The organism is Nocardia wallacei, from assembly GCF_014466955.1.
Taxonomy (GTDB): domain Bacteria; phylum Actinomycetota; class Actinomycetes; order Mycobacteriales; family Mycobacteriaceae; genus Nocardia; species Nocardia wallacei.
Window position 1 is genome coordinate 2,718,403 of record NZ_AP023396.1, and the last position, 55,812, is coordinate 2,774,214.

54 protein-coding genes and 1 pseudogene (1 of these 55 only partly in view) are annotated in these 55,812 nt (G+C 70.0%); 27 read left to right on the forward strand and 28 right to left on the reverse strand.

All coding sequences use genetic code 11. The annotated features are described in order from the left end of the window. Positions 1-361, reverse strand: the 5' portion of a protein-coding gene (locus NWFMUON74_RS12345) for a YihY/virulence factor BrkB family protein (protein ID WP_187687943.1). Its footprint begins 725 nt before the window's first position; 361 of the gene's 1,086 nt are visible here — the first part of the coding sequence; its start codon is at positions 359-361; its stop codon lies off the left edge, out of view. Between the two features lie 372 nt (positions 362-733). Here NWFMUON74_RS12345 and NWFMUON74_RS12350 point away from each other — a divergent pair, with 372 nt between their 5' ends. Continuing rightward, the gene (locus tag NWFMUON74_RS12350) at positions 734-2,446 is read left to right on the forward strand and encodes a DEAD/DEAH box helicase (protein ID WP_280329246.1); all 1,713 of its coding nucleotides are present in this window, start codon (positions 734-736) and stop codon (positions 2,444-2,446) included. A gap of 74 nt (positions 2,447-2,520) precedes the next feature. Here the strand turns inward: NWFMUON74_RS12350 and NWFMUON74_RS12355 are convergent, their stop codons facing one another. Further along, on the reverse strand, positions 2,521-3,114 hold the full coding sequence (locus NWFMUON74_RS12355; RefSeq protein ID WP_187687945.1) for a TetR/AcrR family transcriptional regulator: 594 nt from the start codon (positions 3,112-3,114) through the stop codon (positions 2,521-2,523). A gap of 102 nt (positions 3,115-3,216) precedes the next feature. Between NWFMUON74_RS12355 and NWFMUON74_RS12360 the strand changes: the two genes are divergently transcribed. Then, a complete protein-coding gene (locus NWFMUON74_RS12360) occupies positions 3,217-3,957 on the forward strand; it encodes an SDR family NAD(P)-dependent oxidoreductase (RefSeq protein ID WP_187687946.1) in 741 nt (246 codons plus the stop codon). On the opposite strand, the gene NWFMUON74_RS12365 is transcribed toward NWFMUON74_RS12360, so the two are convergent. Next, a complete protein-coding gene (locus NWFMUON74_RS12365; RefSeq protein ID WP_232110987.1) occupies positions 3,958-4,773 on the reverse strand; it encodes an AraC family transcriptional regulator in 816 nt (271 codons plus the stop codon). It abuts the gene before it with no gap. Between the two features lie 55 nt (positions 4,774-4,828). Here NWFMUON74_RS12365 and NWFMUON74_RS12370 point away from each other — a divergent pair, with 55 nt between their 5' ends. Further along, on the forward strand, positions 4,829-5,398 hold the full coding sequence (locus tag NWFMUON74_RS12370; RefSeq protein ID WP_187687947.1) for a class I SAM-dependent methyltransferase: 570 nt from the start codon (positions 4,829-4,831) through the stop codon (positions 5,396-5,398). Positions 5,399-5,411: 13 nt separating this feature from the next. Here NWFMUON74_RS12370 and NWFMUON74_RS12375 read toward each other — a convergent pair whose 3' ends face one another. Beyond that, on the reverse strand, positions 5,412-5,990 hold the full coding sequence (locus NWFMUON74_RS12375) for an SWIM zinc finger family protein (protein ID WP_187687948.1): 579 nt from the start codon (positions 5,988-5,990) through the stop codon (positions 5,412-5,414). A 1-nt stretch (position 5,991) separates the two neighbouring features. Next, positions 5,992-7,737, reverse strand: a complete 1,746-nt coding sequence (locus NWFMUON74_RS12380) for a DEAD/DEAH box helicase (RefSeq protein WP_187687949.1) — start codon at positions 7,735-7,737, stop codon at positions 5,992-5,994. A gap of 132 nt (positions 7,738-7,869) precedes the next feature. Between NWFMUON74_RS12380 and NWFMUON74_RS12385 the strand changes: the two genes are divergently transcribed. Further along, entirely contained in the window at positions 7,870-8,622 is a 753-nt protein-coding gene (locus NWFMUON74_RS12385) for a TetR/AcrR family transcriptional regulator (protein ID WP_187687950.1), read from the forward strand. 90 nt (positions 8,623-8,712) lie between these two features. On the opposite strand, the gene NWFMUON74_RS12390 is transcribed toward NWFMUON74_RS12385, so the two are convergent. Further along, complete coding sequence (locus NWFMUON74_RS12390) at positions 8,713-8,907, reverse strand: DUF7455 domain-containing protein (RefSeq protein ID WP_024805954.1); 195 nt, start codon at positions 8,905-8,907, stop codon at positions 8,713-8,715. 375 nt (positions 8,908-9,282) lie between these two features. Between NWFMUON74_RS12390 and NWFMUON74_RS12395 the strand changes: the two genes are divergently transcribed. From NWFMUON74_RS12395 to NWFMUON74_RS12405, 3 genes are all read left to right on the forward strand, one after another. Beyond that, positions 9,283-9,669: a DUF952 domain-containing protein gene (locus tag NWFMUON74_RS12395; protein ID WP_187689110.1), complete on the forward strand. Its 387-nt coding sequence runs from the start codon at positions 9,283-9,285 to the stop codon at positions 9,667-9,669. Between the two features lie 138 nt (positions 9,670-9,807). Further along, positions 9,808-10,290 (forward strand): cation:proton antiporter regulatory subunit, encoded by a 483-nt coding sequence (locus NWFMUON74_RS12400; protein WP_187687951.1) that lies wholly within the window; start codon positions 9,808-9,810, stop codon positions 10,288-10,290. Positions 10,291-10,294: 4 nt separating this feature from the next. Next, positions 10,295-11,479: a cation:proton antiporter gene (locus NWFMUON74_RS12405; RefSeq protein ID WP_187687952.1), complete on the forward strand. Its 1,185-nt coding sequence runs from the start codon at positions 10,295-10,297 to the stop codon at positions 11,477-11,479. Between the two features lie 99 nt (positions 11,480-11,578). Here the strand turns inward: NWFMUON74_RS12405 and NWFMUON74_RS12410 are convergent, their stop codons facing one another. Next, positions 11,579-12,364, reverse strand: coding sequence for a rhomboid-like protein (locus NWFMUON74_RS12410; RefSeq protein ID WP_187687953.1), 786 nt, complete (start codon positions 12,362-12,364; stop codon positions 11,579-11,581). Between the two features lie 415 nt (positions 12,365-12,779). On the opposite strand from NWFMUON74_RS12410, the gene NWFMUON74_RS12415 reads away from it, so the two are divergent. Further along, positions 12,780-14,186, forward strand: coding sequence for an ethanolamine ammonia-lyase subunit EutB (locus NWFMUON74_RS12415; RefSeq protein ID WP_232110988.1), 1,407 nt, complete (start codon positions 12,780-12,782; stop codon positions 14,184-14,186). 260 nt (positions 14,187-14,446) lie between these two features. After that, on the forward strand, positions 14,447-15,223 hold the full coding sequence (gene eutC / locus NWFMUON74_RS12420) for an ethanolamine ammonia-lyase subunit EutC (protein ID WP_232110989.1): 777 nt from the start codon (positions 14,447-14,449) through the stop codon (positions 15,221-15,223). Positions 15,224-15,236: 13 nt separating this feature from the next. Here the strand turns inward: eutC and NWFMUON74_RS12425 are convergent, their stop codons facing one another. From NWFMUON74_RS12425 to ppgK, 4 genes are all read right to left on the reverse strand, one after another. After that, complete coding sequence (locus NWFMUON74_RS12425; RefSeq protein WP_187687956.1) at positions 15,237-16,064, reverse strand: MHYT domain-containing protein; 828 nt, start codon at positions 16,062-16,064, stop codon at positions 15,237-15,239. A gap of 296 nt (positions 16,065-16,360) precedes the next feature. Further along, complete coding sequence (locus NWFMUON74_RS12430) at positions 16,361-17,950, reverse strand: Na+/H+ antiporter (RefSeq protein WP_187687957.1); 1,590 nt, start codon at positions 17,948-17,950, stop codon at positions 16,361-16,363. Between the two features lie 216 nt (positions 17,951-18,166). Next, positions 18,167-19,549 carry an RNA polymerase sigma factor gene (locus NWFMUON74_RS12435; protein WP_187687958.1) on the reverse strand — a complete coding sequence of 461 codons (1,383 nt, stop codon included), beginning with the start codon at positions 19,547-19,549 and terminating at the stop codon, positions 18,167-18,169. Between the two features lie 184 nt (positions 19,550-19,733). Continuing rightward, complete coding sequence (gene ppgK / locus NWFMUON74_RS12440; RefSeq protein ID WP_187687959.1) at positions 19,734-20,492, reverse strand: polyphosphate--glucose phosphotransferase; 759 nt, start codon at positions 20,490-20,492, stop codon at positions 19,734-19,736. A 238-nt stretch (positions 20,493-20,730) separates the two neighbouring features. Between ppgK and NWFMUON74_RS12445 the strand changes: the two genes are divergently transcribed. Beyond that, positions 20,731-21,573, forward strand: a complete 843-nt coding sequence (locus NWFMUON74_RS12445; RefSeq protein ID WP_425301344.1) for an inositol monophosphatase family protein — start codon at positions 20,731-20,733, stop codon at positions 21,571-21,573. A gap of 3 nt (positions 21,574-21,576) precedes the next feature. On the opposite strand, the gene cei is transcribed toward NWFMUON74_RS12445, so the two are convergent. After that, entirely contained in the window at positions 21,577-22,254 is a 678-nt protein-coding gene (gene cei / locus NWFMUON74_RS12450; protein WP_187687961.1) for an envelope integrity protein Cei, read from the reverse strand. Positions 22,255-22,709: 455 nt separating this feature from the next. Between cei and NWFMUON74_RS12455 the strand changes: the two genes are divergently transcribed. Continuing rightward, the gene (locus NWFMUON74_RS12455) at positions 22,710-23,012 is read left to right on the forward strand and encodes a DUF4193 domain-containing protein (RefSeq protein WP_187687962.1); all 303 of its coding nucleotides are present in this window, start codon (positions 22,710-22,712) and stop codon (positions 23,010-23,012) included. 111 nt (positions 23,013-23,123) lie between these two features. On the opposite strand, the gene NWFMUON74_RS12460 is transcribed toward NWFMUON74_RS12455, so the two are convergent. Further along, positions 23,124-23,609: a DUF3093 domain-containing protein gene (locus NWFMUON74_RS12460; protein ID WP_187687963.1), complete on the reverse strand. Its 486-nt coding sequence runs from the start codon at positions 23,607-23,609 to the stop codon at positions 23,124-23,126. Positions 23,610-23,742: 133 nt separating this feature from the next. Between NWFMUON74_RS12460 and dut the strand changes: the two genes are divergently transcribed. Together dut and NWFMUON74_RS12470 are read left to right on the forward strand one after the other, a co-directional pair. After that, positions 23,743-24,282, forward strand: coding sequence for a dUTP diphosphatase (dut, locus tag NWFMUON74_RS12465; protein ID WP_187687964.1), 540 nt, complete (start codon positions 23,743-23,745; stop codon positions 24,280-24,282). Between the two features lie 1,091 nt (positions 24,283-25,373). After that, positions 25,374-26,153 (forward strand): annotated as a pseudogene (locus NWFMUON74_RS12470) (DUF3710 domain-containing protein); the annotation flags it as partial. Between the two features lie 184 nt (positions 26,154-26,337). Here NWFMUON74_RS12470 and NWFMUON74_RS12475 read toward each other — a convergent pair. Continuing rightward, positions 26,338-26,775 (reverse strand): nuclear transport factor 2 family protein, encoded by a 438-nt coding sequence (locus NWFMUON74_RS12475; protein WP_187687965.1) that lies wholly within the window; start codon positions 26,773-26,775, stop codon positions 26,338-26,340. Between the two features lie 77 nt (positions 26,776-26,852). Then, the gene (locus NWFMUON74_RS12480) at positions 26,853-27,569 is read right to left on the reverse strand and encodes an alpha/beta fold hydrolase (protein WP_187687966.1); all 717 of its coding nucleotides are present in this window, start codon (positions 27,567-27,569) and stop codon (positions 26,853-26,855) included. 303 nt (positions 27,570-27,872) lie between these two features. On the opposite strand from NWFMUON74_RS12480, the gene NWFMUON74_RS12485 reads away from it, so the two are divergent. The 3 genes from NWFMUON74_RS12485 to NWFMUON74_RS12495 all read left to right on the forward strand — a co-directional run bounded on the left by NWFMUON74_RS12485 (position 27,873) and on the right by NWFMUON74_RS12495 (position 29,925). Further along, a complete protein-coding gene (locus tag NWFMUON74_RS12485) occupies positions 27,873-28,298 on the forward strand; it encodes an OB-fold nucleic acid binding domain-containing protein (protein WP_232110990.1) in 426 nt (141 codons plus the stop codon). A gap of 93 nt (positions 28,299-28,391) precedes the next feature. Beyond that, positions 28,392-29,072: a DUF3159 domain-containing protein gene (locus NWFMUON74_RS12490; protein WP_232111161.1), complete on the forward strand. Its 681-nt coding sequence runs from the start codon at positions 28,392-28,394 to the stop codon at positions 29,070-29,072. A gap of 193 nt (positions 29,073-29,265) precedes the next feature. After that, positions 29,266-29,925 (forward strand): sigma-70 family RNA polymerase sigma factor, encoded by a 660-nt coding sequence (locus NWFMUON74_RS12495; RefSeq protein WP_269475333.1) that lies wholly within the window; start codon positions 29,266-29,268, stop codon positions 29,923-29,925. On the opposite strand, the gene NWFMUON74_RS12500 is transcribed toward NWFMUON74_RS12495, so the two are convergent. After that, the gene (locus NWFMUON74_RS12500) at positions 29,922-30,602 is read right to left on the reverse strand and encodes a potassium channel family protein (RefSeq protein ID WP_187687968.1); all 681 of its coding nucleotides are present in this window, start codon (positions 30,600-30,602) and stop codon (positions 29,922-29,924) included. The two genes, NWFMUON74_RS12495 and NWFMUON74_RS12500, sit on opposite strands and share 4 nt — an antisense overlap. Next, entirely contained in the window at positions 30,599-31,270 is a 672-nt protein-coding gene (locus NWFMUON74_RS12505; RefSeq protein ID WP_187687969.1) for a potassium channel family protein, read from the reverse strand. Before NWFMUON74_RS12505 ends, NWFMUON74_RS12500 begins: the two co-directional genes overlap by 4 nt. 232 nt (positions 31,271-31,502) lie before the next feature. Here NWFMUON74_RS12505 and NWFMUON74_RS12510 point away from each other — a divergent pair, with 232 nt between their 5' ends. Together NWFMUON74_RS12510 and NWFMUON74_RS12520 are read left to right on the forward strand one after the other, a co-directional pair. Then, complete coding sequence (locus tag NWFMUON74_RS12510; RefSeq protein WP_187687970.1) at positions 31,503-33,494, forward strand: APC family permease; 1,992 nt, start codon at positions 31,503-31,505, stop codon at positions 33,492-33,494. Between the two features lie 163 nt (positions 33,495-33,657). Beyond that, the gene (locus tag NWFMUON74_RS12520) at positions 33,658-35,202 is read left to right on the forward strand and encodes a class I SAM-dependent RNA methyltransferase (protein WP_232110991.1); all 1,545 of its coding nucleotides are present in this window, start codon (positions 33,658-33,660) and stop codon (positions 35,200-35,202) included. A gap of 157 nt (positions 35,203-35,359) precedes the next feature. Here the strand turns inward: NWFMUON74_RS12520 and NWFMUON74_RS12525 are convergent, their stop codons facing one another. Next, positions 35,360-36,034, reverse strand: a complete 675-nt coding sequence (locus NWFMUON74_RS12525; RefSeq protein WP_187687971.1) for an SIMPL domain-containing protein — start codon at positions 36,032-36,034, stop codon at positions 35,360-35,362. A gap of 240 nt (positions 36,035-36,274) precedes the next feature. On the opposite strand from NWFMUON74_RS12525, the gene dxs reads away from it, so the two are divergent. Together dxs and NWFMUON74_RS12535 are read left to right on the forward strand one after the other, a co-directional pair. Next, on the forward strand, positions 36,275-38,164 hold the full coding sequence (gene dxs, locus NWFMUON74_RS12530) for a 1-deoxy-D-xylulose-5-phosphate synthase (RefSeq protein WP_187687972.1): 1,890 nt from the start codon (positions 36,275-36,277) through the stop codon (positions 38,162-38,164). 95 nt (positions 38,165-38,259) lie between these two features. Continuing rightward, the gene (locus NWFMUON74_RS12535) at positions 38,260-39,063 is read left to right on the forward strand and encodes an enoyl-CoA hydratase (protein ID WP_187687973.1); all 804 of its coding nucleotides are present in this window, start codon (positions 38,260-38,262) and stop codon (positions 39,061-39,063) included. Positions 39,064-39,383: 320 nt separating this feature from the next. On the opposite strand, the gene NWFMUON74_RS12540 is transcribed toward NWFMUON74_RS12535, so the two are convergent. Next, the gene (locus NWFMUON74_RS12540; protein WP_187687974.1) at positions 39,384-40,655 is read right to left on the reverse strand and encodes an HRDC domain-containing protein; all 1,272 of its coding nucleotides are present in this window, start codon (positions 40,653-40,655) and stop codon (positions 39,384-39,386) included. Between the two features lie 22 nt (positions 40,656-40,677). After that, positions 40,678-41,229, reverse strand: a complete 552-nt coding sequence (locus NWFMUON74_RS12545; RefSeq protein ID WP_232111163.1) for a DUF3000 domain-containing protein — start codon at positions 41,227-41,229, stop codon at positions 40,678-40,680. A gap of 229 nt (positions 41,230-41,458) precedes the next feature. Between NWFMUON74_RS12545 and hemE the strand changes: the two genes are divergently transcribed. Further along, positions 41,459-42,526, forward strand: coding sequence for a uroporphyrinogen decarboxylase (gene hemE / locus NWFMUON74_RS12550; RefSeq protein ID WP_187687976.1), 1,068 nt, complete (start codon positions 41,459-41,461; stop codon positions 42,524-42,526). A gap of 5 nt (positions 42,527-42,531) precedes the next feature. On the opposite strand, the gene NWFMUON74_RS12555 is transcribed toward hemE, so the two are convergent. Then, positions 42,532-42,891, reverse strand: coding sequence for a hypothetical protein (locus tag NWFMUON74_RS12555; RefSeq protein ID WP_187687977.1), 360 nt, complete (start codon positions 42,889-42,891; stop codon positions 42,532-42,534). A 146-nt stretch (positions 42,892-43,037) separates the two neighbouring features. On the opposite strand from NWFMUON74_RS12555, the gene NWFMUON74_RS12560 reads away from it, so the two are divergent. The 3 genes from NWFMUON74_RS12560 (at position 43,038) to hemQ (ending at position 46,403) form a co-directional block, all read left to right on the forward strand. Next, positions 43,038-44,588 (forward strand): FAD-dependent oxidoreductase, encoded by a 1,551-nt coding sequence (locus NWFMUON74_RS12560; protein WP_187687978.1) that lies wholly within the window; start codon positions 43,038-43,040, stop codon positions 44,586-44,588. A 122-nt stretch (positions 44,589-44,710) separates the two neighbouring features. Beyond that, the gene (locus NWFMUON74_RS12565) at positions 44,711-45,334 is read left to right on the forward strand and encodes a hypothetical protein (RefSeq protein WP_187687979.1); all 624 of its coding nucleotides are present in this window, start codon (positions 44,711-44,713) and stop codon (positions 45,332-45,334) included. A 373-nt stretch (positions 45,335-45,707) separates the two neighbouring features. Continuing rightward, on the forward strand, positions 45,708-46,403 hold the full coding sequence (gene hemQ / locus NWFMUON74_RS12570) for a hydrogen peroxide-dependent heme synthase (RefSeq protein ID WP_187687980.1): 696 nt from the start codon (positions 45,708-45,710) through the stop codon (positions 46,401-46,403). 59 nt (positions 46,404-46,462) lie between these two features. On the opposite strand, the gene msrB is transcribed toward hemQ, so the two are convergent. The 4 genes from msrB to NWFMUON74_RS12590 form a co-directional block, all read right to left on the reverse strand. Beyond that, positions 46,463-46,918 carry a peptide-methionine (R)-S-oxide reductase MsrB gene (gene msrB / locus NWFMUON74_RS12575; RefSeq protein ID WP_187687981.1) on the reverse strand — a complete coding sequence of 152 codons (456 nt, stop codon included), beginning with the start codon at positions 46,916-46,918 and terminating at the stop codon, positions 46,463-46,465. 129 nt (positions 46,919-47,047) lie between these two features. Beyond that, positions 47,048-47,254, reverse strand: a complete 207-nt coding sequence (locus tag NWFMUON74_RS12580) for a DUF397 domain-containing protein (protein WP_187687982.1) — start codon at positions 47,252-47,254, stop codon at positions 47,048-47,050. A 30-nt stretch (positions 47,255-47,284) separates the two neighbouring features. After that, positions 47,285-47,491, reverse strand: coding sequence for a DUF397 domain-containing protein (locus NWFMUON74_RS12585; RefSeq protein WP_187687983.1), 207 nt, complete (start codon positions 47,489-47,491; stop codon positions 47,285-47,287). Then, the gene (locus NWFMUON74_RS12590; RefSeq protein WP_187687984.1) at positions 47,488-48,387 is read right to left on the reverse strand and encodes a helix-turn-helix domain-containing protein; all 900 of its coding nucleotides are present in this window, start codon (positions 48,385-48,387) and stop codon (positions 47,488-47,490) included. The genes NWFMUON74_RS12585 and NWFMUON74_RS12590 overlap by 4 nt, the downstream gene beginning before the upstream one ends. A 373-nt stretch (positions 48,388-48,760) precedes the next feature. On the opposite strand from NWFMUON74_RS12590, the gene NWFMUON74_RS12595 reads away from it, so the two are divergent. After that, complete coding sequence (locus tag NWFMUON74_RS12595; protein ID WP_232110992.1) at positions 48,761-49,309, forward strand: hypothetical protein; 549 nt, start codon at positions 48,761-48,763, stop codon at positions 49,307-49,309. A 431-nt stretch (positions 49,310-49,740) separates the two neighbouring features. Here the strand turns inward: NWFMUON74_RS12595 and NWFMUON74_RS12600 are convergent, their stop codons facing one another. From NWFMUON74_RS12600 to NWFMUON74_RS12610, 3 genes are all read right to left on the reverse strand, one after another. Further along, entirely contained in the window at positions 49,741-51,090 is a 1,350-nt protein-coding gene (locus NWFMUON74_RS12600; RefSeq protein WP_232110993.1) for a glycosyltransferase family 87 protein, read from the reverse strand. Between the two features lie 89 nt (positions 51,091-51,179). Then, complete coding sequence (locus NWFMUON74_RS12605) at positions 51,180-52,748, reverse strand: alpha/beta fold hydrolase (RefSeq protein WP_187687987.1); 1,569 nt, start codon at positions 52,746-52,748, stop codon at positions 51,180-51,182. Positions 52,749-52,780: 32 nt separating this feature from the next. Beyond that, positions 52,781-53,554: a pyrimidine reductase family protein gene (locus NWFMUON74_RS12610; RefSeq protein WP_187687988.1), complete on the reverse strand. Its 774-nt coding sequence runs from the start codon at positions 53,552-53,554 to the stop codon at positions 52,781-52,783. Between the two features lie 35 nt (positions 53,555-53,589). Between NWFMUON74_RS12610 and zapE the strand changes: the two genes are divergently transcribed. Both zapE and NWFMUON74_RS12620 read left to right on the forward strand, forming a co-directional pair. Further along, positions 53,590-54,606 (forward strand): cell division protein ZapE, encoded by a 1,017-nt coding sequence (gene zapE / locus NWFMUON74_RS12615; RefSeq protein WP_187687989.1) that lies wholly within the window; start codon positions 53,590-53,592, stop codon positions 54,604-54,606. Between the two features lie 360 nt (positions 54,607-54,966). Beyond that, positions 54,967-55,776, forward strand: a complete 810-nt coding sequence (locus NWFMUON74_RS12620; protein ID WP_187687990.1) for a tyrosine-protein phosphatase — start codon at positions 54,967-54,969, stop codon at positions 55,774-55,776. Positions 55,777-55,812 lie beyond the last annotated feature (36 nt).

Below are 55,812 nucleotides of genomic sequence, written 5' to 3' on the forward strand. Positions count from 1 at the left end.
GCCCGCGCCCCAGCACATCGCCGACGGTGGGGGCGATGAGATCGTCGACCACGGTGGGGCTGAACAGGTTTCGGCTGAAACTGATGATCTTTCCCTCGACGATCTGTACGGTGTCGGGCCCGAACCAGCCGCCCACGTAACCGAGACTGCCGAGCAGTCCCAGCAGCAGCGGCGCCAGCGACAGCGTCTGCCAGAACGCGGCGGCCGCCGACTTGGCGAAGATCGAATCGTCCCACGCCTTCACCGCCACCCGGGCGATCAGCTGCCAGGTCCGGTGCAGGATCCGCCGGGCACGCCGACCCGCGGCCGCGCCCGGACTCGGTGCGGCGCTGTCGTCCGGAGGTGGTTCGTGCGCGTCCATCGTGCCTACAGCATCACCTACGGCCGCGCCGAATAGGCGAACGGATGGAAAACGTGTCGCGCGGCGGTGGTCGTGGTGGGCGAGATCGAAGGCTCTTCGCGCGGCGGCTGCCGGTGGGCAAGCTCACAGGCGCGTCGCGAGGCGGCGCGGCAGCCGCCCCGGGGCTCCGGACCGCGGGCGCGGGGCAGCCCCGCGCGACACGCCCGGCCCACGGCCCGCGCTCGGTTTCCGGAGCCGCCGCGGGCAGCGTCGCGGAGCCAGCGGTGGTCACCGAAATCCGGGCCCGCGGGGCCGCGCGAACCCGCGATCCGGGGGGCGGTCCGGCGGCAGGCGATTGGCTTGGTGTCGGTGCGGGTCGCTAATCTCTGTGGAGTGACTTCGGGTGGTGCTGGTTCGTTACGTGCATGGCAGCGCAGGGCTCTCACCAAATATCTGACGACGAAGCCACGCGACTTCCTCGCGGTCGCGACGCCGGGTGCTGGTAAAACCACGTTCGCGCTGCGACTGGCTTCCGAGTTGCTGGCCGACCGCACCGTCGACCAGGTGACGGTGGTCGCGCCCACCGAACATCTCAAGCATCAGTGGTCGGCGGCGGCGGCGCGCGCGGGTATCGCGCTGGACTCCAACTTCTCCAACTCCACCGGCGGCACCTCCGGCGACTATCACGGTGTGGTGGTCACCTACGCGCAGGTGGCGTCGCATCCGTTCAAGCATCGCGTGCGCACCGAGAACCGCCGCACCCTGGTGATTCTCGACGAGATCCACCACGCCGGCGACGCGAAGAGCTGGGGCGACGCGGCCGCCGAGGCATTCGGCGACGCGACGCGGCGGCTGGCGCTCACCGGCACCCCGTTCCGCAGCGACGATTCCCAGATCCCGTTCGTCAACTACGAGTCCGACGAGGCCGGATTTCCGCGCTCGCGCGCCGACTACGCCTACGGTTACTCCGAGGCCCTCGCCGACGGCGTCGTGCGCCCGGTGGTCTTCCTCGCCTACTCCGGCGACGCGCACTGGCGCGACAGCGCGGGCGAGGAGTACTCCGCACGCCTGGGCGAACCGCTGAGCGCCGAGCAGACCGCCCGCGCCTGGCGCACCGCGCTGGACCCGGCCGGAGACTGGATGTCGAAGGTGCTCGGGGCCGCCGACACCCGGCTGCGCCAGCTGCGCGCCACCGGCATGCCCGACGCGGGCGGGCTGGTGATCGCCACGGATCAGGAGCGGGCGCGCGACTACGCCGAACTGCTGGAACACATCTCGGGCGCGCGCCCGGCGCTGGTGCTGTCCGACGATCCCACCTCCTCCCAGCGGATCGGCGAGTTCGCGGCGAGCACCGACCCGTGGATGGTCGCGGTGCGCATGGTGTCCGAGGGCGTGGACGTGCCGCGCCTGGCCGTCGGCGTCTACGCCACCAGCGCCTCCACACCGCTGTATTTCGCCCAGGCGATCGGCCGGTTCGTGCGCGCCCGCCGGCCCGGCGAGACCGCGAGCGTCTTCCTGCCGTCGGTGCCGGTGCTGCTGGACCTGGCCGCGCAGCTGGAGATTCAGCGCGATCACGTCATCGGCAAGCCGCACCGGGAGAAGAACGGCCTCGAGGACGAGCTGCTGATCGAGGCCAACAAACAGCAGGACGAGCCGGGCGAGGAGGAGCGGAAGTTCGTCGCGCTCGCCGCCGACGCCGAACTGGATCAGGTGATCTACGACGGCGATTCGTTCGGCACCGCGACCTTCGCGGGCAGCGACGAGGAGGCCGACTATCTCGGTATCCCGGGCCTGCTCGACGCCGAGCAGATGCGCGCGCTGCTGCGCGACCGCCAGACCCGCCAGGTCGAGGAGCGCAGCGCGGCCGCCGCGGGCGCCGAATCCGGCCCCAGCATCGCGGCCGCCGCCGAGCGGGTCGCCACCGCCGACCGCCTCAGCGAGCTGCGCCGCGAACTCAACAGCCTGGTCGCCATGCATCACCACCGCACCGGCAAGCCCCACGGTGTCATCCACGGCGAGCTGCGTCGCGAATGTGGCGGTCCCCCAACGGCATTGGCGACGGCCGAGCAACTCTCCCAGCGCATCGCCGCCCTGCGCCGCATGTAGTCGCGCCCGACCCGCCGATACCTGCGCGACACACGGCCGTTCGGCGGCGATCCACCAACCTGCCCCGCACGGGTTCAGGTGGGCCAGGCGGCCAGGGCGCGGTCGATCGTGCGGCTCAGCTGCGGTAGGTCGGCGCCGTCGCGAGCCTGGACCGACAGTCCGAACAGGACGGTGGCGTAGAAGTCGGCCAGTTCGGCGGTGTCGGTAGCGGCGGGGAGGTCGCCTTCGGCTACGCCACGCTCGAGGCGGTGGCGGATGTCTTCCACTGTCGCCCTGCGCTTTTCGACGAGGAAGTCGCGGATCGTCGTGTTGCGGGTGGTGTAGGTGGACCCGGCCAGCACGACCATGCAGCCGCGCGGTGTGGTGCCGTCGACGTAGGCGCGGGCATTGTCGCGCAGCATGGCCTCGATGGCGGTGCGCGCGGTGGGTTCCTCGCGCAGCGCACGTGCGGTGTACCCGCCCTCGGTGCACCCGTAGAGTCCCACGGACTCCCGGAACAACTGCTCCTTGCTGCCGAACGCCGCGTAGAGGCTGGGGGAGTTGATGCCCATGGCGGAGGTGAGGTCGCTCATCGACGCGCCCTCGTAGCCGTGCTCCCAGAACACCTCCATGGCGCATCGCAATGCCCGCGCCCGATCGAAGGCGCGGGGACGACCCCGTTCGGCCACGACCGCTCCTTTCTGTGTCGATCGTTAAATATACCCTTGACGCCGCCTTCCCGGTCTGCTTGAGTCATTTATGTACTGATCGACACAGAATTAGGAGCGGAGATGAACGACCTGACCGGGACCGCGGCACTCGTGACCGGAGGCAGCCGGGGCATCGGCGCCGCGATCGCGCGGCGGCTGGCCGAGGCGGGCGCCGACGTGGCGCTGACCTACCGCACCGGCGTGGAGAACGCGGAAAAGGTGGCGGCCGAGATCGAGGCGCTGGGTCGTCGCGCACTCGTCGTGCGGGCCGACAGCGCCGACGCGGGCGAGATCGTCGCGGCCGTCCACCACACCGCCGCGACGCTGGGGCGGCTCGACATCCTGGTCAACAACGCCGGCATCTTCCCGGCCAAGCCGTTCGAGGATTTCACCCTCGACGAGATCGATCAGGCGCTGCACATCCACGCCCGGGCGGCCTTCGTCGCCGCCCAGGCCGCGGTGGGGCACATGACCGAGGGCGGCCGGATCATCAGCATCGGCTCGAACCTGTCCGAGCGGGCGCTGTTCGGCGGCCTGGCGCTGTACAACCTGAGCAAGTCCGCGCTCAACGGTTTCACCAAAGCCCTTGCGCGGGAACTGGGTTCGCGCGGCATCACGGTGAACCTGGTGCAGCCCGGCGCCACCGACACCGATATGAATCCGGCGGGCGGCGACCACGCCGGTCAGCAGTTGCAGTTCAATCCATTGGGCCGGTTCGCCGGTCCCGACGACGTCGCCGCCATGGTGGCCTTCCTCGCGAGCCCGGCGGGACGCGCGGTCAACGGCGCCGTCGTGACCGTCGACAGCGGAACCAACGCCTGATCAGCGGGCGAAGTACCGGCCCGGCGACACCCCTATCGCGCGGCGGAAGGCGGCGACGTAGGCGCTGGCCGAGCCGTAGCCGACCCGCTCGGCGATGCGCGCCAGCGGCAGCCCGCCAGCCAGCAGCGGCAGCGAGGCGGCCAGCCGGACCTGAGTTCGCCACTGCCCGAAGCTGATTCCGGTCTCGGCGCGAAACAGCCGGGCCAGCGTCCGCGCGCTGGCGGTGGCGTCCGGGGCGAACTCGGCGAGTGTGCGATCGTCGGCCGGGTCGCGCAGCAGGGCCTCGGCGACGGCCCGGGCGCGGGGATCCGCGGGCATCGGCGCGCCGACCGGGGTCACCTCGACCGGTTCGAGCAGATCGAACACCACCGCCTCGGCGCGCTGCCGTCGATCCGCCGCGAGCGCATCGGCGCCCCGCAGGAATACGCCTGGGGCGCGGGGCTTGTCGAGTCCGCCACCGGTGAGGTAGTCGAACAGTTCGTGCAGCAGGCGGTCGACGCGCAGCAGGGTGGGAGCGGCGAAGCGCACCGGGCAGCGGTCCGGTTCGACGAAGATGCCGCGCATGGCGGCGCCGTCGGGGGTTCCGGTGCGGTGCGGCAGCCCGCCGGGTATCCACAGCGCCCGGGTCGGCGGGAGCACCCACTGGCCGCCACCGGCCGCCACTGCCAATACTCCCTGTGAGGCCCAGACGATCTGGTGCTGTGGATGCCGATGCGGTTCGAACCACAGGCCCGCGGGGAGTATGCCCACGCCGAAGACCATCGCGGTGGGTCCGGCGGGCGCCGCGACCTCGAGCGGGTGTCCGTTCTGCGACACAATCTGGCAGCGTAGCGTCTTCCGGCCGCCGACGGGGACTCCTACCGTCACGGTCATGGGTATGAATCTGCCGCACCGCCTGCTCTGCCGCTCCGCTCTCTGGGAGCGCGCCAGCGCCACCCGCATCGTGCCGTGGGCACTGTCGGGCGTGGACCTGGGGGACGCCGCGCTCGAGGTCGGGCCCGGGTACGGCGCGAACGTCGAGGCCCTGCGGGAACGGGTGCCCGCGCTCACCGGCCTCGAGATCGATCCGGTGCTCGCCGCCCGCCTGCGCGACCGCAAGGCCGGACGTCTGAGGGTGCTCGACGGTGACGGCGCGGCGATGCCGCTGCCGGACAACGAGTTCAGCTCGGTCGTGTGCTTCACCATGTTGCATCACGTCCCGTCGCCGCCGCGCCAGGACGACCTGTTCGCCGAGGCCTTCCGTGTGCTGCGGCCGGGCGGCGTCTTCGCGGGCAGCGACGGATTGGACAGCTTCGCCTTCCGCCTGATCCATCTGGGCGACACCTGCGTGCCCGTACCCCCGGAAACCCTCCCGGAGCGCCTCGCTCGCATCGGCTTCGCGGACATCGAAATCGACAAGGACACGAAGAGTTTCCGCTTCCGCGCCCGTCGGCCCGAGTGAGCAGGTCCCGGTGTCAGCCGGTGGGCACTGCGGTGCCCGGATTCGATATGGTCCCGAAATAGGTTGCGGGGTCGATGGTTTCGAGAGGCGTCCACCGAGGTGGCGGTGCGTCGGAATCGCCGGGGGCGACGGTGTCCCGGTAGCCCTGCAGCTCCAGTGCCAGCCAAGGGTTTTCGTCCACGCGCCGGGCGAGGGCGTAGCAGGCGGCGAGCAGATGCAGGCAGCGGGGCTTGCGGGCGGAGCAGGAGCAGTCGGAGTTGAGCAGGCGCGGGGCAACGGAGACGCCCGCGGTGCGCAGGGTTTCGCGGACGGTGTCGGCCAGCTCGGCCGCATCCGGCGGGAGTTGCGCGGCGATGGCGGCGATCCGGGCGGCGGGCAGCGGCGCCAGCTCCAGGTAGGTCACCGAGGCCTGGCTGCCGCGATGGATGGACGCGCGCACCGTACGTCCCTCGATCGCCAGTTCGACGCCGTCGTTGCGTGCGATGCGGCGGGCGCGGGGGAGCAGCGGTTCGGGCCGCGTCTGCGACAGGGGCTCGGCCAGGCGCACCCAGTCCATGCCCCAGGCGGTATAGCCGAATTCGTTGTCGGCCAAATCAATTCCCTCGCTTCCGGCGCAGGATCTCCAGCAGGTGCTCGTCGTCGAGCCGGGCCAGCGCCGCCACCCCGGACGCGGCGCCGGTGCCGCCGGTGTCGGTGAGGTCGGCCAGCGCCGACTTGCGGCCGTGCATACCGGCGATGTGTTCCTCGACGGTGGTCCCCGTGGTGAGCGTGGTGACAGTGACGGGCCGGGTCTGGCCGATCCGGTGTACGCGGTCGGAGGCCTGCGCCTCCACCGCCGGATTCCACCAGCGGTCGTAGTGCACGACGTCGGCCGCGCGGGTCAGGGTCAGGCCGGTCCCGGCCGCGCGCAGGCTCAGCACCAGCACCGGCGGTCCGTCCGGTGTCTGGAATCGCCGCACGATATCGGCGCGCTGCGCGGCGTCGAGTCCGCCGTGGAAGAACGGCACAGTGATCCCGAACCGCTCGGCGCAGTGGCGCACCAGCAGTTCGCCGGTGCGCCGGTACTGGGTGAAAACCAGAGTGGGAGCGCCGTTGTCGAGGTTGTTGGCGAGCAGATCGGCGCACACGTCGAACTTGCCGGAGCGCCCGGCCAATTCGTCCAGCTCGCCGGTCACCAGGCCCGGATGGTTGCACACCTGTTTCAGGGCGGTCAGCGCCGCCAGCACCCGGGTCTGCCGCTGCGTGCCGCTGCCGAAACCCTCGGCCGCCGCCTGGTCGAGCAGCCCGTCGTACAGCCGCTGCTGCTCCTCGGTGAGATCGCACACCACATCGCAGTGGAGCTTCGACGGCAGCGCGGCCGCCACCTGTATCTTCTTGCGCGCCAAGACGAACGGCTCCAGGACGTCACGCAGCCGGATCGCGGCCCGCTCCGAGCCCTCGTGGATGGGCCGCACGAACCGGCGCCGGAACTGCGCCTTGTGCGTGAACGCCCGCGGTGCCACCAGATTCAGCAGCGCCCACAATTCGTCGAGATGGTTCTCCACCGGCGTGCCGGTCAGTGCGATCCGGGCGTCGGCCCGCAGTGCCCGCGCCGCCCGTGCCACCTGGGTGCGAGGATTCTTCAGCACCTGCGCCTCGTCGAAAACCACTGTCGCCCAGTGCTGCTCGGCCAGTGCCCGGCCGTGTCCGCGCAGCGTGGGATAGCCGGTCACGACGATGGACCCGCCGGGTACGGCGCCGAGGTCCCCGCCGCGCCACACGACCGGCGTCAGCCCCGGCGCGAACCGCTCGAGCTCCAGTGCCCAGTTGCCCACCAGCGAGGTCGGGCAGACCACCAGCTGCGGTCCGTCGTCGGCCCGGCCGAGCAGATAACCGATCGCCTGCACGGTCTTGCCCAGTCCCATCTCGTCCGCGAGCACCGCGCCGCCGTGTGTCGCGGTGGTCTCCCGCAGCCACGCGATGCCACCGGCCTGGTAGGAACGCAGGTCGGCCCGCAGTGTGGTGCGCAGCTCGGCGAGCACGGCCTGGCTGCCGGCGCACGCTCGGGCGGCCCGGTCCGCGGATACGACGGCGGTCCGTGCCGCATTGGGAACGGCGTGCGCGACCGGCGGCAGTTCGGCGGTCGCGCCGCCCAGTACGGCGCGCCAAGCGATGACCGAGGCGCCGGGTGCCGCGACCGGCATGGTCGCGAACCGGCCGGGCTCGGCGAGTGCGCAGTCCACCGCGGTGACGGTCATGCCGGAGCCGTCGGGTGCGGGAACGGCGAGGGAGACGGGTTCCGTGTCCGCGCCGGACGCGGGAATCGGCGCGGAACCGTTCCAGGTCCACAGCGCGAACATGTGCCGGTCGGGCAGATAGGTGGCATGGGTGTAGGTGGCATGGGTGGTGGGCAGGACGACCCTCCTGATCTACGTACTCTGTACGGGGTATTCTAACTTCGTACAGGGTACCGATATTCCGCGAGGAGCGCCGTGACCGACGATTCGGCCGTCGAGCAGGCAAGACAGCTGCTGCAGCTGCTGTGGCGGGAGTCGCTGCCGCGCCGCCCCGGCGCACGCGGCCCCAAGCCGGGCGTCAGCGTCGACGAGGTGGTGCGCGCCGGGGTGGCGATCGCCGACCGCGAGGGCTACGACAAGGTGTCCATCCGCGCGGTCGCCGCCGAACTGGGGCTCGGGCCGATGAGCCTGTACACCTACGTGCCCAGCAAGGAAGCGTTGGTCATCCTGATGGTCGACGCGGTCGCCGCCGAGGATCCGCCGATCGATCCGGCCCTGCCCGTGCGAGACCGCATGGCAGCGATCGCGCGCGTCGTCCGCGCCGAGCTGATCGCCCACCCGTGGCTGCTCGAGGTACCGCCGTGGCGACTGGTCCTGGGCCCGGGCCGGCTGCGTCGCTATGAACGTCAGCTGGCCGCGCTGGACGGCACCGGTCTGCCGGATGTGGAACTGGATCGCGTGATCGCGGTGCTGTCGGAATTCGCCACCGGCAATGCCCGCATGGCGGTCGCGGCCCGGCGCAGCGCCCGCGAGATGAGCGACGCGCAGTGGTGGGAAGTGCACGGCCCCTTGCTGACCCAGGTGATGCCCGCCACCGAATTCCCGCTGTCGGCGCGCGTCGGGGCGACGGTCGGCGAGCAGTACCAGGCACCGGGCGACCCGGACGGAGCGTTCGAGTACGGGCTGGACCGGCTGCTCACCGGTATCGAGTCCACCTTGCCGCGCTGAGGTCCGCGCACGCGAAACGGGCGGCCAGATGGCCGCCCGTTATGGGTTTCTGTTGACGGATTCAGTTGTCGATCGGACTGAAGGAGCTGATTACAGCGCCGGTGCCGACTCTGTGTCGATCACGGCTTCGAGCTCACGGAGACGGTCCATGTGCTCATTGGCGTGATGCTGGCAGAAGAGCAACTCGCCACCACCGGGAAGGATCGCGCGCACGCGCGCGGCCGCCCCGCAGCGGTCGCAACGATCGACCGCGGTCAGTGGGGTGCTAGTCAGTGTTCCTGGCATGACTCCTCCGTCCTGGATCCCGGCGCAGAAGACCGTTCACCTGGTGTGGGGCCCGCGGTCCCTTCCGCGGGCTCGCTACCGCTACTTCCCAGCAGGGGCTATGACTACTCTGTCAGACGTTCGGGACGGGGGCTTTGTTCCCGGAGATGTTCCTTTGTGTTTTCCCTAACACGACCAGGCATTTCGCGGAAAGCGAACAGCCGGGCAGCACCGGGCGAAGTGTAGGTACCCACTTCCGTGAACAGGCCGATCCAGTTGTCTATCGGGAGACTACCCCGGCATACCGACAATCACACTCCACTGATGGCAAACTTCGAGGCCACCGCGGGTTTTCGACGGCGTGCCGGGCCGGTGATCACCGGCTATGGTCGAGCGATGGACGCCGACGACCCTCGAAATGCCAAGGCGGGCACCCTCGTTCACCTGTGCACCCGCGCCGAATGGGATGCCGACCGGGCGGCGGGGGAGCGCCGCCCGGCCTCGCTGGAGGATGCGGGTTTCGTGCATCTGTCCACGCCGGAACAGGTGCACCTGCCCGCCGACCGGTTGTTCGCCGGTCGGCGGGATGTGGTGTTGCTGTGGCTGGATCCGGGCCGCCTCGACGCGCCCGTGCGATGGGAGCCCGGCGTGCCCTCCGATCCGGCCTCGATGCGCTTTCCGCATCTGTACGGACCGCTGCCCGCGGCGGCGGTGACGGCCGTGACCGAGTACCTGCCGGGACCGGACGGCCGCTTCGGCGCGCCGCCGCGGCCACCCGCCTGACCTTCAGGTGGGCGCTGACGCCTTCGGCGCGCCGCCCCGGGCACCCGCCTGACCTTCAGGTGGGCGCTGCCGCTTCGGCGCACCGCCGCAGGCACCCGCCTGACCCTCGGGTGGGCGCTGCCCATTTAGGCTGGGAACGTGAACGTCGACGTGACAGCCCTGCCCGGCATCGGGGTACGCAAGGACTTCGAGGTGCGATCGGGCCGCCGGGTCGGCGTCGTCGCGCACCGGGACGGTGGCCTGGACCTGATCATCTCCAAGCAGGACGATCCGGACGCCTGCGCCGCCCAGGTGCCCCTCACCACCGACGAAGCCGCCGCCCTGGCGAACCTGCTCGGCGCGCCGCAACTCGTGGAGAAGCTCAACGCCGATCACCGCGACATGCCGGGCATCATCACCCGGCAGTTGCCGATCGGGGAGCGGTCGCCGTACCAGGGCCGGATGCTGGGTGAGACGCGGATGCGCACCCGCACCAAGGCCTCGATCGTCGCGGCGATGCGAGCCGGGCAGGTGCATCCGTCACCGGGGCCGGACTTCGTACTCTCCGCCGGTGACCTGCTGGTCGTCGTCGGCACCCCCGACGGTCTGGACGCGGCCCTGGCGATCTTGACCGACGGGTGACCCGGTGGGCTCCACCGCGCTCGCGCTGATCCAGCTCGGTTCGATCCTGTTCGTTCTCGGAGTGCTCGGGCGGGTGGCCGGACGGTTCGGAATGTCCCCGATCCCGCTGTATCTGCTGGGCGGTCTGGCCTTCGGCGACGGTGGGGTCATCCGACTGGAGTCGGCGGCCGAATTCGGCCATGTCGCCGGCGAGATCGGTGTGGTGCTGCTGCTGTTGCTGCTCGGCCTGGAGTACACCGCCCCGGAGCTGGTGACCGGGTTGCGCCGCTCCTGGGCGGCGGGCCTGTTCGACATCGTCGCCAACGCGACCCCCGGCGTGGTGGTGGCGCTGTTGCTGGGCTGGGGTGTGGTCGGCGCGGTGACCATGGGCGGTGTCACCTACATCTCCTCCTCCGGGATCGCGGCCAAGGTGCTCAACGACCTGGGGCGGCTGGGCAACCGGGAGACGCCGGTGGTGCTGTCGATCCTGGTGTTCGAGGATCTGACGATGGCGGTGTATCTGCCGCTGCTCACCACGCTGCTGGCCGGGGTGGGCTACCTGGCGGGGCTGCGGTCGCTGGCGATCGCGCTGCTGGCCATCGCCTGCGTGCTGGTGGTGGCGCTGCGCTACGGCCGGTTCGTGTCGGCGATCGTGGATTCCGCCGACAAAGAGGTCTTCCTGCTCAAGCTGTTCGGTGCCGCGCTGCTGGTGGCGGGGCTGGCGTCGGCGCTGAACGTGTCGGCGGCGGTCGGCGCGTTCCTGCTCGGCATCGCCATCTCCGGGTCGACCGCGCAGAATGCGGCCAAGCTGCTGGAGCCGCTGCGCGATCTGTTCGCGGCGATCTTCTTCGTGGCGTTCGGGCTCAACACCGATCCGCGGGCCATCCCGCCGGTGCTGGGCTGGGCGGTGCTGCTGGCCGTGGTGTCCGTATTGACCAAGGTGGCGACCGGCTGGCTGGCGTCGGCGCGGCTGGGGATCCGGCGGATGGGCCGGGCGCGCGCCGGGGCCGCGCTGGTGGCGCGGGGCGAGTTCTCCATCGTCATCGCGGGCCTGGCGGTGACGGTGGGCGCGGTGGACGGTGAGCTGGCGGCGCTGGCCTCGGCCTACGTCTTTCTGATGGCCGTGCTGGGGCCGATCGCCGCGCGGGTCGTCGAGCCCGCGGTGGGGCTGCTGCAACGGTCGTTTCGCCGCGCGCCCGCGGGCGGTTGAGCCGGGCCGTCCGTGCGCAGCTCCCCGGCGACGTGCGTTCGCGCGGTGAGCCGGGCCACCGTGTCGCCCGCCGCGACACCGGCGTGCCCGGCAGGCCGATCAGGCCGAATTCGCCTGACCCGCCGCGGTTTCGGATGTGGTGTCGCGCTGTCTCCCGGCCCGCCGTTCCAGTCGGCGCGCGACCGTGAGCGCCATCGCCCCGGCGAGCAGCCCGATCAGCACGGCGGTCAGATGCCCGTAGTCGGTGAAAGTCCGCCCGCGCCATGCCAGCAGCCCGAACCAGGCCACCAGCCCGCCCGCCCACACCAGCCGCGCCGTGCCGGACAAATGGTACGCGAGCGCCGCCAAGACGGCCGAGAAGCCATAGGACGCACCGACATCAGAGACCACCGCCACCTTCAGCGGGAGCAGCCGGTGATCGACGGCGTAGGCGGTGCCCGTGACGGTGATCAGCGTCGCGCCGACGTGTCCCAGGGCGAAGATCAGCACCCAGCGCACGGTGCCCAGCCAGCGTTCGGCCCAGGCCATCACGGTGAGGAAACCGAGCACGATCGTCCACGGGAAGCCGCCCTCGGTCCAGAACGCCGAGGCGACCAGCACCTGCACGGGGTCGTGGCGCATGTTGTGCAGATTGGTCGACGCCGACAGGATCAGGCGGTGCCCGGCGATATCGCTGATACCCCGCAGCGTCCACCAGGTCACGAACAGCGTGAACGCGTACGCGCAGGCGGCCGGAGCGCCACCGAGATGATCGTGCGCCGCCCGCGCCGCCCGGAACACCCGGAGATTGCCGTGCCACCACACCCGCACCGCCCGCACCCCGTGCTCGAGGTCGACGGTCCGGGTCCACGGCGAGCGATAGTGGCGCAGGACGGAAGCAGGCACGCCAGCAAGTGTGGCCCGTCCCGGTCTGCCTCGCGCGGTGGCGCGCGCGCCACCGGATACCGCGCCGCCCACAATCCGAACCGCCGCTCCCGTCGCCGCGTGGCGCGCTCCAGCGGCGTCACGCTCGTCCGCATTCCGATCCCGCCATCGCCTCGGCGGTCGGTGGTGCGTCCCGGTGGCGTCGTGTGTCGTCCGCCGTCCGTGCCTGCCGCTGTCTCGGCGGTCGGTGGTGTGGACAGCGGCGTCACGCATGGTCTGTGCCCCGAGCCCGGCGGCAGCGCCGGAACCTGTGTGGCACGGGCCGACATCGGGCTGGGTCGGGGCGGGTCATGCTGTGGCAACAATCGCCAACCGGATGGCAATATCGCCGGACCAGAATCGGTGCGGGGAGGACCTAGCGGCGCAGGAGGATCGCGTGACGATATACCGCCAGAGTCTGGGTGGCACCGGCTATGCGTTCGATGGACTGGTGGAGCTGCTGGCCAAGGCCACCCCGCGGCGCAGTGGCGATGAACTGGCCGGATGCGCGGCGCGGTCGGACGCCGAGCGGGCCGCCGCGCAGTGGGCGCTGGCCGAGGTGCCGCTGCGCGAGTTCCTGACCGAGCCGGTGGTGCCCTACGAGACCGACGAGGTCACCCGATTGATCATCGACACCCACGACCGGGCCGCGTTCGCGCCGATCGCGCAGCTGAGCGTGGGCGGGCTGCGGGACTGGTTGCTGTCGGCGGCGGCGCGGGCCGACACGGCCGCACTGACCGCGGTGTCGCCGGGCCTGACTCCCGAAATGGTCGCCGCGGTCAGCAAACTCATGCGCAACCAGGACCTGATCGCGGTGGCGCGGGCAATGCGGGTGCGCTCCGGATTCCGCACCACCATCGGACTCCCCGGCACCCTCGCCACCCGATTGCAGCCCAACCATCCCACCGACGACCCACGCGGGATCGCCGCGGCCGTATTGGACGGACTACTACTGGGCTGCGGCGATGCGGTCATCGGAGTGAACCCGGCCACCGATTCGCCCAGCGCCACAGCGGATCTGCTGCGCCTGCTGGACGAGGTGCGCCTGCGCTACGACATTCCCACCCAGTCCTGCGTGCTCGCCCATGTCACGACCACGCTCGACCTGATCGCCTCCGGCGCGCCGGTGGATCTGGTGTTCCAATCGATCGCGGGCACCGAGGGCGCCAATTCGGGCTTCGGCGTGAACATCTCGCTGCTGCGCGAGGCCGCCGAGGCGGGCCGGTCGCTGCGGCGCGGCACCGTCGGCGACAACGTGATGTACTTCGAGACCGGGCAGGGTTCGGCGCTGAGCGCGGGTGCGCACCTGGGCACCGGCGGCAAGCCGGTCGACCAGCAGACCTTGGAGGTCAGAGCGTACGGCGTCGCGCGCGCGTTGGATCCGCTGCTGGTGAACACGGTGGTGGGTTTCATCGGTCCCGAATACCTCTACGACGGCAAGCAGATCATCCGCGCGGGTCTCGAGGACCACTGCTGCGGCAAGCTGCTCGGCCTGCCGATGGGTGTCGACGTCTGCTACACCAACCACGCCGAGGCCGACTCCGACGACATGGATACGCTGCTGACCCTGCTGGGCGCCGCGGGCGCCGCCTTCGTCATCGCCGTGCCCGGCGCCGACGACGTTATGCTCGGCTACCAGAGCCTGAGCTTCCACGACGCGCTGTACGCCCGCGCGGTCCTCGGTCTCGACCCCGCACCGGAATTCGCGGCCTGGCTCGACCGGCTCGGCCTGCGCGACGCCGACGGCCGCATCCGCGAGGTACCACCACTGTCCTCGCCCCTGCACGCGCTCGCGGAGTCGTGATGAGTGCGAAACCAGACGACCCGCGACCCGGGCGTCCCGTGGCCATATCCCCGTCGGGCGGTCCGGTCGGTTCGGCGGAAGTCCAGGCCATGTCCCGGTCGGGCGGTTCGGTTGGTTCGGCGGAAGTCCGGGCCATGTCCCGGTCGGGTGGCCCGGTTGGTTCGGCGGAAGTCCGGGCCATGTCCCGGTCGGGCGGCCCGGTCGGTTCGGCGGAAGCCCCGGCGGTGTCGCCGTCGGGCGACCCCGCTGGCTCAGGAGGAGTGGAAGGGGATGGGGTGCAGGGGTTCTGGGATGAGCTTCGGGGACTGACGCAGGCTCGGATCGGGTTGGGGCGGGCGGGGGATGCGTTGCCTACGCGGCGGGTGCTGGAGTTCGCGGCCGCGCATGCCGCGGCGCGCGACGCGGTGCACGCCCCGCTCGACGTGGCCTCCCTGACAACTGCCGTGGCCGAACTCGGACTCGGCCGTCCGGCCCACGTGCGCAGTCGCGCCACCGACCGTTCGGAGTACCTGCGGCGGCCGGATCTGGGCAGACTGCCGGAAACCGATCTCGCGCAGGCGCTTTCGCCGGACGGAGCCGATATCGCCGTAGTCCTGGCGGACGGCCTGTCGGCCCGCGCTGTCCACGAGCACGGACCGGCGGTCCTCGCCGCGCTGAAAGACGAACTGGCGCAGCGGTATCGGCTGTCGCCACCGGTCATCGCCACCCAGGCCCGGGTCGCGCTCGGCGATCACATCGGGCAGGCCCTGCGGGCGGACACCGTCCTGGTGCTCATCGGCGAGCGGCCCGGACTGTCGGTGGCAGACAGCCTCGGCGTCTACCTCACCCACCGGCCGCGGCCCGGACGCGCGGACTCCCAACGCAATTGCGTCTCCAACATTCATCCACCGGAGGGGCTGGGCTACGCGGCGGCCGCGCAGGTAGTCGCCGGACTGGTGGCGGGTGCGCGGCGGCTGGGCGGGTCCGGAGTGCGACTCAAGGACACCTCCGCCCGCGCCGAGGTGGACGGCACGGCGGGGCGGATCATCGATTCTTGAGCCACAAGGCTTTTCACCATCGATGCCGCGGCCCCCGGTATTCGTCCGGCGGCGCGTCGAGGGTCTGCGCGCGGCTCGGCCAATAGCGGCTGGCGTGCTGTCCGCGGATGCGGGTGAGGTCGGGTTCGTCGACATCGGTGATGCCCACCTGCAGCAACAGCAGCAGCGTGACCATGCTGACGCCGACGATCAGCGGGGTCAGCAGCTGATGCGCCTGCGCGCCGCCCGGTGCGTGCAAGTGCCCGGCCATCTGCGCCTGCATGGCGAACATGCCGGTGTAGTGCATGCCGCACACCGCCAGTCCCATGATCAGCGCCGCGCCGACGGTGGCGGCGAGACCGCGCACATGCAACGCGAACCACAGTGCCGCCGTCGCCGCGACCACGGCGATGAGCAGCGACAGCAGCACGATCCACGGGTCGTAGTGCACCGCGACGTCGGTCTTCATGGCGTACATCCCGGCGTAGTGCATGGCGCCGACGCCGAGTCCGGTGACGGTGCCGCCGGTCAGCAGCGCGTAGCCGCCGCCCTGCCGCCGCAGCACGAGGGACAGGCCCACCCACACCACGCCCATCGCGATCGCCGCGCTCACCAAGGTGATCGGGATGTTGTACCGGATCGTCGCGTTGCGCACCGAAAAGCCCAGCATCGCAATGAAATGCATGACCCAGATGCCGGTCCCGCCGAGCGCGATGGCCGCCGTGACGATCCAGCCGTCGGGCCGGCTGCTGGAGCGGGCGCGGACCATGCAGCGCAGTGCCAGCAACGAGCCGGTGACGGACATCAGATAGGCCAGTGCGGGCGTCAGCCACCCGTACGTGAAGTGATTGACTTCCAGCATGCGAACTCCTTGCCAGAACGCTTCCCGCCGACTGCTTTACGGCGACACGCCGGAACATTAGCGACGTACTCACTGGTAGTAAATTTACAGCAGAACAATTCGGGAAATTGGCGAAGTTTGCCGGACCGGATGCGCGCAGGTAGCGGGCGTGCCGAAACCCGGGACCTGCGGTGCCATCCGATGTCTACCCCTCTTGACATGCGCGTGTAGTCCGGCAAACCGACCGCACGCTATGCCGAGGTGGGATACGCGCAGCGGCGGCGGCAGCCGCATCCGCACCGCGGCCCCGTTTTCGGCTACATCGGCGACATCGGCCGCAGATCGAGCCGGTGCATCATCCGGTCGACCAGGTCGGGCGGAATACCGGGCTCGCGACGGGCGGCCAGCGCCTCGGTGCGGCCCGCCTCGAGCACCTCGTTGCTGATGGCCCGCATCTTGCCGGTGAAGCGCAGGCTCCGGTCGATCGACTTGCTGTCGTCGGCGGCCTCGGCGGCCTCCGGATCCGCCCGCACCAGGCGTCGCTCGAAACCCTCGCGCATGCGCTGGTAGACCTCGTCGGGCAGATCCTCGCTGTCAGCGATCTCCTCGAGCCGGGCCAGCTCGGCGCGCAGAATGCGAGTCCACAAGCGGCGCTCCAGCATTCGCTCCTGCTCGGTGTCGGCCTGCACGTGGGTCGCGCGCACCACTGCGGGCAGCGTCGGCCCCTGCACCAGCAGCGTGAACAGCACCACGGTGAACGCGATGAACAACACCTCGGCCCGGCCCGGGAAGTCCGCCCCCGCCTCGGTCGTCAGCGGCAGCGCCACCGCCAGCGCGACCGTGACCACCCCGCGCATGCCCGCCCACCACGTCACGACCGATTCCCGCCAGGTGTGCGGCTCGTCGGTGTCGCGCCGACGCGACCAGCGCTGGAACACCTCGGTGGTGATCAGCAGCCAGACCAGGCGCAGCAGCACCACCACCGCGATCACCGCGGCCGCACCGCCCAGCAGCCGCTGCCAATCCGGTCCGGTCGCGGCCAGGATGGTGGTGAGTTCCAGGCCGATCAGGCCGAACGCGACGCCGGTCACCAGCAGGTCGATCACGTCCCAGAACGAGTCGCCGACGATGCGGTAGGCGCTGTCGCTGAAATCCGAGGCCGCGTCGGTGAGGTACAGCGCGCACACCAGCACCGCCAGCACCGCCGACCCGTGCCACGCCTCCGCCAGCCCGTACGCGGCGAACGGCAGCAACAGGCCGAGCGCGACCTGCCAGGCGGCCTCGCTCAGTTTGCGCATCAGCCGGCTTCCGGCCCAGCCCAGCGCGAGCCCGACCGCGATCGCCACCACCGCCGACAGCAGGAAGTCGAACGCGGTGTGCCACGCCGAGAAGTGCCCGGTGACCACCGCCTGCACCGCCACGTTGTAGAGCACCACCGCCGTGACGTCGTTGAACAGACCCTCACCCTCCAGCACCGCGACCAATCGGCGCGGCAGTCCCAGCCGATCGGCGACCGCGCTGGCCGCCACCGGGTCCGGCGGCGCCACCACCGCGCCCAGCGCCACCGCGGTAGCCAGCGGCACGCCCGGATACCAGGCGTGGAACACGGCCGCCACCGCCACGGCCGTCGCCACGACCAACCCGACAGCGCGCAGCAGGATCGGCCCGGCATTGGCCGCGAACTGCTGCCACGAGGTCCGCCGCGCGGAGGCGTAGAGCAGCGGCGGCAACACCAGGGGGAGGATCAGTTCGGGGTTGATATCGATATTCGGCACGGCCGGAATCAGCGCGAGTACGAGCCCGAACACGGTCATCAGCACGGCCGGTGCGAGTCCGGTCCGGCGGCCCAGCGGCTGCGCGAGGATGGTCGCGAACGCCAGCACGAATACCAATACCAACTGATCCATGTCTGTGGCCTCCGCTGTGTCTGTGGCCTCCGCTTCGCTTCGGCGGCCGGGGGGCTCGTGACCCCGGTTGGCGGGTACACCGTTGAATGAGGCTTACGTGCGGCGCTGTTGGTCGTGCCTTGGGGCGACGCCTGGAAGTATTGCCGTTCAATGCGAAACGCCGCCGGAGGTTCCGGCGGCGTTTCGCGTATCGGTCAGGACCCTGGACTACTTGCCCTAGTCCAGGTAGTCCCGCAGGACCTGGGAGCGGCTGGGGTGGCGGAGCTTGCTCATGGTCTTCGACTCGATCTGGCGGATGCGCTCGCGGGTGACGCCGTACACCTGGCCGATCTCGTCGAGTGTGCGGGGCTGGCCGTCGGTGAGGCCGAAGCGCAGCCGGACCACGCCGGCCTCGCGCTCGGACAGCGTCTCCAGCACCGACTGCAGCTGATCCTGCAGCAGGGTGAAGCTCACCGCGTCGACCGCGACGACCGCCTCGGAATCCTCGATGAAATCGCCCAGCTGGGAATCGCCCTCGTCACCGATGGTCTGATCCAGCGAGATGGGCTCGCGCGCGTACTGCTGGATCTCGAGGACCTTCTCCGGGGTGATGTCCATTTCCTTGGCGAGCTCCTCGGGCGTGGGCTCGCGGCCCAGGTCCTGCAGCAGCTCGCGCTGGATACGGCCCAGCTTGTTGATGACCTCGACCATGTGCACCGGGATGCGGATGGTGCGGGCCTGGTCGGCCATGGCGCGGGTGATGGCCTGCCGGATCCACCAGGTGGCGTACGTGGAGAACTTGTAGCCCTTGGTGTAATCGAACTTCTCGACCGCGCGGATCAGGCCCAGGTTGCCCTCCTGGATCAGGTCCAGGAACGCCATGCCGCGGCCGGTGTAGCGCTTGGCCAGCGAAACCACCAGACGGAGGTTGGCCTCCAGCAGATGGTTCTTGGCGCGGTTGCCGTCGCGCATGATCCACTGCAGATCGCGGCGGCCCTGCACGGGCAGCTTCTCGCCCTTGTCGGCGAACTCGCGCAGCTTCTCGGTGGCGTAGAGCCCGGCCTCGATGCGCTTGGCGAGCTCGACCTCCTCCTCGGCGTTGAGCAGCGCGACCTTGCCGATCTGCTTGAGGTAGGCGCGCACCGAGTCGGCGGAGGCGGTGAGTTCGGCGTCCTTGCGGGCCTGCCGCAGCGCCTCGGACTCCTCCTCGTCCCAGACGAAATCGCCGGAGGCCTTGTCCTTCTCCGACGGCTCCTCGGCCTCGGCCTCCTCGTCGTCGGCGACGGTGACCTCTTCGGCGATCTCGGTCTCGTCGGTCAGGTCGTCGTCGGAGACTTCCAGGTTGTCCAGATCGTCGAGTTCGATCGACTCGTCGTCGATGGCCTCGTCGGTCTCGGTCTCGGCGCCGGGCGCGCCCTTCTTCGCCGCGGCCTTCTTGGCCGGCGCCTTCTTGGCCGCCGCCTTGGCCCCGGCCTTCTTGGCGGGCGCCTTCTTCGCGGCGGTCTTCTTGGCGGGGGCCTTCTTGGCGGCAGCCTTCTTGACCGGCCGTGCTGCGGTGCTGTCGATGGAGTCGGCGGCTTCGGCCGATTCGGCGGTCTCTCGGGTATTCGTGGCTACCACGTACGCCCTTTCGTGACGGTCTCGTGCGGCGTCACGCCAGAGTGATCTTCCGGCGGAGCGGTTCTGTCGGGGTTAAACCCGGCTCTCCGGCCGGGGTCGGTTTCCGGCTCACCGCCGGTCATGCGTTCCATTGTAACGATCCGGGCGGAGTGCGATGCCGCAGCCTCGCTGGTTGCCGGGGCGATCACGGTGCGATCCCGGCGTCGACGGCCATCGCGGCGCCCACGATCCCGGCCGTGTTGCGCAGATGCGCCGCCACCACCGGAGTCCGGTTGCCCAGCAACGGGATCCAGTGCTCGGCGTCGCGGCTGATGCCGCCACCGGCCACGAAGACGTCCGGCCACAGCAGGTTCTCGAGGGTGACCAGCACCTTGGTCACCTGAGCCGACCACTCCTTGAACGACAGCTTCTTTCGTTCCTTCACCGACGAAGCGGCGCGGTGCTCGGCTTCCTTGCCGTCGACCAGGATGTGGCCGAATTCGGTATTCGGCACCAGCGTGCCGTGGTACAGCAGCGCCGACCCGATGCCGGTGCCGAAGGTCAGCAGCATGACCAGCCCGTCGATCTGCCGCGCCGCGCCGTAGCGGTCCTCGGCCATGCCGGCGGCGTCGGCGTCGTTGAGCACGACCACCTCGCGGCCGCCGAGCGCCGCGGAGAACAGCAGCCGGGCGTCGGTGTCGATCCAGGCCTTATCGATATTGGCGGCGGTGCGGGCGACACCGTTGACCACCACGCTGGGCAGCGTGAGACCGACCGGACCGTCCCAGTCCGCCTGGGCCACCAGTTTCGCGACGGTTTCGGCGACGGCGTTCGGGGTGGACGGCTGCGGCGTGGCGATCTTGATGCGCTCGTGCGCGAGTTCGCCGGTGGCGAGATCCACCACCGCGCCCTTCACCCCGCTACCCCCGATGTCGATACCGAATGCTTGCCCCCGAGCGGACATTGACAGTCTCCTCGTTTCCCTGTGGCGCCGACCCTGATCGCAGGTGCGCGCGGCACGATACACGGCGTTGTGTGACGGGTTCGCACGACCACCGGATCTGTGTCGTGCCCGACAAGCCTAATGCGCGGGGCGCGGGATCTGTGCTGCGATGGATGTCGTGCGCGATACGAATCCCTCACCGTCCGCCGCCGTCACCGACCCCGCCCGGCCCGCGCCGGACCCGGCCGACCCCGCCGAGATCACCGAATTACGCCGTGTCGCAGTGCATCTCGCGCAGACCGCGGCAGCCCACGTGCGGGCGCGGCGGCCCGAGGTGTTCGGTGCGGGCGAGGACGCGCAGGACGCGGTGCGGGCCAAGAGCTCACCCACCGATCCGGTCACGGTCGTCGACACCGAGACCGAGCAGCTGATCCGTCGCCTGCTCGCCGAGCTGCGGCCGGGCGAGGCGGTCCTGGGCGAGGAGGGCGGCGGCAGCCTGGGCGACGATCGGCAGATCGTCTGGGTGGTCGATCCGATCGACGGCACCGTGAACTTCATGTACGGCATCCCCGCCTACGCGGTCTCGGTGGCCGCCATGCGCGGCGGGCGGTCGCTGGCCGGGGCGGTGGTCGACGTGGCCGCCGCACGGACCTACAGCGCGGGCCTGGGCGCGGGCGCCACCCGCACCGGCCCCGACGGCATCGCGAACCCGTTGCGCTGCAACGAAGTCGACTCGCTCGCCATGACGCTGCTGGCCACCGGCTTCGGCTACGGCGCGGCGCGGCGGGCCCGGCAGGGGCGGCTGATCGGCGAACTACTGCCGCACGTACGCGACATCCGCCGCATCGGATCGGCGGCCCTGGACCTGTGCATGGTCGCCGCCGGCCGGGCCGACGCGCACTACGAGCACGGGCTCAACACCTGGGACTGGGCGGCGGGCGCGCTGATCGCCGCCGAGGCGGGCGCCCGGCTGGTGCTGCCGCCCGCCGGCACCACCGGCAAGACCGGCGAGCTGGTGGTCGCGGCCGCGCCCGGCATCGCTACGGAACTGCTCGAATTGTTCGACCGGCTCGGCGTGTCGGAGGCGATTGCGGAGAGCTGACGCTCAGCAGGTGCCCTTGCGGGCGGCGTCGAGCAGGGTGGAGTCGATCGCCGGGCCGTCGGGCGCCGGATTCTTCAACGACCGCAGCACCTCCTCGGCGTCGGTCGACGGGCGCACCTCGTTGCCGAACAGCGAGCCCAGCGCCAGATCGACGGTGTCGTCGTTGCGCTTGTCCTCGACCAGCTCCGCACACGGCGAAACCAGTTGCACCGCCGCCGCGGCCGGGCGGCCGTTGACGCCGAAGCGAATCTGCCCGGTGCACACCAGATCACCGTTGACGTAGACCGGATCGTTGGCGAACTGCGGCGCCGGCGGGCTGGCGAAGCCGAGGTCGCTGAGCCGGGACGCGATGTGCTCGGCCAGGCCGCGCTGGCCGGAAGCGTTGTAGACGCGCACCTTCGACTGTGTCAGCGGCGCCGGTTCCACATCCTGCAGGCGCGACGGCGAGACCCGCTGCCCCAGCGGCGCCGGCTGCGGGGCGTTCGGGTCGGCCGCCGGCGACGGCGAGTTGCACGCCATGGCCGCATGGCTCTTGCTCTCGGTCGTCAGGGCCTTGATCCACACGATCGCGCAGATCAATGCCAGGATCGCGACGAGCGCGACCCACGGTTGGTACCGGCGGCGCAGGAACGGGCGCCCTTTGTCGTCGACGGCGCTGCCTTCGGTGATCAGTGAAACCACACGCACACCTTACGAGTTCGGCTCGCACAATCCCGCATGCGGACACCGGGAGTGGCGGCGCGCGTGGCGGGTGTGCGACGGATATCGCGGGGGTAACGATTCGCCGGAGGCTCGGACACGGAATCGGCACTGTCCAGGGCAGCCGATGACGATTACCCCTCGGTTTCGACGCGCTCGGGTTTTGATTGCGACTTTTGCCTCGGTGTCCGCTATTGTCTGGCGGCTGATTCGAATCGACAGAGGTGAATCAGGGCGGAGATTTCGGGAACAACCAGGACATGTCCTGCGTTGACCGAGCGCGATCCGGTACAGGTCCACCAGATCTGGCCCGGTCGGCGACCGGTGTACACGTGACGTACACCACCGGCGGGGCGGCGTCGCCGAGCCGATTCCCAGGAATCGGCCCAGGTGGGGTCGGTCCGGGATATACGGAGTAAGGACGAGGGGAAGACGACATGGCAACCGACTATGACGCACCGAGGCGTACCGAAACCGACGAGGTGTCGGAGGACTCGCTCGAGGAGCTGAAGGCTCGTCGCAACGAGGCCGCGTCCGCCGTCGTGGATGTCGACGACAGCGATACCGCGGAATCGTTCGAACTTCCCGGCGCGGACCTGTCCGAGGAAGTGCTGTCGGTTCGGGTGATCCCGAAGCAGGCCGACGAGTTCACCTGCTCGAGCTGTTTTCTGGTTCATCACCGCAGCCGGCTCGCCAGCGAATCCGGCGGTCAGCTGATCTGCATGGATTGCGCAGCCTGAGCATTCGGCGGGTCCAACTTCGGCGGGTCCAACTATCGAAATCCCGCGCTCGGCAGCCCCGGGCGCGGACGGAAAACGCGCGTGCTCGGCGCAGCCTGATCGGCCTGCCGGTCAGCTCGCGTCGCGTACGCCGAGCGCCTTCAGCACCCGGTCGGGCCGGCGCGTACTGACCAACCAGTACGGTGCCGGATCGTCCGGGTCGTCGAGTACCAGCAGCAACAGCGGCCCGATCCAGGGCCGGTGCTGAACATAGGCGGCGGGGTCGAGCTGCCTGCCCAGCGCTGCGCTCTTGGCGCTGGCCGGGACCGCCGCTGCTCGGGCCACATACGTTACCGGCAGATGTGCCCGGTCCGCTCGCAATTCGACCGTTCCACCGGCGTCCGGCCCGACCTCGACGCGGTGCCGGCTCAGCCACAGCAGCGCCCACACCGGTACGGGCAGCAGTAGCACATACGGCAGCCAGGCCCGGATGCCCGGCGCGCCCATGTGCACCTCCGCGGCGAGCAGGCCCGCGATGGCCAAGCCCACCGGCCACCACCACAGCGGCACCCACAGGCGTTCCGTGTAGCCGGGGGTGGCGTTCGCGGGTCGGTTCATGGCCTCGGATGCTACGGCGGCGGGGGCGGCATCGGGGGTCGGCGCGGACTGGTCGGGCACCTCATCAGACTAAGTCAGCGCGTGCCGCCGGAGTGCGGCGGGAGCAGGTCGTTGCGCTGGTCGCGCTCCGGCCATGTCACTGTCACCGCGGTACGCCGAGCGCGTAGGCTCGCTGTACGTGACCGGTATTCCACCTATCTCCCTGCTGCGGCTCGATCCCGGCATTCCTGTCCCCACCCGCGCGCACCCGGGTGACGCGGGCGTGGACCTGTGCACCACCGAGGACGTCATCCTGGAGCCGGGGGAGCGGGTGCTCGTCGGCACGGGGATCGCCGTCGCACTGCCGATCGGCACGGTCGGTCTCATTCATCCGCGATCCGGGCTGGCCGCCAAGACCGGTCTGTCGATCGTCAACACGCCGGGCACGGTCGACGCGGGGTATCGGGGCGAGATCAAGGTCTGCCTGATCAACCACGATCCGCGCACTCCTATCGAGCTGCGCCGCGGCGACCGGATCGCGCAGCTGCTGGTGCAGCGGGTCGAGCTGGTCGATTTCGTGGAGGTCACCGAGCTCGACGACACCGCGCGGGGTGCGGGGGGTTACGGGTCCAGCGGCGGGCACGCCAGTCTCGCCGCTGAGGCGGCCGGCGCGAGCGCCGGCAAGGAGGCATGACGATGTTCGGACGCAGGCGCAGACGCGACGACGACGTTCCCGCCAGAGGTCACTACGACGACGACACCTGGTACGACGAAGACGAATACGCCACCGAGGCCGGGTACGAGGAGTACGAGGACGACTACGACGAGTCCTCCTACCGCACCGACGAGAACCCCATCTACCGCACGGACGAAACCCCGGCCTACCGCACCGGCCGCCAACCGGTGTACGGAACGGACCAGCAGCCCGCCTACGAAACAGGCCGGCAGCCCGCCTACCGAACCGGCCAGCAACCGACTTACCGGACCGGCCAGCAATCCGTCTATCGTCCGGGCGAGACGCCCGCCCATCGCTCGGGCGAGCAGCCTGCCTATCGTCCGGGCGCGACGCCCGCGCCTCGCTCGGGTGAGCAGCCTGCCTATCGTCCGGGCGCGACGCCCGCGCCTCGCTCGGGTGAGCAGCCTGCCTACCGCCCCGGTGCGACGCCCGCGCCTCGCACCGGGGAACAACCCGCCTACCGGCCGGGGGAGACATCTGTACCTCATGCGGGGGAACAGTCCGCCGCCTATCCGCTGGAGGGGACGCCCGCGCCTCGCTCCGGTGAGCAGCGTGCTCATCGTCCGGGCGTGACGCCTGTGCCTCGCACCGGGGAGCAACCCGCCTATCGCCCAGGCGAGACTCCTGCGCATTTCACTGGCGAGCAGCCGGCTTATCGGCGCGGTGAGCGGACCGGGGGACCGCAGCCCGTCCGTCGGCCGGGTGAGGCGTCTGCTCATCGGACCGGTGAGCAGCCCGCCTATCGGCCGGGCGAGGCGCCCGCCCATCGGACCGGGGAGCAGCGCGCTCTGCGGCGAGGGGAACGGACTGGGGAACAGCCTGCTCATCGGGGCGATCCGCCTGCCTACCAGCCCGAGGAACCGCCCGCGCGTACCGGCCGTCGGTCCGCTCGTCGGTCGGGTGAGGCACCCGCCTCCCGGACAGGTCAGCAACCGGCCTATCGGACCGGGCAGCAGCCCGCGTACCGGACTGGTCAGCAACCGGCCTACCGGACCGGCGAGCAGCCCGCCTATCGGACCGGGGAGCATCCGGCCTACCGGACCGGGCAGCAGCCCGCCTACCTCGAGGACGATTACGACGACGACGCCTGGTACGGCCAGGAACACGACACCGATCCGTCCGCCCGCACCGGCCCGTACGACTACGAAGACGTCGCCGATGTGCTCGAGGACATCGGCGATCAACGGCTGGACCTCGGCTCGGTGATCCTGCCCGTCCCCGAGGGCGGCCAGCTCCAGGTGGAGATGACGCCCGACGGCACGCCGCAGGCGGTTCATCTGGCCACCGAGCACGGCCGCCTGACCGTGGCCGCCTACGCCGCGCCGAAGTCGCCCGGGCAGTGGCGCTCGGTGGTCAACGACCTGCGCGACTCGCTACGCAAGGACGGCGCACAGGTGTCGGTCCAGAACGGCCCGTGGGGCCGGGAACTGCACGCCGTCACCCAGGGTGCCGACCTGCGTTTCATCGGCGTCGACGGCTACCGCTGGATGCTGCGCCTGGTCGCGGCGGGCCCCTCGGGCTCGGTGGACGAGGGCACACCACTCGTCCAGGCGGCCCGCGCCATCGTCAGCGAGACAGTGGTACGCCGCGGCGAAGAACCGCTTCCCGTCCGCGAGCCTCTCCCGGTGGTCCTCCCGCAGGAACTGGCCGATCAGCTGACCGCAGCCCACCAGCAACAGGTCCAAGCCCAGGAACAGGCCAGAGCCGCCCAGGTCGCCGAGGCCCAGGCCCACGCCACCGGCCAATACCCCACCCTCACCCCCGACGAGCCCCCCCAACCCCGCCGAGGCACCGAAGGCTCCGCCATGCAACAACTCGGCCTCAACTAACCCCACCGGCGGCGCAACACAACTTCCCGACCTCGGGCCGCCGACCCTGTCGCGTCTGTCACCGCCAGCACACGTACGCCCGCTCGGTGTTCGCGATCGTTGCCTTCCCGCGCTCGCCTGGCGTTCACCATTCCCTGTGTTCTCGCGCCCCGCGCGGGAACACAGGGCTTCGGGTGAGTCGAGGTCAGAGGTGGGGGTCGAAGGCTCGGGCTACGGCGAGGCTGTCTTCGTAGACGTGGTTGCGGGTGATCAGGCCGTTTTCGACGGTGACGTGCAGGACGAAGCGGGCTCGGTAGGGGCGGCCCGTGGTGCGGGCGGTCTGCCGGATCTCGCCCAGTACCACCGCGTCGGGGCCGTCGACGAGGATGCGTTCGATCTCGGTCGCGGCCTCCTCGGGGATGTGGTGGCCGCGCAGCATCCGGTAGTGGTCGGCCGCGTCGGCGCGGGTGCCGCGGTGCACGATCCACGGCGTGGCGGCGCGGCCGTGTTCGGCCTCGGGCCAGCTCAGCTTCCAATCGTATTCGGGCGCATACAGTTCGGCGATCCGATCGGCGTCGCCTTCGGCGATGCGGCGCAGCAGTTCCTCGACGGTGGCGCGGGTGGTCCGGGCTTCGGTGATCATGCGAATCACGATGCCCGACGCCCGTGCGACCGTCGATTACCCCGCGGGTAATACCTTTGAGCCGCAGCGGAGTCCGGTCAGCGGTGGGTGGCGTGCCGCCCGGCCAGCCGGGCCAGCCCGCGGCAGCCCAGGATGCCGGGGTCGGCGCCCAATTCGGCGAGGGTGATGCGATGCAGTTCGGACCTGGGGATCAGGGCGGCCCAGCGTTCGGCGACCGCGAGCGGATGCACCGGATCGTCGACGGCGGTGACGATGGTCACCGGAACGCTCAGCGCCACAAGGGTTTCCGGAGTGGGCCATGGATAGGCCGCCGCCTCCTCCAGCGCCTCGGGCAGATGCGGCCACTGCGCGGTCCAGGACTGGGTGAGGGCCGCGGCCAGCCAGTCGGGGCTGCTGCTCCGCATCCGTTCGACCACCGCCGCCAGTCCGTCGGCCCGCAACTGCGCCGCGGTTGCGGCGGCACTGAGCGCCGCCGGGCATTCCCCGGCGTCGTCACCGGTCCACGCGGGCAGCGCCGCGATCACCCCGAACGCCGAATCCGCCCGGGCGCGAGCCCATTCGACCGCGATGGCGGCGCCCAGCGAGATACCAGCGGCGAGCACCGGCCCCGAGCGTGCCGCGGTATCCAGCGCCGCGCGGCAGCTGGCGACCACCGCGCGCGGGTCGGGCTCCACCGCCAGGAACGGCAGATCCAGTGCGGCACAGGCGGGTCCGAAGGCACGACGGGCGAAGTCGGCGTCCGAGCCGGTACCGGGCAGCGCGACGACGAGGGCCGGGCGAGGTAGATCGGGCACGCGCCGAAGCCTACGCGGCGCGGGCGCCGATTCCGGGGAGGAACGGGTGCGTCGCAGGCGGCGATCCGGGCTCGCGCGCGCCGTCTCGAGCGCGTGCGGCCAGCCGCGGCGTGACGTGGGCCACCCTCGCGATATCGAGGTGGAAAACCGCTGCGCATTGGGTATCCACGGATGTGGGCGGCCTCGCGTGGCGAGGGGTCGAACGCCCATCTACAGTTGGCGATATACGGCCGCTCGGCCGGTCGTGTGGGAAACCCGACGACGTGTAACCCACGCCGTCTGCAGTGCAGGAAGTGTTGCAAGATGCCTTTCACGGGCGGAAACAAGGCAGGATCCGGGATTGCCGGGCGCAAGACGGGTCCCGACAGCGGGTACTTCCGGCGCTTGAGTCGACGGCTCACCGCCGATCTCGATCATCTCGACGCCGAGGAACTGGCCGAGACGTCCGAAGCCTCCGGCGCCTGCCGGGCAGACGAGTGCCGGCGTGGCGAGGAGGTCACCATGCTCGGCAAACTGCGCAGCGTGGAGGCGTGCCCGAAGGCCGCGGGCGCGAATCTGCAGGCGGAGTTCTACGACGGCACCGACGCGGTGACGCTGGTGTGGATCGGGCGGCGGCGCATCCCCGGGATCGATCCGGGACGCCGTATCCTGGTCCGCGGCCGCATCGGGGAGCGTGATGGGGCCAAGGTGATCTTCAACCCCTACTACGAACTACGTGAGAACTCCTGACGCATGCCGATTCCCAGCAGCGACGACCGGGCCGACCGCTCCGCCGTCGTAGACAGCGAACGGTCGGCCGAGCCGTTCCGCACGAACGACGCGATGCACGACCGTGAGCCCGACGACCGGGAGCCCGTGCCCGTCGGCCCGCTGCAACAGACCATGCTGGAACAGCTGGGCGGCTTCAGCGGCCTGATCTACTCGACGCTGCCGGTCCTGGTGTTCGTCCCGGCCAACGCCCTGTGGGGGCTCACCGCGGCGATCTGGTCGGCGCTCGGTGTCGCGGCGGCGATCCTGGTGTGGCGGCTGGTGCGCCGCGATCCGGTGCAGCCGGCCATCTCCGGTTTCATCGGCGTCGGCGTGTGCGCGTTCATCGCCTACCGGATGGGTGCGGCCAAGGGCTTCTTCGCGTTCGGCATCTGGGCCAGTCTCGTCTACGGCGGCGTGTTCCTGGTGTCGCTGCTGGTGCGCTGGCCGCTGGCGGGAGTGATCTGGGGCTGGCTCAACGGGCACGGCACCGACTGGCGTTCCGACCGCCGGGTGCTGCGCCTGTACGATCTGGCGACCCTCGTGTGGGTGATCGTGTTCGGCGCCCGCTACCTGGTCCAGTCCCAGCTCTACGACCACGACGCCACCGGCATGCTGGCCGTGGCCCGCATCGCCATGGGCTGGCCGTTGACCGCCGTCGCGCTGCTGGTCACCGTGTGGGCCGTGCGCAAGGCCGGACATCTGCCGCGCTCCGGCGGCGGCGAACCGGCCGTCGGCCGTCATCGAGTCGACTGAGCGTCCCCGCCGACCGGGCGATTCGATCATGAACCGAAACGCCGCTCTCCCCGAACAACCGGATGTGCCCACACCTTTGGGGGCGGCCCGCGCATCCAGGTGGGGATGAACCCACCCCTGGGGTACCTATTTCGCGACCTCGGTTCATCGCACGATCGTTGGTGAGATCAGCGATCGGCGAAAGGATCCGACAGTGGGTACCGAGGGCAACACGGTGGCGACACAGGACCGGCCGACGAGTCGCGGCGCCCGGTCACCGAAGACCACCGCCGCCGGTTCGGAAAGCCGCCGGGCCGCGGCCGAACTGGACCGGTTGATCGGACCGGCCGCCGCGGGCGACCGCCAGGCCGTCACCGAGATCATCAAGATCGTGCAGCCGCTGGTGCGGCGCTACTGCGCGGCGCGCATCGGCAGCGGCGGGCACCTGCACGTCACCGCGGAGGACATCGCCCAGGAGATCTGCATCGCGACCGTGCAGGCGATTCCGCGCTATCGCGATCAGGGCAAGTCGTTCCTGGCGTTCGTCTACGGCATCTCGGCCAACAAGGTGGCCGACGCCTTCCGCCGCGCTCAGCAGCAGCCCGCCTATCCCGTCGCCGAATTCCCCGACCGGCCCTGTACCGCGGCGGGCCCGGAGGAGATGGCGCTGGTGTCCGAGCGCCGCCTGGCCACCCGCGAACTGATGAAGGTACTGGCTCCCGCGCATCGCGAGGTGCTCGTCATGCGCATCGTGCTGGGCTGGACCGCGGCGCAGACCGCCGAGGCGATCGGCACCAGTCCCGGCGTGGTGCGGGTGATGCAGCACCGGGCGCTGAACAAGCTGCGCGCCGAGCTGAACGTTTCCCGGTCCTAGTCGATCTGCTCGCCGAAGCCGTTGACGCCCAACGACTTCCGCAATTCGTCCTCGGCCTCCACCGAGGTCACGAACAGCAACTCGTCCTCGCCCTCGAGCGGATCGTCGGCTTGGGGCACGATGACCCGGCCGCCGCGCAGGATCGTCACCAGGGCGGCGTCGCGGGGGAGTTTCAGCGTCCGGACGGCCTTGCCGGCCAGCGGGGTGTCGGCCGGCAGGGTGATCTCGACGAGATTGGCCTGCCCTTGGCGCAACGTCATCAGCCGCACCAGATCACCGACCGACACCGCCTCCTCGGCCAGCGACGCCAGCAGCCGCGGCGTGGACACCGCCACGTCCACGCCCCACGAGTTGTCGAACAACCACTCGTTGCGCGGATCGTTGACCCGGGCCACCACCCGCCGGACCCCGAATTCGGTCTTGGCGAGCAGGCTGAACACCAGATTCGCCTTGTCGTCCCCGGTGGCCGCAATCACCACCTCGTATTCCTGCAGCCGCGCCTCCTCGAGCAGTTCCAGCTCGCAGGCGTCCCCGTGCACCCAGGTCGCCGCGGGCACGGCCGCCGGATCGACGTGATCGATCCGGCGCTCCAGCAGCATCAGCTCGTGGCCGCCGCGGATCAGTTCCTGGGCGATGGATCGGCCCACCGCGCCGGCACCGGCGATCGCTACCTTCACGACTTGTCCTCGCTCGACGGTGGAACGGCGGCCAGCGCCGCGGCGGCGCCGACGCTGCCGGAGGTGGCCGCGACGTAGACGGTGTCGTCGGCCTGCAGCACGGTCTTGCTGCCGGGCAGCACGCCCTGTCCGAACCGGATGAGGAACGCGACGCGGGCGCCGGTGGCCTCCTCCAGATCTCGTACCGTGCGCCCGTACCAGTCCTCGTGCAGGTCCAGCGGGGTGACCGCGACCGTACCCGTGGGGTCGCGCCAGGTGGCGCCGTCCTCCTCGTTGAGCAGGGCGCGCAGGAAGCGGTCGGTGGTCCACGGCACGGTCGCGATGGTCGGGATGCCGAGGCGCTCGTAGACGGCTGCGCGCTTGGCGTCGTAGATGCGCGCCACCACGCGCTCCACGCCGAAGTTCTCCCGCGCCACCCGCGCCGAGATGATGTTGGAGTTGTCGCCCGAGGAGACCGCCGCGAAGGCGCCCGCCCGCTCGATGCCCGCGCGCTGCAGCACATCCCGATCGAAGCCGACGCCGGTGATCCGCTCGCCGCTGAAATCCTTGCCCAGGCGCAGGAACGCGCTGGAATCCCGGTCGATCACGGCCACCTCGTGACCGACCCGGACCAGACCGCGGGCGAGCGCGGAGCCCACTCGCCCGCAGCCCATGATCACTACGTACACCCTGCCAACCCCAATTCCCGAAAACCGTGATGTGCGGTCTGGTTCCCTGTGGAAGGAACCGTACCCGCTGACCATCGACCACAGCCACGTTCCCCCTCCGTCCGCGCTTCAAACCCGCCGCAGGGCATGACGGCTGCGGTCGGCATCCACGGAGCAACCGTCGCGCGGCGCGCGGGAATCGAGCTCACGGCGGCTGGGCGCGGGGCAGCGCGACTGCCTTATGCTCGCAGGAGTGTCCAAGTTGACGACGGCCGCGAAACGAATGGTGGTCGGCCGCCCATTTCGTAGCGATTCGTTGGGTCATACGCTGCTGCCCAAGCGAATCGCGCTGCCGGTATTCGCCTCCGACGCGCTGTCCTCGGTGGCCTACGCCCCCGAGGAGATCTTCCTCGTCCTGTCCACGGCGGGGCTGTCGGCGTATGTGTACGCGCCGTGGGTCGGGCTGGCGGTCGCGGCGGTGATGGCGGTCGTCGTGGCCAGCTATCGGCAAAACGTGCACGCCTACCCGTCCGGCGGTGGTGACTACGAGGTCGCCACGGTGAACCTCGGGCCCACAGCGGGCTTGACGGTGGGCAGCGCGCTGCTGGTCGACTACGTGCTGACCGTCGCGGTATCGATCTCCTCGGCAGCATCCAACATCGGCTCGGCGGTGCCGTTCGTCGACACCCACAAGGTGTTGTTCGCGGTGGTGGCGATCGTCGTGCTGACCGCGATGAACCTGCGCGGCGTGCGGGAGTCCGGCACCATGTTCGCCGTCCCGACCTACGCGTTCATGATCGGCATGTTCATCATGCTGGCCTGGGGGTTCCTGCGGATCGAGGTGTTCGGCGACGAGATACACGCCGAATCGTTCGGGTTCGCGCTGCAGGGCGAGGACGCGCATCTGCAGGGCATCGCCTTCGCCTTCCTCCTCGCGCGGGCCTTCTCCTCCGGCTGTGCCGCGCTGACCGGTGTCGAGGCCATCAGCAACGGGGTCCCGGCGTTCCGGAAACCCAAGTCCCGCAACGCCGCGACCACCCTGCTGATGCTGGGGCTGATCGCGATCTCGCTGCTCATCGGCATCATCCTGCTGGCGCGCCGGATCGGCTTGGTCTACGCCCACGACGCCGCCGACCTGGTGGGCGCTCCGGCTGGCTATCAGCAGAAGACGCTGATCGCGCAGCTGGCACACGCCGTGTTCCAGGGCTTCCCGGCCGGGTTCTACTTCCTGACCGTGGTGACCGCGCTGATCCTGGTGCTGGCGGCCAATACCGCGTTCAACGGGTTCCCGGTGCTCGGCTCGATCCTGGCGCAGGACCGGTTCCTGCCGCGGCAGCTGCACACCCGCGGGGACCGGCTGGCGTTCAGCAACGGCATCCTGTTCCTGTCCGGCGCCGCGATCGCGTTCGTGGTGCTGTTCGGCGCGGAGGTGACGCGGCTGATCCAGCTCTACATCGTCGGCGTGTTCGTGTCGTTCGTGCTGAGCCAGACCGGCATGCTGCGGCATTGGACCAGGTTGCTGCGCACCGAGACCGACCCGGCGCTGCGGCGGCGCATGATGCGGTCGCGGGTGATCAACGGCATCGGGCTCACCATGACCGGCGCGGTGCTGATCATCGTGCTGCTCACCAAGTTCCTGGCCGGCGCCTGGATCGCCATCGTCACCATGGCGGCGATCTTCGTGCTGATGAGAATGATTCGGCGGCACTACGATTCGGTGTCCACCGAACTCGACGAGCAGACCTGGGACGGGGTGCTGCCCAGCCGCACCCACTCCATCGTGCTGGTGTCGAAGCTGCACCTGCCCACCCGCCGCGCGATCGCCTACGCCCGCGCGACCCGTCCGGACATGCTCGAGGCGGTCACGGTCAACGTCGACGAGGCCGATACCCGCCAGCTGGTACGGGAGTGGGAGAAGAGCGATATCCCGGTGCCGCTCAAGGTGGTCGAGTCGCCGTACCGCGAGATCACCAAGCCCGTCGTGGATTACGTCAAACGTGTCCGCAAGGACGCGCCCCGCGACGTGGTGACGGTCTTCATCCCCGAATACGTGGTCGGACACTGGTGGGAACAGTTGCTGCACAACCAGAGTGCCCTGCGCCTCAAGGGCCGCCTGCTGTTCGAGCCCGGTGTCATGGTGACCAGCGTCCCGTGGCAGCTGAGCTCGTCCTCGGCGAAAGCCGGGCAGGCGGGGATCGAGAGCGCGCCCGGCGCGGTGCGGCGCGGTTACGGCGAACAACGATGACCGAGCGACTGATTCCACGGCCTCGCTGGGTGTGTGCGACGAGGTACGGGCGGGGTGGCGTTGCCCCGGGGAGCGCCAAAGAAGCCGTACGACCGAGGCGTGGCGGGGTGGCCCGGCATCGGTGGCAGGGTGGCTGCCCGGACGTGGCGTCGGTGGGGAAGCGATGAGCGTCGGACGTGGAAGTGATTGGACGGGGGAGGTTTTCGAGGTCCGGCTGGGCGCACCCGGGCATGGTGGTTTCTGTGTCGCACGGTACGAGGGGCGGGTGCTGTTCGTGCGGCACGGGCTGCCGGGCGAGCTGGTGCGGGCGCGGGTGACCGAGGACCGCGGGAAATCATTCTGCCGGGCCGACGCGGTCGAGATCCTGGAGGCGTCGCCGGACCGGGTGCCCGCGACGTGCCCGGTGTCGGGCCCGGGCGGAGCCGGTTGCTGCGACTTCTCCTTCGCCGCTCCGCACGCACAACGGCATCTGAAAGCCGCCGTGGTCGCCGAGCAGCTACGCCGGCTGGCGGGCTGGGAGACCGAGGTCGAGGTGGAGCCGATCCTCCTGGGCGACAGCATGTTCGGTGCCAGTGCGCCGGGCGCTGCAGGCCCCGGCGTGGCCGATCGTGGTGTGGCCGACCATGGTGCGGCAGACCCCGGCGTAGCCGATCGTGGTGTGGCGGATCGTGGTGTAGCCGATCGTGGCGTGGCCGACTTCGGTGTGGCCGACCGTGGCGTGGCCGACTTCGGTGTGGCCGACCGTGGCGTGGCCGACATCGGTGGGCGTCGTCTGGGCGCGGCCGACGGCCGGTTCGGCGCGGCGCCGCTCGAGGTCGGTGGATGGCGGACGCGGGTGCGGCTGGTGGTCGACGCCGAGGGGCGGGCGGGTGTGCATCGGTATCGCAGTACCGACGTGCTGGCGGATCTGCGCTGCCCGCAACCGGTTGCGGGCGCCGTGGACGGTATCGCCGAACGGGCGTGGACGCCGGGCGCGGAACTGGTGGTGGCCGTCGACGGAGACGGCTTGCGGCACATCGTGGAGCTGGCCCCGTCGCGGCACGGTGGCCGCGGAGGTGGAGATCGGCGCAGCACCGCCGCACGGCGGGCAGCGGCGCACGCGGCGCGGCCCGAGCGGATCGTCGAGGGCAGCGGCCGGGCGGTGCAGTATGTGGCGGGGCGCCGCTGGGAGGTGTCGGCGACCGGCTTCTGGCAGCCGCATCTCGGTGCGGCGCAATGTTATTCGGATGTGGTCGCGGAGTGGTCGGCAACCCCTGCCGGTGCCACGGCGTGGGATCTCTACTGCGGCACGGGCGTATTCGCCGCGCGTCTCGCCGAGCAGGTGGGTGGCACGGGAGTGGTGCACGGTGTCGAATCCGCGCGGTCGGCCGTGGCCGACGGCGCCGCCGCGCTGCGCGACCTGCCCGCGGTCGGCCTCAGCGCGCAGCGCGTGGAACGCTGGCTGTCCGACCGGACCGGTTCACCCGCACCGCAGGTCGTCGTGCTCGACCCGCCCCGCGCGGGCGCGGGGAAGGACGTGATCGCCGCCCTCGCCGCCGCCGACCCGGCCCGCATCGTCCACATCGGTTGCGACCCAGCCGCTTTCGCCCGCGACATCGGCCTCTACCGCGCCGCGGGCTACCACGTCACCAGGCTGCGCGCCTTCGACGCCTTCCCCGCCACCCACCACGTCGAATGCCTCGCCCTGCTGGAGCGCACCGTTTCCTGACCGTCGCGCATCGGCCGGTGGCTGTGGGGCCGCCCGCCGAGGCGGGTTGCTGACCGACGCACCACAGCACGGCGACCGAACCGGCCGGTGCCGGGCACGACATGCCGCGTGAGCCGCGAGGTCATTCCTGCGTGCGGAAGACGAGATTGCTTGCTGGTCAGTCGAGTAGCCAGGTGGCGCGCAGGGTGGCGGAGAGCTCGGATTCGCCGTACTCGATGGGGACCGGCGCGGACGGGGCCGCCATCGCGACCATGGTGAACTCGGGGCCGCCGACCGGAGCGGGGGCGGCGGTGGTGTTCTCGGTGATCTCGAGCACCGGGCCCAGGGCGCGTCCGGCGCGGGCGGCGTATCGGGTGGCTTTGGCGTGGGCGTCGTCCCAGGCGGCATCGCGGGCGCGCACCAGCAGGGTTTCGGTGTCGGCGAAGGTCAGGTTCAGCCCACCGAGCCGGACGTCGTCGCCACCCGCCGCGACGGCATGGGCCACCACCGTCGCCGGATCGGGAGCGCCGGAATCGGCCCGGTCCGTGCGCAGCGACACGGTCAGCGTGGTGGTCGCCACGTAGCCGGTGATGCGGGAGCCGCTGTCCTCGGTCCAGGTGGTCTCGGTGCGGACCGACAGCCCGCTGGTCCCGATATCGGTGGAACGCACGCCGTCCGCCCGTAGCGCCGCGGTGACCGCCGCCGTGCGCTCACCGGCCCGGCCGTAGGCGAGCGCGACCGTGCCGGCCCGGGTCTCGACGGAGATCGAGACCCGCATGAGGTCCGGTGTGCCGTGGGCGGTTCCGTTTCCGAAGGTGGTGACGGTGGCGGGGTGGTGTCGGTCGTCGGTCATCCGGCCTCCTGCGTCGGTGATCGGTGCGGCCGCCCGGTCCGCCCTCCCGACGCGCCCGAGCAGTGTTCTCGATACTGCCCTCTCGCGCGGCCGTTGCCCAGCAGGCCGTCGGCCCCGGATATGTCGCGTCTCACAACACGCCGGAGTGTCCTGGGCGGGCTTGCCATTCTGGTCATCGGGGGCTCGGACGGCTCCGTAGACTGTCTGAAACAAACGAGCCATCCAGAGGGAGTAATAGCGGTGGGAGTTCTTTCCCGGGTCGATACGCCCGAGGACCTGCGCCGGCTCACGGCGTCGGAGCTCGAGCAACTCGCGGAGGAGATTCGCGAGTTCCTGGTTCGCAAGGTCGCGGTGACGGGTGGTCATCTGGGACCGAACCTCGGAGTGGTGGAGTTGACGATCGCGCTGCATCGAAGTTTCGATTCGCCGGCCGATCCCATCATCTTCGACACCGGCCATCAGGCCTACGTGCACAAGATCCTCACCGGCCGCCAGGACGGGTTCGACACGCTGCGCAAGCAGGGCGGGCTGTCCGGCTACCCGAGCCGGTCCGAGAGCGCGCACGACTGGGTGGAGTCCTCGCACGCCTCGGCCGCGCTGTCCTACGCCGACGGCCTGGCCAAGGCGTTCGCGCTGACCGGCCAGCGGCGGCACGTGGTCGCGGTGGTCGGCGACGGCGCGCTCACCGGCGGCATGTGCTGGGAGGCGCTGAACAACATCGCCGCCGGTCCGGACCGCTCGCTGATCGTGGTCGTCAACGACAACGGCCGCTCCTACTCACCCACCATCGGCGGCCTGGCCGACCGGCTCAGCGCCCTGCGCATGCAGCCCGCCTACGAGCAGGCGCTCGACGCCACCAAGCGGTTCGTGCAGGGCATTCCGCGCGTCGGCAGTTCGGCGTACTCGATGCTGCACGCGCTCAAGGCCGGCATCAAGGACGCGGTCGCGCCGCAGGAACTGTTCAGCGATCTCGGCCTGAAATACCTCGGCCCGGTGGACGGCCACGACACGGCCGCGCTGGAGGCGGCGCTGCGGCGCGCCAAGGACTTCGGCGGCCCGGCCATCGTGCACGTGGTCACGCAGAAGGGGCACGGCTACCGGCACGCCGAGGACCACGAGGCCGATCAGATGCACTCGATCGGCGCCATCGACCCGGCGACCGGCCAGCCCCGCGGCGGCAAGGCGGTGGGCTGGACGTCGGTGTTCTCCGACGAGCTGATCCGCCAGGGCGAGCAGCGCGACGATATCGTCGCGATCACCGCCGCCATGCCCGGCCCGACGGGGCTGACTCCGTTCGGCAAGCGCTTCCCGGATCGCATGTTCGATGTCGGCATCGCCGAACAGCACGCTGTGACCTCCGCGGCCGGGCTCGCCCTGGGCGGCCTGCACCCGGTGGTCGCGATCTATTCGACCTTCCTCAACCGCGCCTTCGACCAGCTGCTGATGGACGTGGCGCTGCTACGCCTGCCGGTGACCCTGGTACTAGACCGGGCCGGGGTGACCGGCGACGACGGCGCCAGCCACAACGGCATGTGGGATCTGTCGGTGCTGGGTATCGTGCCCGGCATCCGGGTCGCGGCGCCCCGCGACGCGACGACCCTGCGCGAGGAACTGGCCGAGGCGCTGTCGGTGCACGACGGCCCGACCGCCGTGCGCTTCCCGAAAGGCGCGGTGCCCGACGATCTTTCGGCGGTGGAGCGACTGGACGGCGTCGACGTGCTGCGCATGCCGGAGGGCGGTACCGCGCAGACGGTCCGCGGCGACGTGCTGCTGGTGGCGGTCGGCCCGTTCGCCCAGCACGCCGTGCAGGCCGCGGATCTGCTGACCGCCGAAGGCTTTTCGGTTACCGTGCTGGATCCGCGGTGGGTGCTGCCGGTGTCCGACACGGTGGTGAAGCTGGCCGAGAACTACCGGCTGGTCGTGACGATCGAGGACGGCGGCATGCACGGCGGCATCGGCTGCACGCTGTCGTCGCGGCTGCGCGCGGCGGGCATGGACGTGCCGACCCGCGATCTCGGTGTGCCGCAGCAATTCCTGGACCACGGCTCGCGCGCCCAGATCCACCAGGAACTGGGCCTGACCGCCGAGGACATCGCCCGCCGCGTCACCGGCTGGCTGGGCGGAATCTGAACCTTCGCCGGTTCGGCTGTCGGCTTCACGCCGGGACTTTCGCGAGGATTCTGTAACAGGTTACAGTTCCTCCCAGTCGTCCGGGAGGTAGTCGCATGTCGTTCGTGCTCGTCGAGAAGCCGAGGCCGCAGGTCGCGCTGGTCACCCTGAACCGCCCGGAGCGGATGAACGCCATGGCCTTCGACGTGATGGTCCCGCTGCGCGAGACGCTGGAGGCGGTGGCCGCCGACAACGACGTGCGCGTGGTGGTGCTCACCGGGGCCGGTTCGGGTTTCTGCTCCGGGGCCGATCTGCAGGGCGCGGGCAAGGTGCCCAACATCGGCGGCCTCACCCGCACCAGCATCGCGCGCCGCTCGATGGATCTGCTCAACGACGTGATGCTGGCGCTGCGCCGCATGCATCAACCGGTGATCGCGGCGGTGAACGGCGCGGCCATCGGCGGCGGATTCTGTCTCAGCGTCGGCGCGGACATCCGTCTCGCGGCCGAGGGCGCCTACTTCCGCGCGGCGGGCATCAACAACGGGCTCGCCTCGACCGAACTGGGCATGAGCTACCTCCTGCCGCGGGCCGTCGGCGCGTCGCGCGCCTTCGAGATCATGCTGTCCGGCCGCGACGTGGACGCCGCCGAGGCCGAGCGCATCGGCCTGGTCTCCCGCACGGTACCCGCGGACCAACTCCTCGGCGCGTGTTACGACCTGGCCGAACGCATCATCGGATTCAGCCGCGTCGGCACCGAACTCACCAAACGTATGCTGTGGAGCGGCATGGAGGCGGGCAGCTTCGAATCCCACATGCAGCACGAGGGCACCGCCCAGCTCTACATCCGCCTGACCACGGAGAACTTCGACGAGGCGATCCGCGCCCGCCGAGACCGCCGCGCGCCGGTGTACGAGGACTGAGCGGGCGTCCGCTCAGCCGTGCAACGGCACTCCCCTCATTACGGCGCCCCACCTGCTCAACCGCGCTCGACACCGTGACGGCACTCGGCCCCTCACTCCGCATCCCGCATGTTCTCGGCCGGGATCCACCCGGAGCCGTGGGTTGCGGCAAACACGCCGGATTCAGGGGAGTGCCCTTGGTAGCGAACGCTCGGGCCGGGCACCCGAAGGGTTGCGCTAGCCGAACAACGCGGTTGCCAGGCGGGGCGCGGCAAGTTCGCGCTGATTCGGGGGAGTGCCCTTGGGAGCGAAGGCTCCGGCCGGGCACCCGAAGGGTTGCGCTAGCCGAACAACGCGGTTGCCAGGTGGGGCGCGGCAAGTTCGCGCTGCCATGGTCGCGCGCCCCCGGCCTTCAGATAGTCGTCGATGGCCTGCACCGGCGCGTCCGGGACCGTATCCGACCGGAATTCCGGCAGGCCGTCCCAGCACAGCCGACGCAGCAGGTCGGGGGTCAGCAGATTTTCCACCGGCACCGAATGTTCTTCCGACAGTTCGCCCATGGCGGCGCGGGCGCGGGTGAGGCGGGCGGCGGCGGCCGGATCGCGGCGCTCCCAGCGGTTCACCGGCGGCGGACCGTCGTAGGGCTGGGTCAGTGTCGGCAGTTCGGACTCCGGCAGTGCCCGGGCCCGGTCCACCGCGGCCAGCCAATCCCGCGAATGCCGCCGTTGGCGCGGCCCGCCGAAGACGGGCAGTGCGCGCAGCTGGCCGATCGTCTTCGGATCCGCCTGTGCCGCAGCGATGATCGCCGAATCCGGCAGCACCCGGGCCGGAGCCACATCCCGGTGGCGGGCCAATTGGTCTCGGGCGGTCCATAATTCGCGCACCACGGCGAGCTGACGCGTGCGGCGCAGGGAGTGGATGCCCGAGGTGCGCCGCCAGCGGTCGGCCTTGGGCGCGGCCGGCTCGGTGGTGCGCACATGCTCGAATTCCTGTGCTGCCCAATCGCTCTTGCCCTGCTTCTCGAGCGAGGCCGCGACCTCGTCGCGTAACTCGAGTAACAACTCCACGTCGAGGGCGGCGTAATTGAGCCATTCCGCGGGCAACGGCCGGGTCGACCAGTCGGCCGCGCCGTGCCCCTTGCGTAGCTCGCGGCCCAGCAGCTTCTCCACCATCGCCGCCAGCCCGACCCGCTCGAACCCGGCCAGCCGCCCGCCGAGTTCGGTGTCGAACAGCCGCGCCGGTCGCAGTCCCAGTTCGGCCAGCCCCGGGAGATCCTGGTCCGCCGAGTGCAGCACCCATTCCAGGTCGTTGATCGCCTCGGCCAGCGGCCCGAGCGCGTCGGTCACCGGGATCGGATCGATGAGAAAGGTCCCCGCCCCGCGGCGGCGCAGCTGGATCAGATAGGCGCGGTTGGAATAGCGGAACCCCGAGGCGCGCTCGGCGTCCACGGCCAGTGGTCCCGCGCCGGCGGCGAGGCGGGCCGCGGCGTCGGCGACGGCCGCGGCTGTCTCCAGTACCGGTGGCACGCCGTCCACCGGTGCCAGCAACGGCACGACGGGATCGTCGTTCCCTTCGATCCGCGTGGGGTTCTCGGACTCGTCGGCAACGGGCATAGCCCAGAACTTTACGTGGCGGTCAGAACTGGTCGTCGGCAATCTGCGGACCCGGCCGCAAATGGGTAATGCCCGCGGGCGGCAAACCGGCCGCGTAGGCCAGTACTTCGCAGAAAGCCTCGACGTGTGGTCCGAGATCGGTGGAGCCGACCGTCCAGGATGCCCGCAGCTCCAGCTGATAGGCCCGCGGCGGCCCGGCGATATCGCCGTAGCGGACCGAACTGGTGGAGGTCACGGTGCCGCCCAGCGCGGTGAACGGCTCGGCCCGCGATTCCAGGGCGTCCACCAGCCAGCTCCAGGCCACCTCCGGCAGCAGCGGATCGCCGGCCAGTGCGGCGTCGATATCGGCCTGGATGTAGGCCACGAGACGGAACACGCCGTGCCAAGCCTCGTGGCCGTTGGGGTCGTGTAGCAGGATCAGCCGCCCGAACGCGTCGCCCTCGGAATCGACCGGTACCACGTTCGTGTCCGGATGTTTGACTTCGGCTCCGATGGCGTATGAATAAGGTGCCAGGCGTTGCGGCGGCCGGATCGGTGCGAGCTCGATCCTGGGGTGCACGGATGCGCTGCCCATCGCATCGACCGCGGCGCGAAACTGGGCTGGTTCGCTGTCCGGGCCCGGGGTCGGTGCGGCGCCGTCGCGGAAGTCGAGCGGTGTCACGAATGTGACGGTAGACCTCATCCACCCGAGGCGGTCGGAGGCGCGCCGCGACGTGCATTCTGGCGTTCGCAGTGAGAATGTGCGCCGATACCCGCCGACCGCGCGGCGCGGGCCGATCGCGAGCCCGCATACGATAGCGGTGATGAGCACTCCAACTCGCCGCCGGTTGTCCGATGCGCCGTTCCTCGCTGCCGCCACCGGCGGCACGCCGAACCGGCGTCCCGTCTGGTTCATGCGGCAGGCCGGGCGCTCGCTGCCCGAGTACCGGGAGGTGCGGGCGGGCGTCGGAATGCTCGAGTCGTGCTTCGATCCGGAGCTGCTGTGCGAGATCACCCTGCAGCCGGTCCGGCGGCACGGGGTCGACGCGGCGATCCTGTTCTCCGACATCGTCGTTCCGCTCAAGGCCGCCGGAATCGACCTCGACATCGTGCCCGGCGTGGGCCCGGTGATCGCGAAGCCGGTGCGCACGGCCGACGATGTGCGTGCGCTGCCCCGGCTGCGCCGCGAGGAGGTCGGCGCGGTGGTCGACGGCGTGCGGCTGCTGCTGGACGAGCTCGGTGACACCCCGCTGATCGGATTCGCCGGTGCCCCTTTCACTCTCGCCTCCTATCTGGTGGAGGGCGGGCCCAGCAAGAACCACGAGCGCACCAAGGCGATGATGCTCGCCGACTCCGACACCTGGCACACGCTGCTTGGCGTGCTCACCGACATCACCATCGAATTCCTGCGCGCGCAGCTGGGCGCGGGCGTGGACGCCGTGCAACTGTTCGACTCCTGGGCCGGTGCGCTGTCGCTGGCGCAGTACCGGGAATTCGTGCTGCCGCATTCGGCGCGGGTGTTCGCCGAGCTGGCGGCCGCGGGCGTGCCGCGTATCCACTTCGGGGTGGGCACGGGGGAACTGCTGGGCGCGATGGGTGAGGCGGGCGCCGACGTGGTCGGGGTGGACTGGCGAGTGCCGCTCACCGACGCGGTGCGCCGGGTGGGCGCCGGAAAAGCGTTGCAGGGCAACCTGGATCCCGCGGTGCTCTTCGCCGGGCCCGCCGTGATCGAGCGCGAGGTCCGCCGCATCGCCCACGAGGCCGACGAGGCGATCGCGATGGGCGCCACCGGCCACATCTTCAACCTCGGCCACGGGGTGCTGCCCCAGACCGACCCGGGCGCCATCACCGCCACGGTCGAGCTGATCCACGGCCTGCCCCTGCCGCTGTAGTCGCGCTACCACTCGCCGAGCGGCCGCACGTCCCAGGACAAGCGGATACCGGGCTTGGTGCGCAGCGTCAGCGGTTCGTGCGTATCGCCGTGGAACCACAGGCGCAGGCCCTCGTGGTCGGGCTCGCGCAGCACGGTCAGCCGGTCTACCCTGCGCAGGCGGCCGAGGTAGGCGATTTCCTCGTCGCCCGAGTACATGGTCAGGTAGGCGTCTCCGGCCGTCGGGTCCAGCGAGAAGAGCACGGTCGTGCTGCGCCGGGTCAATCGGAACGAGTGCAGGCCCACCGGCCAGTCGAGATCGTCGTACCCCCGGGTGGGCTCGTCCTCGAACAGCCAGATCAGCTCCGCCAGGTCGGGAATCTCCATGCGGCCACGGTATGCGCCGCAGCGGGGCCGGTGGCCCGTAACGGTCGGTCGCGCCGGTGCGGGTACCGTCCAGAACAGGGCACGCGATGGTTCGCGGGGGTGCGGCCGGGCGCGTGCGACGGGTGTGAGCGGGCGAGGAGTGGTCGATGCGGATCGCGGTGGTGGGTGCGGGGATCAGCGGGCTGGTGGCCGCGTATCGGCTGCGGAAGGCGCTGGGCCCGAAGCTCGAGCTGGTACTGCTGGAGCGGTCCGAGCGGATCGGCGGCATTCTCCGCACCGACGACATCGCCGGGGAGCCGGTCGATCTCGGGGCGGAGGCGTTCGTGGGCCGTCGGCCCGAAATCCCCGCTCTGCTGGGCGAATTGGGGCTCGCGGACCAGCTGGTGTATCCGGCGGGGAAGCGCCCGCTCATCTGGTCCGGCGCGGCGGCGCACCCGCTGCCGGAACGCACGCTGATGGGTATTCCGGCCGGGCCCGACGCGCTGGCCGGGCTGGTGGACGAGGCGACGCTGGCGTGGATCGCCGACGAGCCCGCGCGGCCGCTCGACTGGGTTCCCGGCGGCGACATGGCGGTCGGTGAACTCGTGGCCGCCCGGCTCGGGGAGCAGGTGGTGCGGCGCAGCGTGGACCCGCTGCTCGGCGGAGTGTATGCGGGACTGGCGAATTCGATCGGCGTGCGGGCCGCGCTACCGACCCTGGCCGCCGCCCTGGACGCCGGTGCGGCGAGCCTGTCACAGGCGGTCGCCGACGCCCTGCCACCACCTTCGACCGCACCTGTCTTCGGTGGCATCCGCGACGGATACCGAGTGCTGCTGGAAGCGCTGCTGAAAGCCGCCGCGCCCAGACTCGAAACAGGCTGCGCTCCAGCACAACTGACGCGGACCGCGCACGGCTGGCGGCTAGACCTGGTGGACGAGCAAGGTACGGCAGGCAAGCTGGGTACGGCAGGCAAGGTAGGTACGGCAGCTGAGCTGGGTCCGGCAGGGCAGGTGGGCGCGGCGGGTGAGCGGGGTCCGGCAGGGCAGGTGGGCGCGGCGGGTGAGCGGGGCGCGACAAGGCAGCGGGGCGCGGCAGGTGAGCTGAACACGGTCGGCGAGTTGGGCATGGTGGGCGAGTTGGACGCGGTGGTCCTCGCGACGCCCGCGCCGGTGACGGCATCCCTGCTGCGCGGGGTGGCACCGGCTGCTGCGGCGGCGATGGTGGGAATCGAGCTGTCCTCCTCGGCGGTGGTCGCCCTGGCCTTGCCCCCGGATACCCCGCTGCCCGACAACTCCGGCATACTCGTCGCCACCGGAGAACCACTGCGCGCCAAGGCGTTCACGCTGTCCAGCCGCAAATGGCCACACCTGGCCGCCCGTGACGTCGCACTCGTCCGCGCGTCCTTCGGCCGTTTCGGCGATGACTCACTGCTGTCCTGGTCCGACGACGACCTGATCGCCGCCGCGGCGACGGACCTGTCGACGGTGACCGGTATCCCGATTACTCCCATCACCGCCCGCGTCCAACGCTGGCACGGCGGCCTTCCGCAATACGCCCCCGGCCACCTCGACCGCGTCGCCGCCATCGAAGCCGGTCTCGCCGACCTGCCCGGCCTTGCCATAGCCGGCGCGTACCTGCACGGTGTCGGCGTCCCGGCCTGCGCCGCCTCCGGCACCGCGGCCGCCGAGGCGGTGCTTGCCGACCTCACCCGATTGTGATTCGGAATCGGTGCCGGGCTGGGCCTGCCACCGAGGAGAACAATCAGCGGGCTCTTCCGGTCACCTGCTTCCATAGGGCAGTGTTGTATCCATTCGATCCAGAGACCGGCATTCTCGACCGTTTGACGGGAATGTACGCTGGAGATCTCCCTGTCGAAGCACTGCCCGAACTCGCTGCCATCGCCGCCGATGGCGCGCCGAGTGATCGGGCTCGGGCCGTGTCGATCGCGGGCGCTCTCATCTCGGCAGCCGACCCCTACACCGCCGAGATCCGGGACCGATATCGCGATAGCATCGCCGCCTTGCTCGGCGAGGTGCGGTCCGAACTGGCCGCGGAAGCCCCCGCAGCGGACCGCGAGCCTGCCGCTTTCATAGATCGGGTGCATTCGATGCTGACATTCGAGGACTCGGCAGCGTGGTCGCCGAGACTGTTCGAGTTGACCGATGGGGAGATCGAAATCGAATGTCCCGTCTGCTGGGCCGCGATGACCGTGCACCTCGGCGGGGCCGGATTCTTCACCTGCACGAGCGGTTATCCGCTCGACCGAGTCACCAAGCGACCGCTGATCCCCGCGCATCCCGATCGCCTGACGGGGCTCGGCGCCCGTCTGCACCGGCTCGCTCTCGTCGGCCGCCAGTTCACGATCGCACGGCAATTCACCTACCTCTTCGGTCGTGGCACATGCACGGAAAACGGCCACGAATTCACGCCCGTCGACGCCCTCGAGAAGGCGGCGATGCCGTAGACAGCCTTCTCTTGACGAACGGGCGCGCCCGCGCCGCGCATCGCTCAACAGCGGTGTGTGCGCGGATTGCCGATGCACTGTGGGGAACGGCTTGTCGGAAGCTGTGGCGACGCCGTTGTTCTCCCCGTGTCCGGCGCGGACGCGGGGAGCGGCATTGCGCTGCCGCGTCGCCATGGAGCGTGTGATGACGGGGCGGAGGCGTGGTGTGTGGGTGACCTGTGGCATGGCTGGAGCGTGGCAGCAGGCACCGACAGGTGAGGATTCCCGCACTCATTGCCTTGTGGCACACGGCGTTTCGGTGGTGTGTCGGGGTGCGGGAACATGCACGGGGTGCGGCGGTGTGGGGTGGGCTCGGCAGTGGCAGGATGGGGACATGGCGCGACTCGATTACCAGGCTCTCAACTCGACCATCCGGTACCTGATGTTCTCGGTGTTCCAGGTGCGGCCCGGGGTACTGGGGGAGGATCGGGAGGCGGCGATCAAAGAGGCGCGGGAGTTCTTCGACTCGCTGGGCGAGCGCGGCGTGGTGCTGCGCGGTATCTACGACGTCGCGGGTATGCGGGCCGACGCCGATTTCATGCTCTGGACGCACGCCGAGCGCATCGAGGATCTGCAGGCCGCTTACGCCGACTTCCGCCGCACCACCGAACTGGGCCGGGCCAGCGCGCCGGTGTGGAGCAACGCCGCGTTGCACCGCCCGGCCGAGTTCAACAAGAGCCACGTCCCGGCTTTCCTCGCGGGGGAGGAGCCGGGCAACTACATCTGCGTGTACCCGTTCGTCCGGTCCTACGACTGGTACCTGCTGCCCGACGACGAGCGGCGCAAGATGCTCGCCGACCACGGCAAGGAGGCGCGCGGCTATCCCGACGTGCGGGCCAACACGGTGTCGTCGTTCGCGCTGGGCGACTACGAGTGGATTCTCGCCTTCGAGGCCCCCGAACTGCACCGCATCGTCGACCTGATGCGCGACCTGCGCGCCACCGAGGCCCGCCGGCACGTCCGCGAGGAGATCCCGTTCTTCACCGGCCCGCGCGTGGAGGTCGAGAAGCTGATCGCCGCCCTGCCCTGAACCGGCCGACAGCCCCGTATTTTCGGGTCATGCGGAGGGCGCGGCTGCGATCGTAAGGTTCATCCGTCCTCTCCGTGTGTTGCGTTGTCCGAGGGGTGCAGCCGCAACGAGATGGAGTTGATGCAGTACCGCTTGTCGGTCGGGGTCGGATAACCCTCCCCTTCGAAGACGTGGCCGAGGTGGCTGTGGCAGTTCGCGCACAGCACCTCGACGCGGCGCATGCTCAGCGAGTCGTCGGCACGCAACAGCACCGCGTCCGAATCGGCCGGGTCGAAGAACGAGGGCCAGCCGCAATGCGAGTGGAACTTCTCCGTGCTGCGGAACAGTTCCGCACCACAGGCCCGGCACGCGTACACCCCGACAGTCTCGGTGTCGGTGTACTCACCGGTGTAGGCGCGCTCGGTCCCCGCCTCCCGCAACACCGCATACTCCTGCGGCGACAACCGCGCCCGCCACTCCTGCGGCGACAACTGGATCTTCGGTGCCGGTAGTGAGGTATCGGACTCGGAACTCATGCACACAGTCTAATGGCTCGCTGCTGTCGCCGAGGGACGGCCGCATCGGGCCAGACGGAATCGAAGATAGGCCCGGGTTTCCGCCGGGCCTATCTTCATCCACTCGGGAAATTAGCGAAAACCGGGAACTCACGCCCGGTCGAATTCTCCGCCTTGCACGCCGTCCGTGAACGCTTCCCACTCCCTCGGGCTGAAGATGAGCGCGGGACCGGTCGGATCCTTGGAGTCGCGCACCCCGACCATGCCCGCGTCGAGGTGGGCTACCTCCACGCACTCGTTGCCGCCTGAACTACGGCTGGACTTGAACCACTTCGCCTCTGCCAGATGTGCTTTCATTTCGCATGCTCCTTGGCTACATGCCGTGGCTTATGCTCCCTCGAATTCTCCGCCTTTGACGCCACTCGTGAAGGCATCCCACTCGCTCGGGGTGAAGACGAGTGCTGGGCCGGTCGGGTTCTTGGAGTCGCGAACGCCGACCATGCCCGCATCGAGGTGGGCTACCTCCACACAATCACTACCACCTGCACTTCGGCTGGACTTGAACCACTTCGCCCCGGTCAGGTCTATGTTCACTGCACATACTCCTTGGCTGTCTGCCGTAGCAGAAGCTTGCTGTCGGCCTCGCTCAACGCTACTCCGTGGATCGTATTGAACGCCTTGCGATATCTCCGCACGCTGTCCGTTCGCTCCAGATACATGTCGCCGGTGTAGCTCTCGATGAAGACCACGGGCGGTTCGTGGGGGTGTCCCTGACTGTCCACCCCGAAGTCCAGAAGAGTGAAGGGGCCAGTCGCGATACCCAGCGGGAAGCCCGCGGAGTTGGGCAGTATCCGCACCCGCACGTTCGCTGGCATATCGGCAATGTGCCGGAGCTGCTTCGCCATGACATGCGGGTCGCCGACGACACGGCGCAGAACTCCCTCGTCCACCACCAGATCGACCGACAGGGGAGACACCTTACGCATGATCCGATGTTGTCGTTCCCGCCGGACCCGTACGCGCCGTTCGAGTTCGAGGACGGTGTCCTCCGGAAAATAGAGTGCGTCGAGCGCTCGTGCGTAATCCGGCGTCTGGAACAGTCCGGATATCATGTCCGGCCGATAGATGCGCAGATCCTCGGCCGCCGCTTCGAGACCCATGTACAGATTGAAGGTCTCTTTGATGATGTCGCCGTACTGGTGCCACCAGTTGGGCTCTTTTCCCTGCGCCGCAAGTGCTTTCAGGGCGGGGAGCATGGCGCGATGTTCGTACAGTTCGCACAGTGCCTCCAGGTGATCGTCGTGGATCACCGAGGCCGCACCGGTTTCGAGGCGCTGTAAGGTCCCGTCGCCGACGCCGATCGCCTTGGCGGCGTTGCGGATCGACATGCCGTAGGCCTGGCGCATGTCGCGCAGGTAGCGGCCCAGTTGCCTGCGGGGTACGCCGGTGGTCGGGGTCGCGTTCGTCGGTCGGCCCTTGGTCCCGCTCATGTGTGGTTCCTCCCTCGGTCGTGGATCACGTGTAGCCCTACTCGTGGATCACGGGTACCGAATGGCATGGATCACGGCGCTGACAAATTCTGGATCGTCCACTGGGACAACGTAGAAATTAGCCCGAATTATCGATCGGATGATCCAGATGAGTGCTGTGTGTGCTTCGATCCCCGTTGTGTACCCGGTAGCGCGGCTGACGTTCTCTCCCCGTCCGGCGCTGCGAGCCGGGTACACCTTACATCCAGCATCGAAGCCGAGGGGGTCGTTTGATGATCATAACCAAAGCAACACTGCCGCAACGTGTTCCGGATGAGAGGCTGAAAGCTTCTCGGGAGGAGTCGTGAGCTGGGCGGACGTGTTCAAGAGCCCGGTGGCGATCGGCTATCTGGACAAAGACATTTCCGGATTTCGGCAGTCTGCCGACGAGGAGAAAATACGTTCGCATGCGAAGCGTTCGAGATACAACCTCGTGAAAACGGTCGTTTTCAGCAGCCGGACCGACCGGCCGATGCAGCGGCTGGTCAATGTGGTCGAGCATCTCGGAGCCGAGGCGGTTTTCATTCCCGATATCCGGCATCTCGACGGCTCGGCCATTCCTCGGAAATTGCACGAGATCGCCACCGTCATCACGGTCGACCCGGAATCCATATATCAGCGGATGCGTCGGAAGCAGTGCCCGGACGTCCGGCGACATCCGAGTAGAACACCATGGGAGGTGGGTTGGATGAACGACAGGTCCGTGACCGGCCCGGTGACGCCGCGGGTCGAGGCACTCGCGGCGCGCGCCGGACGGGCGGGCTATCGCCTGGTACGCGGCTGGGCCTCGCCGTACCCGTGGCAGTTGCTCGACGCCGAAGACGACGAGCCGATCCACACAGCCGCCACCCTCGACCTCATCGAGCGGATCCTTGATGAGTAACCCGACATCCCGGCGAAAAGCATTGCCGGGATGTCGGGTTGTCGGGATGTCAGGGCATGCCGGGATGTCGGGTCGTCGGAAGGCCAGGGGCATGCCGGGATGTCGGGTCATCGGAATGGGGCATGCCAGATGTCGGGTCATCGGAAGGTCAGGGGCATGCCAGATGTCGGGTCGCTGGACGCCAGCAGCATGCCAGATGCGGGGTCGTCGCAAATGTCAGGGTATGCCGGGTCGCCGGAATGTCAGGGTGTGCCGGGATGTCGGAATGTCAGGGCGTGCCGGGATGTCGGGTCGCCGGATGCCAGGGGCATGCCAGATGTCGGGTCGCCGGGATGTCAGGGGCACGTCGGGTCGCCGAGATGTCAGGGGTGTGCCGGGATGACGGGTCGCCGGGGTACCAGGAGCACGCCGGGATGCCAGGTTTGGCGTGGTCAGGTGAGGGCGCTCGCTCGGGATTGGGTGCGGGGCTCGGCTTGGTTCTCGTTGTCGCCGGTCCGGTCGGAGACGGTGTCGCCGCCGTGGGTTTCGGTCGTCGATTCGGCAGACGTCTCCGGCTGCTTCGCGCCGTCGGGCAGCAGGAAGACCGGGTCGATCCCCGAACTCAGCCGCCCTTCCCGCCGCGCCGCCAGGTAGCGGTCGCCGAGCACGCAGAACACCACGATCAGCAGCAGGCTCCAGCCGAGGGTGACGCGCAGGTACTCCAGCGTGCGCCCGGTGCTCTGCCAGTGGTCGAGCAGCCATTTCTCGTACGTCATGAACCCGAAGATGGCCAGCCACGCCGGCCAGTTCCGCAGCACCGAGTTGCGCAGCGCCACCGTCATCAGGAAGGGGAACAGCAGCATCGAGTAGTACTGCTGACCCAGCGCGGTCACCACGAACTCCGCGGTCAGCAGCACACCCGCGGCGGTGCAGACGAAGAACAGCTCGTCGTGCAGGTAGTAGCGGTACAGCAGCCACAGCGAGACCAGCACCACCGCGCCGAGCAGGATGCGGATGGTCCAGGTCAGCCACGGGTCGAGGCCCCAGTAGGCCGCGCTGCCGGGGATCGAGCTGTTGAAGTAGTCGCGCGCCTTCAGCGAGTAGGGCAGGGTCCGGTGCAGGTAATCCATCGGATCCTTGATCAGCGGCCACGCGATCGCCATCAGCGCCACCGGTACGCCCAGCGCGGTGATGAACACCCGCCACTGCCGCCGCGCCAGCGGTATCAGCAGCAGCGGCGCCAGCGTCGGTTTCACCGCGATCGACAGGCCCATCACCACCCCGGCCCACAGGTCCCGCCGTCCGAGCAGCAGATGGATGAACAGCACCTCGGCCAGCAGGATGCAGCCGTTGACATTGCCGAAACCCAGTGTGTTGATGACGGTTTCGGAGGCGAACATCAGCAGCAGGGTCAGCGGCGCGGCATAGGAGCGCACGCTGAGCTTGAACAGCTTCAGCAGCAGGTACCACGCCAGCACGATCGCCACCGCGTTCAGCGCTACGAACAGCCACTTCGACTTCTCCGGGTCGATGATGGCGAGCGGCGCGACCAGCAGGGTGCCGCTGGGCGGGTACAGGTAATGGGGGTCGACGAGGTCGAAGTTCTCACCGTAGATCGGCTGGCGGTTGAGGAAGGCCAGCGACGCCCGGTACACGGGCGCGAAATCGTCGGTGATGTTGAAGTTGGTGCCCTCGACGAATACCTGATGCAGCACGGTCATGACCGCGAACGGCCACAGTGCGAAGTTCAGGACCTCGGTGGTGGTCCGAGCGGTGCGAGGCTCGAGCTGGCGAAGGAACACTGGGGCACGGTACACCGGAAACCTTGGAACGGTTGCTCGGACCCGGTGTTCGGCGTCCGTTCGTGTCGCGGATCCGGTCCGCGCGGGCGTCACGCGGGGCAGGCGGTGCCGTCCTGCGGCAGCTTCGCGTCCTTCGCGTACTCGTTGATGTACCGCTGGGCGCAGCCGGTGTGGGTGAAGACCGGATGACCCCAGCCCTGCCATTCGACCGAAGCGGTACGCGCCCCGGCCGCGCCGAGCACACCGGTCACCGCGGGCCGTCCGTCGCCGCCCACCACCGGATCCGCGGCGGCGCCCAGCACCAGCACCGGCCCGGTGTACTTCTCCGGCAGCTGCGGCGGACTGGGCACCGGCCACGCGCTGCAGGCCATCAGCCGGGTCGCGGCGGCCTTGCCGAACACCGGGTACTGCCCGCCCCAGGCGGTCACCAGATCCTTGGCGCGGGTGGGCGTGGCGGGCTGCTGGTTGTCGCTGCAGCGGGCGACGAACTGCCCGTCGGACTCGACGGCCGCCGATTCGCGCAGCGCCAGGTTGTCCAGCGCGCCGCGGTCGCCGCGCCCGGCGGCGGCCAGCGCGTCGGCGAGTTCGGTGATGTGGCCGGCCTGATCGGCGCGCGGATCGCCGAGGAAGCCGGAGATGGTGGTGAGCAGGACGCCCGCCGACAGATCACCCAGCTGTCCCGCGGCCGCGCGGTTCACCAGATCGGTCACGGCCGCACGGGGATTGGCGCCCAGCGCGCAACCGATCGCCGCGCAGCGCTGCGCGAAACCGGTCAGCGCCGCCTCCTCGCCCTTGACCTGATGCTCGGCCCGTCCGACCGCGTCGGCGTTGACCGCCTCGGGAGAGTCGAGCACCAAGCGCGAGAGGTGATCGCCGTACTTGGCGGCGTAGGTCATGCCCACCCGCGCGCCGTTGCCGGTGCCGAGCAACGCGATCGTGTCCACCTGCCACTGCTTGCGCAACTGCTCGATGTCGTCGGCGGCGTGCGCGGCGTCGAAAGTGCCTTGATACGGCTGCAGGAAGTCCTGGCAGGCGATGGTGGCGTCCTGGCTCAGCTTGGCCATGGTGTCCACGGGATCGCCGCCGCCCGGGGCGAATTGGCCGTTGTCGGCCACCGCGCGGCGGGTCTCGAGGGTCATGCAGTCGATCGGCTGCGAGCTGCCCATGCCGCGACGGTCCACCGCGACGATCGGGTGCTCGGCCAGCACCGCGGCGGCCGGTCCGGCGGCGAGGCCCGCGATGGTGGCGGTCGAGGAACGATCGCTGCCGGAGGTCAGCACCAGCGGGGCGGCGTCGGCCGGAGTCTGCTGCAGCCGGGCCCGCACCGCGCCGTTGCGGAAGGTGCCGAGGATGGCGCCGCCCGCGTCGATCGGCGTCGAGTACTCGGCGCATTCGAGGATCACGCCCGCGGGCGGGGCGCCCAGACCCAGCAGATTGAAGGTCGGCACCGCGCAGTCGCGCCAGCTCAGATCGGTTTTGGGGGATTGCAGCGCGGGTGGCGCCGGTGCCGCCGAAGTGGTCGGCGCCCCGCCGCCGGCCTCGTGCGGTCGCTCCACCGCGACACCGGGCCGCTGCGAGGGCCCCGCGCCGCACGCGGCGACAGTGAGGAGAACCGTCAGCGATGACGTCGCCAGCAAGGCGGCCCGAGTCCAGCGCATGCGCTACAGCCTGCCAGGTCCGGCGCGCCGTTTCAGCCTTGGGTCGCGGCGCGCTCCCAACGGGTCAGCAGTGTGCCGTCGTCGTCGACGAGCACCTGCCGCAGCGCCATCGGGGTCGGCAACGCGTTGGGCGACACCGCGATTCGAGCCGCCGTACCCCCGACGAGCAGCGGAGACAGGGTCAGGCAGAGCTCGTCGGCGGCACCGGCCGAGATCAGCTCGCCGAACAGCGACGGCCCGCCCTCGCACAGCACCCGCAGCAGCCCGCGGGCGGCCAGGGCCGCGCGCAGGTCCGCGCCGGTGACCGTGGTGTCGCCCGCCTCGATCACCTCCGCGCCCGCCTCGGCGAGCAACCGCTTGCGCTGCGCGGGGGCGGCGGCGGTGGTGAACACCAGCGGCGCGCGCTTGGTGTCGGTGAACAACCGGCAGGCCGGATCCAGCGCAGCGCTCGCGCTGACGACCGCGATCGGCGGCGGCGCGCCGTCCCGTGCCCCGCCGAGGCCGTGCTGGTAGAGGCGGATGCGCCGGTGCGTATCGGTGCGGGCGCCGGCGTAGTTCTCCGCGCGGACGGTGCCCGCGCCGACCAGGATCACGTCGGCGAGGTCGCGCAGGAGCATGAAGACGTCGTGGTCGGAGCTCGTGCCCAGGGCCCCGGACCGCCCGTCCACCGTCACCGCGCCGTCGAGACTGGACACGAAGTTGATTCGGATCCACGGGAATCGGAGCCGGGCCGGATAGGCGTACAGCCGCACCAGGTCGTCCTTGGTGAGCGCTGTGAACTGGATCGCATTGGGAGCACGCTGCATAAGTTCCGATCACACCACGTCAGTACGCTACTCGGGTGCAACAACGCCTCGCCGATCGTCATCCGGAGGTTCCGGCCGATCAGCTCATCGCCCAGATGGTGCCGCCGCCCACCTTCGACGAGGTGAGCTTCGCCTCCTACATCCCGGATCCGAAGGAACCGACCCAGGCGGCGGCCGTGCAGAAGGCCGAGCAATTCGCCGGGAAGGTCGCGAAGATCCACGCGGCGGCCGGGAAGAAGACTCTGTTCGGGAAGAAGAAGCAGGTCGACGGGGCCGGGCTGTACCTCGACGGCGGGTTCGGCGTCGGCAAGACCCACCTGCTGGCCTCGATCTATCACGCCTCGCCCGCGCCGAAGTCGTTCGGCACCTTCGGGGAGGTCACCAATCTGGTCGGCGCGCTCGGCTTCACCAACGCCGTGGAGCGGCTGGCGGGCAACAGCGTGCTGTGCATCGACGAGTTCGAACTCGACGATCCCGGCGACACCATGCTGGTGTCGCGGCTGCTGACCGAGCTGACCGCGCGCGGCGTGTCGGTGGCGGCGACCTCCAACACCCTGCCGGATCAGCTGGGCGAAGGCCGGTTCGCCGCCCAGGACTTCCTGCGCGAGATCCGCAAGCTGGGTTCGCTGTTCGACGCCGTGCGCGTCGACGGCCCGGACTACCGCCACCGCGATCTGCCCCCGGCGCCCGAGCCGACCGCGCCCGATCGGCTCATCGAAAAGGCCGCGGCCACATCGGGTTCCACCCTCGACGATTTCGACGAGCTGCTGGCGCACCTGAGCACGCTGCACCCGTCCCGCTACGGCGCATTGGTCTCCGGCGTGTCGGCGGTGTTCGTGTCGAACGTGCACACCGTCACCGATCAGGCGGTCGCGCTGCGCGTGGTGGTCCTGGCCGACCGGCTCTACGACGCGGGCATCCCGGTCACCGTGTCGGGAGTGAAGCTGGACCGCATCTTCTCCGAGGAGATGCTCGGCGGCGGCTACCGCAAGAAGTACCTGCGCGCGATCTCGCGCCTGCTCGCGCTGTCGCGCTTCGAGGTACCTGCCTGAGCGGTCGTGGTTTTCGCTGCCTGCTCGAGCGGTCGCGATTCGCGCTGCCTGCTTGCGCGGGAATTCCTCCGCGCCCGGCAGTCCGCCGAGCAGACTCCATCACGACCAGCCGCCGGGTCGCGGTTTGCGGTGCCTGCTTGCGTGGTTGCGGTTAGTGGTGCCTGCTTGCGTGGTTGCGGTTAGTGGTGCCTGCTTGCGTGGTTGCGGTTAGTGGTGCCTGCTCGAGCGGTTGCGGTTCGGGGCGCTTGCTTGCGCGGTCGCCGTGCGAGGTACCTGCCTGAACGACTGACCAGTCGGCGTAAGGTGAGCGGTCGAGTTCGCCGACTCCGCCCGGGCGTCGGCCCGAGGATGGGAGCTGTCATGGTTCGTCGTTCGACCCGCGGCACGGCGGCGCTGGCCGTCGCCGCCACCCTCGCGTTCGGTCCCGTGGCGGGAACCGCGCCGGCCGCCGATCCGCCCGCCGCGACCGCCTCGGTCCTCGACGGCACCGCCGACCGCGCGCTGGCACTGCAGGGCGTGCAGAACGCCCGCGATCTCGGTGGCTACCGCACCGCCGACGGCCGCACGGTGGCGACGGGACTGGTGTTCCGCAGCGGCGAATTGAGCAAGGCCACCGACGCCGACCTGGCCGTGCTGACCGACAAGGGCGTGCGCGTCGACGCCGACCTGCGGACCACCTTCGAGCGCGCACTCGCACCGGACCGCGTGCCCGCGGGCGCCACGCAGCAGATCGTGGACATGATCGGGCAGGCTCCGCCGCAGGTCCTGGCCACCACGCTGACCGCCGGTCCGGATCTGTACCGCGCGTTCGTCACCGCGCCGGGCGCGAACGAGGCCGTCGCCGCGGTGCTGCGCGACGTGATCGATACTCGTGACGGCGCGGTGCTGTTCCATTGCACCGCGGGCAAGGACCGGACCGGCTGGGCGGCGGCGGTCCTGCTGACCCTCCTCGGCGTGGACCGCGACACGGTGAACTACGACTACCTGCTGTCCAACCACTACCGCAACGCCGATCCCGGCGACTCGCTCAACGGCGTCGTACTTCCGGCGCTCGACGCCGCCTTCGACCAGGTCGACCAGAGCTACGGCGGTTTCGACGACTACGTGCGCGACGGCCTGAAGCTGACCGACGACGACATCGCCGCGCTACGGGCGAAAATGCTGTCCTGACAACGACTTTCCCACTCCGCCGGACCATTCGTGTTG

What these genes read in the sequence shown, in the direction of transcription:
- NWFMUON74_RS12475 (WP_187687965.1), bottom strand. Translation starts at nt 26,775, where the DNA reads ATGATCACCGAAGCCCGGACCACCCGCGCCACCGTCGAGGAACTGCTG.
- NWFMUON74_RS12380 (WP_187687949.1), bottom strand. Translation starts at nt 7,737, where the DNA reads ATGTTCGCGCTGTGGACCTGGAACGGTTCCGCGCCGATTCCCGCGTCC.
- hemQ (WP_187687980.1), top strand. Translation starts at nt 45,708, where the DNA reads ATGGCGCGACTCGATTACCAGGCTCTCAACTCGACCATCCGGTACCTG.
- NWFMUON74_RS12620 (WP_187687990.1), top strand. Translation starts at nt 54,967, where the DNA reads ATGGTTCGTCGTTCGACCCGCGGCACGGCGGCGCTGGCCGTCGCCGCC.
- NWFMUON74_RS12370 (WP_187687947.1), top strand. Translation starts at nt 4,829, where the DNA reads ATGGGTATGAATCTGCCGCACCGCCTGCTCTGCCGCTCCGCTCTCTGG.
- dut (WP_187687964.1), top strand. Translation starts at nt 23,743, where the DNA reads ATGTCACTGTCACCGCGGTACGCCGAGCGCGTAGGCTCGCTGTACGTG.
- NWFMUON74_RS12605 (WP_187687987.1), bottom strand. Translation starts at nt 52,748, where the DNA reads ATGCGCTGGACTCGGGCCGCCTTGCTGGCGACGTCATCGCTGACGGTT.
- NWFMUON74_RS12425 (WP_187687956.1), bottom strand. Translation starts at nt 16,064, where the DNA reads ATGCTGGAAGTCAATCACTTCACGTACGGGTGGCTGACGCCCGCACTG.
- msrB (WP_187687981.1), bottom strand. Translation starts at nt 46,918, where the DNA reads ATGAGTTCCGAGTCCGATACCTCACTACCGGCACCGAAGATCCAGTTG.
- NWFMUON74_RS12580 (WP_187687982.1), bottom strand. Translation starts at nt 47,254, where the DNA reads ATGAAAGCACATCTGGCAGAGGCGAAGTGGTTCAAGTCCAGCCGTAGT.
- hemE (WP_187687976.1), top strand. Translation starts at nt 41,459, where the DNA reads ATGAGCACTCCAACTCGCCGCCGGTTGTCCGATGCGCCGTTCCTCGCT.
- NWFMUON74_RS12555 (WP_187687977.1), bottom strand. Translation starts at nt 42,891, where the DNA reads ATGGAGATTCCCGACCTGGCGGAGCTGATCTGGCTGTTCGAGGACGAG.
- NWFMUON74_RS12430 (WP_187687957.1), bottom strand. Translation starts at nt 17,950, where the DNA reads ATGGATCAGTTGGTATTGGTATTCGTGCTGGCGTTCGCGACCATCCTC.
- NWFMUON74_RS12560 (WP_187687978.1), top strand. Translation starts at nt 43,038, where the DNA reads ATGCGGATCGCGGTGGTGGGTGCGGGGATCAGCGGGCTGGTGGCCGCG.
- NWFMUON74_RS12525 (WP_187687971.1), bottom strand. Translation starts at nt 36,034, where the DNA reads ATGACCGACGACCGACACCACCCCGCCACCGTCACCACCTTCGGAAAC.
- NWFMUON74_RS12540 (WP_187687974.1), bottom strand. Translation starts at nt 40,655, where the DNA reads ATGCCCGTTGCCGACGAGTCCGAGAACCCCACGCGGATCGAAGGGAAC.
- NWFMUON74_RS12535 (WP_187687973.1), top strand. Translation starts at nt 38,260, where the DNA reads ATGTCGTTCGTGCTCGTCGAGAAGCCGAGGCCGCAGGTCGCGCTGGTC.
- NWFMUON74_RS12390 (WP_024805954.1), bottom strand. Translation starts at nt 8,907, where the DNA reads ATGCCAGGAACACTGACTAGCACCCCACTGACCGCGGTCGATCGTTGC.
- NWFMUON74_RS12490 (WP_232111161.1), top strand. Translation starts at nt 28,392, where the DNA reads ATGCACGACCGTGAGCCCGACGACCGGGAGCCCGTGCCCGTCGGCCCG.
- NWFMUON74_RS12460 (WP_187687963.1), bottom strand. Translation starts at nt 23,609, where the DNA reads ATGAACCGACCCGCGAACGCCACCCCCGGCTACACGGAACGCCTGTGG.
- ppgK (WP_187687959.1), bottom strand. Translation starts at nt 20,492, where the DNA reads ATGTCCGCTCGGGGGCAAGCATTCGGTATCGACATCGGGGGTAGCGGG.
- NWFMUON74_RS12455 (WP_187687962.1), top strand. Translation starts at nt 22,710, where the DNA reads ATGGCAACCGACTATGACGCACCGAGGCGTACCGAAACCGACGAGGTG.
- NWFMUON74_RS12590 (WP_187687984.1), bottom strand. Translation starts at nt 48,387, where the DNA reads ATGAGCGGGACCAAGGGCCGACCGACGAACGCGACCCCGACCACCGGC.
- NWFMUON74_RS12520 (WP_232110991.1), top strand. Translation starts at nt 33,658, where the DNA reads ATGAGCGTCGGACGTGGAAGTGATTGGACGGGGGAGGTTTTCGAGGTC.
- NWFMUON74_RS12395 (WP_187689110.1), top strand. Translation starts at nt 9,283, where the DNA reads ATGGACGCCGACGACCCTCGAAATGCCAAGGCGGGCACCCTCGTTCAC.
- NWFMUON74_RS12610 (WP_187687988.1), bottom strand. Translation starts at nt 53,554, where the DNA reads ATGCAGCGTGCTCCCAATGCGATCCAGTTCACAGCGCTCACCAAGGAC.
- NWFMUON74_RS12360 (WP_187687946.1), top strand. Translation starts at nt 3,217, where the DNA reads ATGAACGACCTGACCGGGACCGCGGCACTCGTGACCGGAGGCAGCCGG.
- NWFMUON74_RS12485 (WP_232110990.1), top strand. Translation starts at nt 27,873, where the DNA reads ATGCCTTTCACGGGCGGAAACAAGGCAGGATCCGGGATTGCCGGGCGC.
- NWFMUON74_RS12545 (WP_232111163.1), bottom strand. Translation starts at nt 41,229, where the DNA reads ATGGGCAGCGCATCCGTGCACCCCAGGATCGAGCTCGCACCGATCCGG.